This is a genomic window from Desulfotomaculum copahuensis, assembly GCF_001655685.1.
Taxonomy (GTDB): Bacteria; Bacillota; Desulfotomaculia; order Desulfotomaculales; family Desulfovirgulaceae; genus Desulfotomaculum_G; species Desulfotomaculum_G copahuensis.
On the sequence record NZ_LYVF01000165.1, the window covers coordinates 1 to 57,671 of the forward strand.

General features: G+C 55.7%; 56 protein-coding genes (1 of these 56 running past the window's edge). 51 read left to right on the forward strand and 5 right to left on the reverse strand.

The features are described 5' to 3' along the window. From A6M21_RS19130 to A6M21_RS10935, 14 genes are all read left to right on the forward strand, one after another. Positions 1–106: phosphomethylpyrimidine synthase ThiC (locus tag A6M21_RS19130; protein WP_242868832.1), on the forward strand; the 106-nt coding region annotated here is incomplete at its 5' end. Positions 107–150: 44 nt separating this feature from the next. Next, the gene (locus A6M21_RS10885) at positions 151–1,317 is read left to right on the forward strand and encodes a thiolase domain-containing protein (protein WP_066668713.1); all 1,167 of its coding nucleotides are present in this window, start codon (positions 151–153) and stop codon (positions 1,315–1,317) included. A gap of 14 nt (positions 1,318–1,331) precedes the next feature. Beyond that, positions 1,332–1,733 carry a Zn-ribbon domain-containing OB-fold protein gene (locus A6M21_RS10890; protein WP_066668716.1) on the forward strand — a complete coding sequence of 134 codons (402 nt, stop codon included), beginning with the start codon at positions 1,332–1,334 and terminating at the stop codon, positions 1,731–1,733. Positions 1,734–1,765: 32 nt separating this feature from the next. Continuing rightward, the gene (locus A6M21_RS10895; protein ID WP_066668717.1) at positions 1,766–2,533 is read left to right on the forward strand and encodes a 3-hydroxyacyl-CoA dehydrogenase; all 768 of its coding nucleotides are present in this window, start codon (positions 1,766–1,768) and stop codon (positions 2,531–2,533) included. Between the two features lie 87 nt (positions 2,534–2,620). After that, positions 2,621–3,973 carry a 2-hydroxyacyl-CoA dehydratase subunit D gene (locus A6M21_RS10900; RefSeq protein WP_066668719.1) on the forward strand — a complete coding sequence of 451 codons (1,353 nt, stop codon included), beginning with the start codon at positions 2,621–2,623 and terminating at the stop codon, positions 3,971–3,973. Positions 3,974–3,992: 19 nt separating this feature from the next. Next, complete coding sequence (locus tag A6M21_RS10905; protein WP_066668720.1) at positions 3,993–5,153, forward strand: 2-hydroxyacyl-CoA dehydratase subunit D; 1,161 nt, start codon at positions 3,993–3,995, stop codon at positions 5,151–5,153. A 268-nt stretch (positions 5,154–5,421) separates the two neighbouring features. Next, on the forward strand, positions 5,422–6,279 hold the full coding sequence (locus tag A6M21_RS10910) for an acyl-CoA dehydratase activase (RefSeq protein WP_066668721.1): 858 nt from the start codon (positions 5,422–5,424) through the stop codon (positions 6,277–6,279). 56 nt (positions 6,280–6,335) lie between these two features. Further along, entirely contained in the window at positions 6,336–7,136 is an 801-nt protein-coding gene (locus tag A6M21_RS10915) for an acyl-CoA dehydratase activase (RefSeq protein ID WP_151191907.1), read from the forward strand. Beyond that, entirely contained in the window at positions 7,121–7,993 is an 873-nt protein-coding gene (locus A6M21_RS17960; protein ID WP_078060585.1) for a DUF2889 domain-containing protein, read from the forward strand. The genes A6M21_RS10915 and A6M21_RS17960 overlap by 16 nt, the downstream gene beginning before the upstream one ends. Positions 7,994–8,030: 37 nt before the next feature. Further along, positions 8,031–8,582 (forward strand): gamma carbonic anhydrase family protein, encoded by a 552-nt coding sequence (locus tag A6M21_RS17965; protein WP_078060586.1) that lies wholly within the window; start codon positions 8,031–8,033, stop codon positions 8,580–8,582. A gap of 75 nt (positions 8,583–8,657) precedes the next feature. Next, a complete protein-coding gene (locus A6M21_RS10920) occupies positions 8,658–8,993 on the forward strand; it encodes a hypothetical protein (protein ID WP_066668722.1) in 336 nt (111 codons plus the stop codon). Between the two features lie 99 nt (positions 8,994–9,092). Beyond that, the gene (locus A6M21_RS10925) at positions 9,093–10,277 is read left to right on the forward strand and encodes a M24 family metallopeptidase (protein WP_066668727.1); all 1,185 of its coding nucleotides are present in this window, start codon (positions 9,093–9,095) and stop codon (positions 10,275–10,277) included. Positions 10,278–10,373: 96 nt separating this feature from the next. Then, complete coding sequence (locus A6M21_RS10930; RefSeq protein WP_066668729.1) at positions 10,374–10,967, forward strand: Na/Pi cotransporter family protein; 594 nt, start codon at positions 10,374–10,376, stop codon at positions 10,965–10,967. Positions 10,968–11,346: 379 nt separating this feature from the next. Beyond that, positions 11,347–11,790, forward strand: a complete 444-nt coding sequence (locus A6M21_RS10935) for an alpha/beta hydrolase (RefSeq protein WP_282434541.1) — start codon at positions 11,347–11,349, stop codon at positions 11,788–11,790. Positions 11,791–11,888: 98 nt separating this feature from the next. Here the strand turns inward: A6M21_RS10935 and A6M21_RS10940 are convergent, their stop codons facing one another. Then, positions 11,889–12,764, reverse strand: a complete 876-nt coding sequence (locus A6M21_RS10940) for a YitT family protein (RefSeq protein WP_066668733.1) — start codon at positions 12,762–12,764, stop codon at positions 11,889–11,891. Positions 12,765–13,008: 244 nt separating this feature from the next. Here A6M21_RS10940 and hutH point away from each other — a divergent pair, with 244 nt between their 5' ends. The 21 genes from hutH (at position 13,009) to A6M21_RS11045 (ending at position 38,757) form a co-directional block, all read left to right on the forward strand. Continuing rightward, positions 13,009–14,571, forward strand: coding sequence for a histidine ammonia-lyase (hutH, locus tag A6M21_RS10945; protein WP_066668735.1), 1,563 nt, complete (start codon positions 13,009–13,011; stop codon positions 14,569–14,571). A gap of 280 nt (positions 14,572–14,851) precedes the next feature. Next, positions 14,852–16,450 carry a urocanate hydratase gene (hutU, locus tag A6M21_RS10950; protein ID WP_242868828.1) on the forward strand — a complete coding sequence of 533 codons (1,599 nt, stop codon included), beginning with the start codon at positions 14,852–14,854 and terminating at the stop codon, positions 16,448–16,450. A 26-nt stretch (positions 16,451–16,476) separates the two neighbouring features. Next, positions 16,477–17,652: a helix-turn-helix domain-containing protein gene (locus tag A6M21_RS10955; RefSeq protein ID WP_066668740.1), complete on the forward strand. Its 1,176-nt coding sequence runs from the start codon at positions 16,477–16,479 to the stop codon at positions 17,650–17,652. A 268-nt stretch (positions 17,653–17,920) separates the two neighbouring features. Then, the gene (locus A6M21_RS10960; protein WP_066668742.1) at positions 17,921–19,108 is read left to right on the forward strand and encodes an ABC transporter substrate-binding protein; all 1,188 of its coding nucleotides are present in this window, start codon (positions 17,921–17,923) and stop codon (positions 19,106–19,108) included. 226 nt (positions 19,109–19,334) lie between these two features. Further along, a complete protein-coding gene (locus A6M21_RS10965) occupies positions 19,335–20,207 on the forward strand; it encodes a branched-chain amino acid ABC transporter permease (RefSeq protein WP_066668743.1) in 873 nt (290 codons plus the stop codon). Beyond that, complete coding sequence (locus tag A6M21_RS10970; RefSeq protein WP_066668744.1) at positions 20,204–21,100, forward strand: branched-chain amino acid ABC transporter permease; 897 nt, start codon at positions 20,204–20,206, stop codon at positions 21,098–21,100. Before A6M21_RS10965 ends, A6M21_RS10970 begins: the two co-directional genes overlap by 4 nt. Beyond that, positions 21,090–21,863 (forward strand): ABC transporter ATP-binding protein, encoded by a 774-nt coding sequence (locus A6M21_RS10975; RefSeq protein ID WP_066668746.1) that lies wholly within the window; start codon positions 21,090–21,092, stop codon positions 21,861–21,863. The genes A6M21_RS10970 and A6M21_RS10975 overlap by 11 nt, the downstream gene beginning before the upstream one ends. Next, a complete protein-coding gene (locus A6M21_RS10980) occupies positions 21,847–22,575 on the forward strand; it encodes an ABC transporter ATP-binding protein (protein WP_242868829.1) in 729 nt (242 codons plus the stop codon). The genes A6M21_RS10975 and A6M21_RS10980 overlap by 17 nt, the downstream gene beginning before the upstream one ends. A gap of 122 nt (positions 22,576–22,697) precedes the next feature. Beyond that, the gene (gene hutU, locus A6M21_RS10985) at positions 22,698–24,389 is read left to right on the forward strand and encodes a urocanate hydratase (protein ID WP_066668748.1); all 1,692 of its coding nucleotides are present in this window, start codon (positions 22,698–22,700) and stop codon (positions 24,387–24,389) included. 400 nt (positions 24,390–24,789) lie between these two features. Further along, positions 24,790–25,683, forward strand: coding sequence for a glutamate formimidoyltransferase (gene ftcD / locus A6M21_RS10990; protein WP_066668754.1), 894 nt, complete (start codon positions 24,790–24,792; stop codon positions 25,681–25,683). 272 nt (positions 25,684–25,955) lie between these two features. After that, complete coding sequence (gene hutI, locus A6M21_RS10995) at positions 25,956–27,209, forward strand: imidazolonepropionase (protein ID WP_066668756.1); 1,254 nt, start codon at positions 25,956–25,958, stop codon at positions 27,207–27,209. A gap of 254 nt (positions 27,210–27,463) precedes the next feature. Further along, the gene (locus A6M21_RS11000; protein ID WP_078060588.1) at positions 27,464–28,084 is read left to right on the forward strand and encodes a cyclodeaminase/cyclohydrolase family protein; all 621 of its coding nucleotides are present in this window, start codon (positions 27,464–27,466) and stop codon (positions 28,082–28,084) included. 301 nt (positions 28,085–28,385) lie between these two features. Then, a complete protein-coding gene (glmS, locus tag A6M21_RS11005) occupies positions 28,386–28,814 on the forward strand; it encodes a methylaspartate mutase subunit S (protein WP_066668760.1) in 429 nt (142 codons plus the stop codon). A 193-nt stretch (positions 28,815–29,007) separates the two neighbouring features. Continuing rightward, positions 29,008–30,390 (forward strand): methylaspartate mutase accessory protein GlmL, encoded by a 1,383-nt coding sequence (glmL, locus tag A6M21_RS11010; protein ID WP_066668761.1) that lies wholly within the window; start codon positions 29,008–29,010, stop codon positions 30,388–30,390. Positions 30,391–30,651: 261 nt separating this feature from the next. Beyond that, a complete protein-coding gene (locus A6M21_RS11015; protein ID WP_066668893.1) occupies positions 30,652–32,103 on the forward strand; it encodes a methylaspartate mutase subunit E in 1,452 nt (483 codons plus the stop codon). Positions 32,104–32,310: 207 nt separating this feature from the next. Continuing rightward, positions 32,311–33,579 carry a methylaspartate ammonia-lyase gene (locus tag A6M21_RS11020; RefSeq protein WP_066668894.1) on the forward strand — a complete coding sequence of 423 codons (1,269 nt, stop codon included), beginning with the start codon at positions 32,311–32,313 and terminating at the stop codon, positions 33,577–33,579. A 49-nt stretch (positions 33,580–33,628) separates the two neighbouring features. Then, positions 33,629–34,966, forward strand: a complete 1,338-nt coding sequence (locus A6M21_RS11025) for an acyclic terpene utilization AtuA family protein (RefSeq protein ID WP_066668762.1) — start codon at positions 33,629–33,631, stop codon at positions 34,964–34,966. A gap of 132 nt (positions 34,967–35,098) precedes the next feature. After that, positions 35,099–35,425 (forward strand): DUF4387 domain-containing protein, encoded by a 327-nt coding sequence (locus A6M21_RS11030; RefSeq protein ID WP_066668763.1) that lies wholly within the window; start codon positions 35,099–35,101, stop codon positions 35,423–35,425. Positions 35,426–35,618: 193 nt separating this feature from the next. Further along, positions 35,619–37,406, forward strand: coding sequence for a sigma-54 interaction domain-containing protein (locus tag A6M21_RS11035; RefSeq protein WP_066668765.1), 1,788 nt, complete (start codon positions 35,619–35,621; stop codon positions 37,404–37,406). Between the two features lie 82 nt (positions 37,407–37,488). Continuing rightward, entirely contained in the window at positions 37,489–37,899 is a 411-nt protein-coding gene (hutP, locus tag A6M21_RS11040; RefSeq protein WP_066668767.1) for a histidine utilization transcription antiterminator HutP, read from the forward strand. Between the two features lie 480 nt (positions 37,900–38,379). After that, the gene (locus A6M21_RS11045) at positions 38,380–38,757 is read left to right on the forward strand and encodes an ATP-binding protein (protein ID WP_066668769.1); all 378 of its coding nucleotides are present in this window, start codon (positions 38,380–38,382) and stop codon (positions 38,755–38,757) included. A gap of 324 nt (positions 38,758–39,081) precedes the next feature. Here A6M21_RS11045 and A6M21_RS11055 read toward each other — a convergent pair whose 3' ends face one another. Further along, complete coding sequence (locus tag A6M21_RS11055) at positions 39,082–39,276, reverse strand: hypothetical protein (RefSeq protein WP_066668773.1); 195 nt, start codon at positions 39,274–39,276, stop codon at positions 39,082–39,084. A gap of 96 nt (positions 39,277–39,372) precedes the next feature. Between A6M21_RS11055 and A6M21_RS11060 the strand changes: the two genes are divergently transcribed. Beyond that, complete coding sequence (locus tag A6M21_RS11060; RefSeq protein ID WP_066668895.1) at positions 39,373–40,125, forward strand: metallophosphoesterase; 753 nt, start codon at positions 39,373–39,375, stop codon at positions 40,123–40,125. Here A6M21_RS11060 and A6M21_RS11065 read toward each other — a convergent pair. Further along, positions 40,122–40,967: a hypothetical protein gene (locus A6M21_RS11065; RefSeq protein WP_201721878.1), complete on the reverse strand. Its 846-nt coding sequence runs from the start codon at positions 40,965–40,967 to the stop codon at positions 40,122–40,124. The two genes, A6M21_RS11060 and A6M21_RS11065, sit on opposite strands and share 4 nt — an antisense overlap. Before the next feature lie 221 nt (positions 40,968–41,188). Between A6M21_RS11065 and A6M21_RS11070 the strand changes: the two genes are divergently transcribed. Next, the gene (locus A6M21_RS11070; protein ID WP_066668777.1) at positions 41,189–41,503 is read left to right on the forward strand and encodes a hypothetical protein; all 315 of its coding nucleotides are present in this window, start codon (positions 41,189–41,191) and stop codon (positions 41,501–41,503) included. A 53-nt stretch (positions 41,504–41,556) separates the two neighbouring features. Here A6M21_RS11070 and A6M21_RS11075 read toward each other — a convergent pair whose 3' ends face one another. Then, positions 41,557–42,747: a pyridoxal phosphate-dependent aminotransferase gene (locus A6M21_RS11075; RefSeq protein WP_066668897.1), complete on the reverse strand. Its 1,191-nt coding sequence runs from the start codon at positions 42,745–42,747 to the stop codon at positions 41,557–41,559. 148 nt (positions 42,748–42,895) lie between these two features. Between A6M21_RS11075 and A6M21_RS11080 the strand changes: the two genes are divergently transcribed. From A6M21_RS11080 to A6M21_RS11100, 5 genes are all read left to right on the forward strand, one after another. Then, entirely contained in the window at positions 42,896–43,525 is a 630-nt protein-coding gene (locus tag A6M21_RS11080; RefSeq protein WP_066668778.1) for an HAD-IA family hydrolase, read from the forward strand. A 199-nt stretch (positions 43,526–43,724) separates the two neighbouring features. Next, a complete protein-coding gene (locus A6M21_RS11085) occupies positions 43,725–45,476 on the forward strand; it encodes an Ig-like domain-containing protein (RefSeq protein ID WP_066668779.1) in 1,752 nt (583 codons plus the stop codon). A 137-nt stretch (positions 45,477–45,613) separates the two neighbouring features. Further along, a complete protein-coding gene (locus A6M21_RS11090; RefSeq protein ID WP_066668780.1) occupies positions 45,614–45,874 on the forward strand; it encodes a hypothetical protein in 261 nt (86 codons plus the stop codon). Between the two features lie 237 nt (positions 45,875–46,111). Next, on the forward strand, positions 46,112–46,348 hold the full coding sequence (locus A6M21_RS11095) for a hypothetical protein (protein ID WP_078060590.1): 237 nt from the start codon (positions 46,112–46,114) through the stop codon (positions 46,346–46,348). 22 nt (positions 46,349–46,370) lie between these two features. Beyond that, positions 46,371–46,598 carry a hypothetical protein gene (locus tag A6M21_RS11100; RefSeq protein WP_066668781.1) on the forward strand — a complete coding sequence of 76 codons (228 nt, stop codon included), beginning with the start codon at positions 46,371–46,373 and terminating at the stop codon, positions 46,596–46,598. Between the two features lie 233 nt (positions 46,599–46,831). Here A6M21_RS11100 and A6M21_RS11105 read toward each other — a convergent pair whose 3' ends face one another. Then, positions 46,832–47,044, reverse strand: coding sequence for a hypothetical protein (locus A6M21_RS11105; protein ID WP_066668782.1), 213 nt, complete (start codon positions 47,042–47,044; stop codon positions 46,832–46,834). 176 nt (positions 47,045–47,220) lie between these two features. Between A6M21_RS11105 and adhE the strand changes: the two genes are divergently transcribed. From adhE to plsX, 9 genes are all read left to right on the forward strand, one after another. Next, entirely contained in the window at positions 47,221–49,938 is a 2,718-nt protein-coding gene (adhE, locus tag A6M21_RS11110; protein ID WP_078060591.1) for a bifunctional acetaldehyde-CoA/alcohol dehydrogenase, read from the forward strand. 218 nt (positions 49,939–50,156) lie between these two features. Beyond that, positions 50,157–50,888 carry a tRNA 2-thiocytidine biosynthesis TtcA family protein gene (locus A6M21_RS11115; RefSeq protein WP_066668783.1) on the forward strand — a complete coding sequence of 244 codons (732 nt, stop codon included), beginning with the start codon at positions 50,157–50,159 and terminating at the stop codon, positions 50,886–50,888. A 163-nt stretch (positions 50,889–51,051) separates the two neighbouring features. Further along, on the forward strand, positions 51,052–51,840 hold the full coding sequence (locus A6M21_RS11120; protein WP_066668784.1) for a (Fe-S)-binding protein: 789 nt from the start codon (positions 51,052–51,054) through the stop codon (positions 51,838–51,840). Between the two features lie 225 nt (positions 51,841–52,065). After that, positions 52,066–54,174 (forward strand): acetate--CoA ligase alpha subunit, encoded by a 2,109-nt coding sequence (gene acs, locus A6M21_RS11125; RefSeq protein WP_066668786.1) that lies wholly within the window; start codon positions 52,066–52,068, stop codon positions 54,172–54,174. 11 nt (positions 54,175–54,185) lie between these two features. After that, a complete protein-coding gene (locus A6M21_RS11130; protein WP_066668787.1) occupies positions 54,186–55,235 on the forward strand; it encodes a phosphotransacetylase family protein in 1,050 nt (349 codons plus the stop codon). Between the two features lie 252 nt (positions 55,236–55,487). Further along, positions 55,488–56,000 (forward strand): YceD family protein, encoded by a 513-nt coding sequence (locus A6M21_RS11135; RefSeq protein ID WP_066668901.1) that lies wholly within the window; start codon positions 55,488–55,490, stop codon positions 55,998–56,000. A 22-nt stretch (positions 56,001–56,022) separates the two neighbouring features. After that, positions 56,023–56,196 (forward strand): 50S ribosomal protein L32, encoded by a 174-nt coding sequence (gene rpmF / locus A6M21_RS11140; RefSeq protein WP_066668789.1) that lies wholly within the window; start codon positions 56,023–56,025, stop codon positions 56,194–56,196. Between the two features lie 156 nt (positions 56,197–56,352). Next, on the forward strand, positions 56,353–56,931 hold the full coding sequence (fapR, locus tag A6M21_RS11145; RefSeq protein ID WP_066668791.1) for a transcription factor FapR: 579 nt from the start codon (positions 56,353–56,355) through the stop codon (positions 56,929–56,931). Next, a protein-coding gene (gene plsX / locus A6M21_RS11150) for a phosphate acyltransferase PlsX (RefSeq protein WP_066668793.1) crosses the window boundary here: on the forward strand, positions 56,928–57,671 show its 5' portion. 270 nt of this gene lie beyond the right edge of the window; only the first 744 of its 1,014 coding nucleotides appear in the window; it begins with the start codon at positions 56,928–56,930; its stop codon lies beyond the right edge, outside the window. Before fapR ends, plsX begins: the two co-directional genes overlap by 4 nt.

Here is a 57,671-nt window from a genome sequence, read left to right on the forward strand (position 1 = left end):
GCGTTACCGCGCCGAGTCCCGGCCGGAGAACGAGGATTCCTGCACCATGTGCGGCAAAATGTGCGCCGTGCGGAATATGAATAAATTTTTAAATGGACATGGCTAGATTGGCTGGATGGCTAAAAAAGAACTCAATGGAGGTGTATTGCCGTGCGGAAGGTTGCTATTGCCGGGGTGGGAATGACCAAGTTCGGCCGCTCGGACAAGAGCGGGGTGGAGTTGTTTGCCGGGGCTGCTATGGAAGCAATAACCTCCTCCAACATCAAAACTAGGGAAGTTCAAGCACTTTTCCTGGGCAACGTACTGGGGGATTTTGAAGAAGGTCAGCTGAATATTGCTCCTTTATGTGCCAACGAATTAGGCCTGCCAGTCGATGTTCCAGCCACCCGGGTGGAGGGAGCCTGTGCCTCTGCCGGTGTGGCTATCAGGGAAGCTTTTATCTGGGTGGCATCCGGTTATTACGACATTGTCCTGGCGGGTGGGGTGGAGCGGGCCACAGCCATGGATACGCCATTGGCTACCCGTACTTTTGCCATGAGTTCGGAGTCGCGTTATGAGGTGTTTACCGGGGTCACTTTTCCGGGTGTCTTTGGCATGGTGGCGCGGCTTTACGCCGATAAGTACGGTCTTTCCCTGCAAACATTAAAAGAGCAAATGGCCATGGTTGCAGTGAAAAACCACAAACATGGGGCGAAGAACCCGCTGGCTCAGTTTCAAAAGGAGATTTCGCTGGAAACGGTACTGAAGAGTCCCATGGTGGCCGATCCCCTGCAGCTTTTTGACTGCTGCCCTTTCACCGACGGGGCGGCGGCAATTGTTGTTGCTTCGGCAGACATAATCGGCAAGTTGACGGATAAACCGGTGTACATTCTCGGAGTGGGTCAGGGTTCTAACGGCTCACTGGGCCGGCAAAAGGACATAACAAGGATCAAAGCCAGGGAAGCCGCTGCCGGTCAGGCTTACAAGATGGCGGGCCTCAGGCCCTCGGACATAGATCTTGTAGAGTTGCACGACTGTTTTACCATTGCCGAAATAGTCGCCAGCGAAGGAATGGGTTTTTTCGAGTTCGGCACGGGAGGCAAAGCGGTGGAAAAAGGGGAAACGGCCATTGGAGGCAGATTGCCGATAAATCCTTCGGGCGGGTTAAAGGCTAAGGGACATCCAATTGGCGCAACTGGTGCCGCCCAAGCGTATGAAATAGTCAAGCAATTGAGGGGCGAGTGTGGTGAACGGCAGGTCGACGGTGCCCGGATTGGCATGAGTGATACGCTCGGCGGAGATCTGGCCACGGTTGTCGATATAATCTATGGCGTATAGAGGAGGATATGTTAATGGACTATCCATTGACGCACAGGCAATTTTACGAGGGATTAAAGGCTGGTGAGTTGTTGGGGTTGAAGTGTCAAAGTTGCGGAACTTATACAGTACCACCCAAAATCACTTGCGCAGAGTGCGGCCACACTGAACTGGAAATAGCACGTTTGAACGGCATGGGAAAGATAAGGACTTTTACCGTGATCAGGGTGGCGCCGGAAGGATTTAATGCGCCATATATCGTTGCCCTGGCTGAATTGGATGAAGGGCCGTGGTTGATGGGTAACGTGGAGGGTCTGGACGTGGATGACAATGTGGATGGCCTTATTGGCCGGAAAGTGCGTGTCGATCACAAGGTTATCCCACCATTGAACTATAGTGCCGGCGAAGGAGTTGCTGTGACTTTTCAGTTGGTTTAATCGCCAAATGCTTTTTGTAGGAGGTCGGGTATATGAGGATTGATGGATTAACTGCTGTGGTCACTGGTGGCGCATCGGGTTTGGGTGAAGCAACAGTACGCATGTTTGTACAGCATAATGCCAAAGTGGTTATTTTAGATGTAACCGAAGAGGCCGGCAAGAAAATTGCTGATGAGCTGGGAGAAAACGCTATCTTTGTCTTAACGGATGTGACCAGTGAGGAAAGTGTCAAGAATGCCTTGGACATCGCCGTGAAGAAATTTGGAGAAGTGCACGTAGCTGTTAATTGTGCTGGAATTGCGGTCGGCCAAAAAGTGCTGGGTAAAAACGGTCCCTCACCGCTCAACCTCTTTGAAAAAGCGATTCGGATTAACCTAACCGGATCATATAACGTTCTCCGCCTCGCTGCCGGAAAGATGACGCTAAATATGCCGAACGAGGAAGGAGAAAGGGGAGTCATTATTAATACCGCATCAGTCGCGGCTTTTGAGGGACAGATTGGTCAGGCGGCCTACAGTGCGTCCAAGGGGGGCATAGTGGGAATGATCCTTCCCATAGCCCGCGAGCTTGCCGCGTATGGTATTCGGGTTATGGGTATAGCTCCGGGGGTGTTTGAGACACCCATGGTGGGTGGCATGTCTGACAATGTTCGTAATTCCCTGGGAATGATGACGCCATTCCCGTCCCGCTTCGGAAAACCTGCCGAGTATGCTCTGCTGGTACGGTCCATTGTGGAAAATCCCATGTTAAACGGCACTACGATCCGTTTGGACGGGGCTATCCGGATGCAGCCAAAATAATTTATCGCGGCGCTTTGAATATGAAATGACCCGGTGTAAAACTGACCGGGACGAAGGCTTTGGCCTTATCTTTGGGAGGTTTGTTTTATGGAAGAAAAAAAGAAAAAAAGATCTTCAGCCAAGACCTTGCAAACAGCACGTGAGGCTGGATATTTTGGTAAGAAGATGTTGGCCAACACCCGCATGGCCGTAGATGAGGGCAGACCGGTAGCGTGGGCAATGGTGGAATGGTGGTTGGGGGCGACAATTGCCAAAGCTATGGGCGTTGAGTTGGTTTTTCCGGAAAACTACGGGGCCTTTTGTGCCGCATCAAGAACTGCCGAACCCAACCTGGATTATTCCGAGAGTGATGGATTCCCATCCACTCTATGCGGATATGCCAGGAATTGCCTTGGTTACGCGCGCAAGCTAAAGGAAAACAACTTTGTCATTCCGGCGGAATCGACCGGCGGAGGAATGCCCAAGCCTGATTTTCTCCTGGCCTGCGGGGCGGCCTGCGATGCGCGTTACAAATGGTTCCAGGCCTTGGGCCGCTATATGGATGTTCCCGTGTGGCTTCTGGAGTTTCCTCAAACTGGATCCAAGGAATATTTTCTGCCTGGTAACAAGGAAGAAAATATCAGCTACATGGTAGAAGAATTACGTGCTTTTGTTTCTTTCCTGGAGGATCTTTTAGGCCGGAAAATGAACTGGGATGGCCTGGAAGAGCGGTTGGATATTTTGTTTAAGACACATGAACTCGCATATAAAGTTGATCTGATGCGGCGGACGGTTCCTTCTCCTGCAGTGTGCACGGATTTTTGGGCTCTGATGATTCCCCATCTCTATTTGCCGGATGATCTGGAAGCGCTGGCGTTTTACCAAAGAGTATATGATGAGGTGAAATATAAAGTAGACAATAAAATAGGAGCTATTCCGAACGAAAAATACCGTATGATGTTCAGTGAGTTGCCACCATGGCACACGTTGGGTTTTTTTGATGAGGTGGCAGAGAGACACGGCGTGGCTTTTGTTTTTGAAAGTTGGAACTATCATGTACCGCCCCCGCTTCTGGAGGATGAGAAGAAGGGGATCACGGATCCCCTGGAACTAATTGCCAGATATTCATATCACAAGTTCCATCATGCTGCCCCGGCGGCAAAGGAATACGAAATAGATCCCATTCTTTTTACAGCACCCTATCTGGAATATGTCAGAGATTACCAGGTTGACGGACTCATGTTTCACCCGCTGATGTCCTGCCGACCTGCCACTTATACGCTTATGCATGTACGTAACCTGATGCTGGAGAGGTTTAAAGTACCATCGCTGGTAATAGAAGGTGATATTGTTGACTTGCGTGTTTTTAACGAGGAAGAGGCTCTTGCCAAGTTCGATGCTTTTATAGAGACTATGGATTACCACCGGGAATTAAGAAAAAAAGAAGGCTTGCATTGGTAGGATTGGGGGGTGATTAATTATGCAAAAAAGTAGCGGTTTGGAGAGAGCGTCATATATTTACACCAACCGTTTGCAGGTAGCCAGGGAGCTCAAGATGCAGGGAGAAAAATTTGGCGGTTACCTTTGCTGTTATGTGCCTGTGGAAATGTTGTCTGCAGCAGGTTATGTTCCCTTTCGGATTATCGGGGACATGAATGAACCGATTACCAATGCAGATGCGTATTTGCCTAGTGTAATGTGCCCATTTTATAGAAGTTGTTTGGATCTTGGGCTCAAAGGAAAGTACGATTTCCTGGATGGTCTTGTTAGCCCACATGCCTGTGATGCAGCTGAAAGGGTGGGCCTGGTATGGCGATCATATTTTAAATATCCTTTTACTTTCTATTTAGACATTCCCCATACGGTACATGCAAGTGCCTTGGTTTTTTTCAAGCAGCAGCTTGCGCATCTGAGAAAAGGGTTGGAAGAGTATACAGGTCTTAAGATTACAGATAATGACTTAAAAAAACAAATTAAACTTTTTAACAGGCAAAGAGAACTGGTTAGACAGTTGTACCACTTACGTAAGGTGGAACCTCCGCCAGTTTCCGGTACGGAAGTGTTGCAACTGGCAGTTTCCTTAATGGGATTGCCGGTGCAAGAGGGCAACTTACTGGCGGAAGAGGTCATTAAAGAAGTCAAAACAAGAAAAATGAAACCGTCTAAAATGAAAGGCAGGGTACTGGTATGGGGATGTTTGATCGATAATACAGCTATCACCAGTCTGATCGAGGATTGTGGCTTGGAGGTTGTAATGGATGACACTGCCATCGGCAGTAGGACTTTTGGGCATGACGTCGAACTTACCGAAGATCCACTTGATGGATTGGCATTGCGTTACCTGGAGAAGATTGTTTGCCCGCGCACATTTAGAGAAACCGGTAAAAACAGGGCAAATGATTTGGAGAATAGATTTTCTTATCTAAGAAAGATTGTCAAGGATTGGCATATTGACGGGATATATATGAATCTAATTAGAAATTGCGATATTCATGGGTATGAAGTTCCCGAAGTTAGGTACTTTTTTGAAGAAATAGGGATGCCGGTATTGGTTATCGAGCAGGATTATTCAACCGCCGCACTTGCGCCATTACGCACCAGATTCCAGGCTTTCGCAGAAAGCATCGAAGCAAATCGGTAGACCGGGAGGAATTCTGAATGGATGGAAGCACGTCATGCAATCTACTTGAAGAAGCGAAGTCCATAGCATATAAGTTCGCCCGGAAACCCGCCCTTGCGATGAGAATGATTAAAACGGCGGTGGATACTGCTTGCGATTTGCCATTATATGCAGCATTATGTTGCGAGTGGCGTGCTTCTAAATCATATTTTTTACTGATGACTCGAAAAGTGCAAGCACCCAGTTATTCGGTAAATAAGAAGGTGTATTAATCGAGAGAAGGGATAAGATGTTCTTTGCTGGCTTGGATGTTGGTTCAACGATGACTAAAATTGTTATACGGAAAGATAGTGGTGATTATTTATCGATAATCAAGCCGACAGGAGCTGAACACCGTAGATTTGTTGACAAGGTGATGACAGAGGCATTGTATAAGGCGAAGTTATCCTTTGAACAGATCGATTATATAGTTGCAACAGGATATGGGAGAGTTAACGTGCCTTTTGCCGATACGCAGCTTAGCGAGATAACGTGCCATATGAAAGGCGTTAATTGGCTATACCCCAGTGTTCGTACTATCATTGATATTGGCGGTCAGGATAGCAAAGGGATTAAAGTGAAAAATGGAAAAACAAATTCATTTGTCATGAATGATAAATGCGCGGCAGGAACTGGCAGGTTTCTAGAGGTAATGGCTGAATTGCTCGGAATGAAGCTTGAGGAAATCGGTGAAATGGCCTTGCGGTCCGGTAATCCAGTTGCAATCAGTAAAATGTGTACAGTTTTTGCCAGGCAGGAAGTACTGCTTCGTTTATCCGATGGCGCGGCATTAGAAGATATTTTAGCCGGGCTGCATCAGGCATTGGCCGCCAGAATTTTTTCCATGGTGAGTAAGATAGGAATAGAGCGGGAAGTTGTCCTGACAGGAGGAGGGGCTAAAAACGCCGGACTAGTAAAATTTCTTGAAGAACGGCTTGGTTTTTCTGTACAGAAGCCTGACGAACCGCTTTTGACAGGCGCGTTGGGCGCCTCATTGGCCGCGCAGGAGATTGCTCAAAAGGCTGTAGCTGACGGAGCAATGCCAAAGCAGAAAAATCATACGCTGACGCCGGCGTCTTTTTTTGAAGAAATGCCATCTGTTAACTAGCAAAAGTGAAGATCAGCGGGAATCAGGAACCTAACATTTAAAGGGAGTTGTTTTTTGTGATTTACTATGCTGGATTGGATGTCGGTTCGCTTCTTGCTAAGGCTGTTATCATGGATGATGACGGTATTCTGGCTTACAGCGTCAGATCGATTGATGGTAATTTTCGGCAAGCTGCCCGGCAAGTAATGGTAGAGGCTTTGGATAAGTGTGGACTTTTATCTGAAACACTTAATGTTGTCGGCGCAACCGGACTGGGAGCTGCATTTGTAAATGATCCGGCAGTAAGAAATACGGAAATATCTTGTCAGGCCAGAGGGATTCATTATCTTTTGCCTCAGGTGAGAACCTTGATCGAAATTGGAGATCAATCAGCGCGAGTCATTAAGCTTACTGAAAAAGGCATGGTTGCCGACTGTGTTGTAAACGATAAATGTGCCATGGGAAGCGGCAGCGTTTTACAGACAATCGCAAAAGTTCTAGGTATCAACGTTACGGATATGGGTGAGTTGTCGCTTCAGTCTGCCAATCCGGTTCGTTTTAGTGCTGGATGTTCTGTCTTTGCTGAAACGGAGGCAATATCCCGTATAGCTGAAAATGCCAGGATAGAGGACATTGTAGCAGGTCTTCATCAAGCCATGGCCTTCAAAATCGGTAGCATAGCACAGAAAATAAAAATTGAAAGTGACGTGGCGGTTACCGGTGGTGGCGCTTGTAATCCAGGATTGGTTAAAATGTTGGAAAAGACAATCGGAAATAAGCTCTTCCTGCCCCGCGAACCAATGTTCTCTGGCGCTATTGGCGCTGTATTAATGGCCTTGGAGAAAGTGAGGATGGAAAAACTATGTTGCAGCAATTAAATCGCTTCTGGCACATTACGGTTTTAGAAAGGGAGCATGGTCTAGTAGAAACCCAGACCCATTACCTTGATCCATTATATGAAATCCAATCACATGTTATAGCACATGGAATTAAATATAGAGTAGAGAACGTATGGGTGGAGGTTATGCGGACACCTACCGGTAAAGATAAAGCTGGAACCTGGCGGTTGGATTCATTGCGTGGACTGATAGCCTATAAGGGAAAAGGCGTTGCTAAACAGGTTCTACAGGCAACAGCATTTGATGAAAGTGGTCTATGGTTTGGTATGATACTGGAAGGAATCAAAGCGCTTCGTCAGGCACGAGTATTTTTGTGGGAAAGGGCCAATATAGATCCAAGCTCATTTGTCAGTCTTATTGAAAAAGATGTTAAGAATAGTTGTATCTATTTTACGCAACCAGATAGTATACAGAGCATCATTCATCCATCTCAACTAAAGGAACAACTGCGGAAAGACTTGCTCTTTGCTCGATACAGGTATTGTTTTCTAGTACAGGAAGGGCAATTGGAAAAAATAAACACAAAAGTAATGGATTCATATCATGAGATGTATTTAAGTCTTTGTTTTGAGGATCAAAAGGTTTGTGATGTACATGGAGGAATCCAAAGGGCACCACATGACATTTGCTTCAATGCTAAAACTGTTCTTCAGCATCTTAAAGGGAAAAAACTTCCAGGTGTATCTAGTGAATGGGAAAAGAAAATGATAGGACCTGATTCATGCGTTCATTTAGCAGATATGGTTAGAGAATCAGTAGATTCAATTCAGTATTGGCATCATATTCGAAAAACTATTTATAATGATGTCGATAATTATATGCACTGCATTCCATAGCACGCTCACTTTATATTTGTGAGGAGGTAATATTGTAGTGAAAGAAACTATTCTTTCCTGGCAAGGTTGGGAACCAGAAATAGCTAAAAATGTTTTTATTGCACCAGGGGCATATGTGATTGGCCAGGTGAAAATTGGATCCGGGTCTAGTATATGGTTTAACTGTGTTTTGCGGGGTGACGTTGCTCCAATTGTTATCGGATCAAATAGCAACATTCAAGATGGCTGTGTTCTGCACGGGGCTCATATACCAACTATAACACCAATACGAATTGGTTCTAATGTTACGATTGGCCATAAGTCAATAATTCACGCTTGTAGTATTGGCAATGATGCATTTATTGGTATGGGGTCTATAATTCTGAGTAGTGCCAAGATTGGCCGTGGGACTTTAGTTGCTGCAGGTAGTTTGGTATTGGAGGGCTCTTCGTATCCCCCGGGTGTTGTAATTATGGGGGCACCGGCAAAAATAATACGGGATGTTACAGAGGAGGAGAGGGAAATGTTCAAAATGGTCACTTTAACATATAAGGAACGTGCGTCAAAATATATGGATGTTTATAGTTGTAACCAATCAATTAAAACATAATCGAGAGAGAAGCATGGATTGATCATTGAAATTAAGTATTATGTGTTAGTTTATTCAATGAAAGGGGAATAGCATGTGAGTTACATTGTCTGGAAACCAATAGCGGAAAGGCCTAGGGCTTATGTATTTCTGGGATGCGAGAAGCAGAAAAATGAGAAAAGGAGTATTTATCTTGGTGCGACACCTGAGCGTGCAGCTGCTAGACTGCGTAAGCTAATTGGTATTAATGATGAGTATTTTCATTTGGTAACGGAACTTTACCGTGGAAGGCCGGGTCGTAAACCTCAAAAAAGCGATCAAGAAAAGGTGATTAGGTCTCTTTTGCGGTTAAAGGCACGTTATAAGGATGAATATGTGCAGAGCATTTTAGAAAAAGCATTATCAGACTTAGGGAACAATGTGGCTTTATAGGCCTTGTTGAGATTTCCCATTGATATTAATATCTGTTTTCTCCAAAGCAAATTATGCGAAATCTAAATAAATAACCAGTTTTATAGGAGTGCAAAAAAGATGAAGGATTATCCAGAAGCCGGTGAGTTGTCAAAAAGAATTCAGGCGTTCCAAAGTATACTACAGAATAATAATATAGATGGAGCATTAATATTGCAGAGTGCTGATATTGTGTATTTCTGTGGGACATATCAAAATGCACAATTGTATATTCCTGCATTTGGGTGTCCTGTATTAATGGTAAGGCGCAGCATGGAGCGAATTGATCCCACCATTATTCCTCTAGAGGTAAAAGTGTTTAGAAATAGTAAAGATATTGGTGATATATTGCTTGCCAAAGGAATTTCTGAATCAGCAACATTAGGCATGGAGCTTGATGTTGTGCCTGTAAACATCTTTCGTCGTTTAGAAAGAATTATTTCATGTAGTTTTGTCGATGTATCGCAATATATCAAAGAATTACGTATGGTGAAATCATCTTATGAAATTAGTTTATTAAGGGACTCTGCGGCAATGCTTGAAAATGTTTTTTGCTCGATCCCTGGTTTGCTTAAAGAGGGAATTAGTGAACTTGAGTTAGCTGCAGAAATTGAATTAATAGCGCGTCGTTCTGGTCACATTGGTTTAATTCGTGTCCGTGGATTCAATCAGGATTTTTATTATGGTTCATTGCTAGCTGGCTCTAACGGTGGAGTACCTAGTTATTTTGATGGTCCGCTTGGTGGAACTGGATTATGTCCTGCATTTCCATTTGGTGTAAGCAGACATTTGATTGGCGTTGGTGAACCGATAATGGTTGATTATGTTGGAACTGTTAACGGATACCAGGTTGATATGAGCCGCGTTTTTGCTCTTGGTTATTTACCGGATGATTTACTCTATGCACAGGAAGTTGCTATAGCAATTCAGAATACGATTGCGAGCCATGCCCGCCCGGGAGTTTTATGGAGTAGACTTTATGATATGGCAATAAGTATGGCTGAGGAAGCAGGTTTAAGTAAATATTTTATGGGATGTGATGAAAAAGTCAAATTTATCGGACATGGCATTGGCCTTGAATTGAACGAATTACCGATTATTGGTAAAGGCATAAATAAGGAACTGCAAACCAATATGGCCTTGGCTATTGAACCAAAATTTGTTTTTCCAGGTCGTGGTGCAGTTGGTGTAGAAAATACTTTTATTGTCACTCCAGTGGGTTTGGAGCGTTTATCTCAACTTACTGATGTAGAGGTAATTGTATAAATTGAGCGTTCTATCTATAGCATTAGACAATAACTACTTGTTTCGCTTTACTTAATTAAGCGGTTATTTATCACAATTATGAGAGGGGCTTACATTATGAACAAGTCAATAGATTATGAGGCATTAAGTTCATTGAAAAACATTCTATTAACATTTCAAATAACAATGGAAAAATTGCTAAGTATGTTTTTATATCGCAAGGGTAGCATTCCTGAAATCGAAAAAGCACTTTCTAACATTAATAATCAAATAAATAGCGAGCTTCTTCGCACACCATCATATGACAAAAAGAAGGTTAATCAGTTTATTGAAATATATCAGCGTATTGGCTATATTAACGAGTCTTTTATGTCTATAGTTTTAGCCATTCAGGCAAAGAATGATGAAAAAGTTCTTTTTAGTGATAAGGCTGTAAAAGAGATAGAGACTCTATTTCAAAATCTAATTTCAATGTTAAAAAATATTGTTGACTATTTAGGTACAAGAAATTCCATACTTTTAAATCATCTAATAGAAGATCAGGCCAGATATGAGGCTAGCTGTCAACACTTTTCAAATGAACATGAAGATCGTTTAGCTAAGGGTATCTGTTTGCCGCGTTCATCAACTATATATTTAAAAATATCAGATAAAATGTGCAATATATCTTGGGATTTAATAAGCGTTGTAAATATTATAGGTAAGCTATGAGTTGTGGCCTCAGGTCTTTTGGTCATAGTAATATATTTTCAATTCTCGCAGAGCGAAAGCTGAGGTTATAGCCTCTTTATTGACTACTCTAATCATTTCCTTTTCTCCTGTTTGCTGCGGTTTTGCTCACCTACAGCTTACAGGGAAAATTGATCAGGGTGGTTCCTTTTTTCGTGCGCACGAGTGTTGCCGGCATCTGTTTCTGACCCGGTAATCCTACATCGGACTTCAGCGGGCATGTATTTCTACGGTATCGCATTTGAATGGTTATTCTCAGTGGGACCTTTTAATGTCCGGCAGTCCGGATAAGAAATTTCACTCGCGTGGCTTTACCTGGAATATAAATGCAAAAATTACTGGATGAGGATAAAAAATATTTCTGGCCGGTTTGTCCATGGGCAGAGCCATTTCCCTGCACCTGGCGGCCCGTTTTCAATTGGCCGGAGTGGTCACTGTGTGCGCACCGGTTTATATAAACCTGATGCGCTACCTGACGTTGGCGTGGAAATTTTTTCGGTGTCTGGACAAGGAAATCTGGCTGGATATTCAGGATGTCCAGGCCAGAGCCCTGTACAGCGGGTCAGAATGCGTCAACCCGCTGTGTGGACTGGAGTTTTTAAAACTGCTGCGGCAAACGCGCTGTGGGTTGAAAAATGTCAATGCACCGCTTTTAATATTTCAGGCGCTGGAAGACAGGATCATACTGCCTGAAAATTCCCTGCAGATCTACCGTTCCGTTTCTTCCCGTCAAAAAGACATCGTCTGGATTGATCAATTCGAGGCATGTGCCCGCAGTCGACAGACAGAAACAAGTGGTATTTGAGCGTACTGGAGAATTCATCAGCCAGTTGTAAGGTTCCCGGAACGGATACTCCTTTGATGGATGCAACCGGGATACATAAACAGCAGCCGCTTCAGGCCTCAGAAAGTAAAACCCCTGCCCATAACTTCGACCGTTTCGGTAACAAAGACAAAAGCCTTTTTATCCACCTCGGCCACTATTTCCTTGATTTTGGCGATCTCAAAGTGATTGACCACACAGTTGATCACCAATTTCGAGCTGCCTGAAAAGGCTCCCTGCCCCTCCAAGTAAGTCACGCCGCGGTGCATTTCTTTCATAATGCGTTCAGCTATCTCCGGACTCTTATTAGAAATTATGGTCACATACTTGTTTTTACTCAGACCGTTGATTACCGAATCGGTAACTTTGCTGCCGACCCACATGCTGATGGCCGTGTACATGGCTATTTTTATGTCATAGAAAAAAAGGGAAAGCACAAGGATGAAAACATTGCAATAAAATGATGTCGTGCCCACGGAAATATTTTTTTTCTTCTTCATGATCAAGGATATAATATCCGTTCCGCCCATGGAAGCGCCCTGGCGGAATGTAATGCCGCCACCCAGTCCCCCGATGACGCCCGAGGCGATGGAAGCCAGGAATATATCTATATTCGGTTTGGGGATATATGGTCCCAACACCGGTAACATAATAATGACCATGCCCGCTCCAACCGTGCTGTAAATGATCAACTGGCGGTCAAGCACTTTCAGCCCCCAGATAAATATCGGCAGGTTCAAGACAAATATGCCCAGATAGAAGGGGAAGGAAAAAGTATAATGACCAATCAACGCCAGACCGGAAACGCCGCCGGAAAGAAGATTATACGGCAGTACAAAAGCTTCGTAGGAAACGACCACCAAAATAGAACCCAAAATTATGCCGGCCAATTTTTTGGCGGCGGTGATGCTGTTTCTCTGCAGTCTGGCCAACTTGACCCTGGTTTTTCTTTTCATGCGGTTTTAGCCTCCAGGGAACCCGGGATTTTATTATTTTACCACCACCCCATTTTCTGTCAACTGATAAATTATGAAGGGAAGGCTGTTTTGCCGGATTGACAAAAGTAAATTTCTCCAATATGATTATTTTGAAAAGAATATAATCAGCTCAAAGTTGCTAGTCATGAGGGAGCTTGCCAGATGCGCGAAAAACGCGTAATGGTGGCTCCTTTTTGTTTTTGCTCTTGAGGGGAGGATAAAAATGGCACTGGCCAGATCCACGGCAAGCGAGGGTGTGGTTGAAAAAGTAAGCCTGGACGGGGAGAGCCTTGATATTGAGCAGGTGATCCGGGTGGCCCGCCGGCATGCTCCGGTTTTCCTGGAACCGGCGGCTGTCCGGCGCATGGAAGGTTCTCAACAAATGGTGCGGGAGATTGTGGGGGGAAAAAAGGTGGTTTACGGCATAACCACCGGGTTTGGCAAATTCAGCAATGTGGTGATTTCACCGGCGCAGACGGAGCAGCTGCAGAAAAACCTGGTCATGAGCCATGCGGTGGGCACCGGCCGGCCTTTGGAAACGGAGGTGGTGCGGGCGGTGACGCTTTTGCGGGCCAATACCCTGGCCAAAGGATTTTCCGGTGTGCGGCCGCTTGTTGTCGAGTACCTGATCCAGTTACTCAACCGGGATATCCACCCGGTGGTGCCCGAACAGGGCTCCGTGGGCGCCAGCGGCGATTTGGCGCCCCTGGCCCACATCGCTCTGGTGCTTTTAGGCCTGGGCGAGGCGGAATACCGGGGCAAAAGGATCAGCGGCGCACAGGCGCTGGAGTTGGCCGGACTGCCCCCGTTGTCGCTGCAGGCCAAAGAGGGCCTGGCCCTGACCAACGGCACACAGCTCATGGGCGGCCTGGGCTGCCTGGCCGTGCATGATGCCGAATTGACGGCCAAAACGGCTTCTATTGCCGCCGCCCTGGCCGTGGAAGCGCTGGACGGGGTGATCACCGCCTTCGACCCGCGGGTACAGCGCTTGCGCCCCCACGCCGGGCAGGCGCGTTGCGCCGCCCACCTGCGGCAGTTGCTGGCCGGCGGGGAAATCGCCGGCCGGGCGGTGCAGCCACGGGTACAGGACGCCTATACATTGCGCTGCACCCCCCAGGTGCACGGCGCCACCCTGGATGCCGTTGACTATGTGCGAGGCGTGCTGGAGGTTGAGATCAATTCCGCCACCGACAACCCGCTGCTTTTCCCGGAAGAAGGGGATGTCATTTCCGGGGGCAATTTCCACGGCCAGCCGCTGGCCCTGGCCCTGGACTTCCTGGGCATGGCCGTGGCCGAACTGGGCAGTATGGCCGAGCGGCGCACCGCCCGCCTGCTCGACCCGGCCATCAGCGGCCTGCCGGCCTTTCTCACCAAACACGGCGGGCTTAACTCCGGCCTGATGCTCACCCAGTACACGGCGGCCGCCCTGGTTTCGGAAAACAAAGTGCTCGCCTCCCCGGCCTGCGTGGACTCCATTCCGACCTCGGCCAACCAGGAGGACCATGTGAGCATGGGACCCGTTTCGGCGCGCAAGGCGCGCCGGATCATCGCCAATGTGCAGCAGATCCTGGCCATTCAATTGCTTTGCGCCGCCCAGGCCGTTGATCTGGGACAAAAGCGCAAAATGGGCCGGGGCACGGCACGGGCTTATGAAGTAATCAGGGCTGAGATTCCCTTCCTGGACCGGGACAGGGTGCTTTATCCGGATCTGACCACAGCGCTGGAATTGGTGCAAAGCGGCCGGTTGCTGCGGGAGGTGGAGAACGCGGCGGGGGAGTTGGAGTAATCTAATTTCAACAATTTGCCGATCCGTTTAAGCTCTTTTCCCGTCAGTTCACGGTATTCCGTGATGCGTTTGGCAGCGGTTTTATAATAACGCAAACCTTCCATTTTTGCGGCAGCTATATTTTTCAGATTGCAGGAGAAAGCAAAATTATGCTAACGGAGCAAAATGATATAGAGGAAAAAGGGCTGTGGCTGGTAAATGATTTCTAATGCCATGCTGTGCCTAATGCAATAGTATATAATGATAACCAATAGCGTTATAGATTGGGAGAGTGATCTGGTTGCGTTGTAGAGGATGGGAACAGGAGGGACTGTTACGTTTATTTATGAACAGCCTTGATCCGGAAGTGGCCGAGTGTCCGGAAGAGTTGATTGTCTACGGGGGTACGGGCAAGGCGGCCCGGGATTGGGAAAGCGTAGAACGGATCAAAGAAAAGTTGATGCAACTGGAAAACGACCAAACCCTGCTTGTCCAGTCCGGCAAGCCGGTGGGTGTATTTACTTCCCATCCATTTGCGCCGCGGGTGATCATGGCCGGTTCCCTGCTCGTCCCGGCTTATTCCGATTATGATACTTTCTGGCAATTGGAACGTCGCGGTCAGACCGCTTACGGCCAATCTACGGCCAGTTGCTGGGCCTATATCGGCACTCAGGGCGTGCTGGAAGGTACCGCCAACACTTATGGCGAGGTAGCCAGGCGCCATTTCGGCGGTAGCTTGCGCGGGCGCTGGGTGCTTACTTCGGGTTTGGGCGGCATGGGTGCGGCCCAGCCGCTGGGCGTGGAATATAACGGCGGCGTAGCACTGGTGGTGGAAGTTGATGAAGCCAGGGTCGACCGGCGGTTGCGCAACAGTCTGTGCCAGATGAAAGCCACCAGTCTTGATGATGCCTTGTTTCTGGTACGGGAAGCGGTATTGCGTAAAGAACCGCGTTCTGTAGCCCTGGTGGGCAATGCGGCTGATGTTTACCGGGCTGTACTGCAGCGGGGGGTGGTCCCCGATGTGGTTACCGATCAGACCGCCGCCCACGACCTGCTTAACGGATATGTCCCGGCCGGCGTTTCATTGTCTGAAGCAATCAAATTGCGCGCCTCTGCACCGGAAAAATATCTGGAGAGAAGCCGCAGCGGGATCGTGGAGCACGTGAAAACGATGATGGAATTCATGCGCAATGGAGCGGTGGTTTTTGACTATGGTAACAATATCCGCCATCAGGCTGCTGCGGCCGGGCTTACCGGGGCGCTTGAAATACCCGGTTTTGTGTCCGCCTACCTGCGGGATTATTTTTGCGCCGGGCGCGGTCCGTTTCGCTGGATTGCCCTTTCCGGCCGGGCGGAAGATATTTATGCGCTGGATGAATTTATCCTGGCCGAATTTAAAGATGATGAAGCAATAACCAATTGGATTCGTTTTGTTCAGGATCGTATTCCCTTTCAAGGCCTGCCCGCACGCATATGCTGGTTGAATCTCGATCAGCGGCTGCGTTTGGTGGATATAATCATAAAGTTATTGCGAGAAAGAAAACTGGGTGCTCCAGTGGCTTTGACCAGGGACCATATGGGCAACATTGCCAGTCCCTGGCGGGAAACGGAAAAAATGCCCGACGGCAGTGACGCCATCGCTGACTGGCCGGTACTGAGCGGTTTATTGAATGCCATTTCCGGAGCCAGCCTGGTCAGCATACAGCAAGGTGGCGGCGTCGGCATCGGCTACTCCATTCACGCCGGCATGACGGTGATAGTAGATGGTTCCGGGTTATCCGGGAAAAAGGCCGCGCAGGTGACTTATAGTGATGTCGGCTTGGGCATCATCAGGCATGCCGACGCCGGTTATCCCCTGGCCCGGGAGATGTCCCGCCAGTATGGTCTGAATATGGACTGACGGCGTTTTTATGGAGGCGTCAATATATGGATCTTCTTTCTGGTCGCATAAGACGGGAACTGGCCTATAACCTGATTTTCGGCCTGGTGGAAAGCGTCCGGGAAATTTGGGAAATGGTTGTCCGGGCCGGTTTGAAATACCCGCCCAATTTCGTTGCGATATGGGAAGTTCATGACATTGAAACGCTTTTCCGTGACCGGAGTGAGTTGTGGAAGGTATCCTGGCGCAGGGGACTGGAAATGTCCCTGGATGGATACTTCGGTGATGCTGTCATACGGTGTTTTATTTCCGATCGGGCGGTGGCTGCTTTATTCAACAGCCGTGACTGGGGCGAACCGGGGGAGGATAACCGTTTATTGCCCGGGCTCAAACAAAGAATAGAGGAATCGCTGGCCCTGAAGTTTTATGTCGGAGTGGGGCGGGTATATGCCGATGCCCGGCACTTGGGCTTATCTTTCCGCGAAGCCGGGCAGGCCGTGGAGTGCCTGAAAGCCGCCGGTGAGCCGGCAATATGTTTTTTTGACAGTGGTATGGGCGGGGACGGGGAGCCATTTTTAAAAAGGGAAAGGATGTTTTTAAGACGGGCCATATTGAGTGACGATGGACAAGAAACAGCCCGGCTGGTTCAGGAAATCAAAAAGATGATTGCCCGGTCCGGCGGCATAGGTTTGAACAGTCTCAAGACGGTGGTTTTTGAATTGCTGTCGGTAGTGGTGACGGCCTGCATGGAAAACGGACGTAACGTGGATCAACTGTTTACTTATGTTCTGGAATGGGTAAGGCAGCTTCATCTGTCCAGGGAAGCGGAAAAACTGGCTGAAATTTGGGCCGCAGCCTGCGGTAAGGCTTTAATGGCCGTTAATATTGACCAGGGAATGGAAACCAGGGTGATTGCCCGGGCCAAACAGTTTTTGGAAGGAAATCTGGCCGAAGATATTTCTTTATCAGAAATTGCCAGACGGCAATTTCTCAGCCCGTACTACTTTAGCCGGCTTTTTAAGCAATCTACGGGCATGACGGTGATGGAGTTTCTAACCGCCCTGCGTATGGAAAAAGCAAGGGAACTGCTTGAAAAAACGAACCAACCGGTCAGCCAGGTGGCCGGTGCCGTTGGCTACGGCGATCCGAACTATTTCAGCCGGGTCTTCAAACGGCATACCGGCATGGCCCCCAGCGAATACCGGGGTAGATTCCATTTTTAACCGTATATCACTAATGCAAAGGCAAGATGACCCGCTCCCTTGGAGGAGCTTTTTTGTTTCCTGTCTGGTGAAATTACACTGACAGGGAAAAGAGTTCAAATGGCAAGATAATGCTGACAAGGCAAAAAAGTTCAGAGGGTAAAGCGAGACAATTCACGAAATCGAAAAAATACAGAGATAAAGAAAATTATTTGCCGGAAAGGGGTGGGAAGAGGTAACAATAGGTGGTTGCTGCCTGCGATTTTTTTATGAAGGAGGAGTAAAAATTATGAAAACACTCAAGTTCGGGCTTTTAATGATTTCTTTGCTCGTGATCGCATTGCTGGCGTCAGCTTGTGGAAATGGCGCTGGAAATACTCAATCCGGGGCGGCGAAGACCATCAAAATCGGATTTTTTGCACCGGAGACCGGTCCTGAGGCGGCTGACGGCACCAGCGCATATAATTCGGCAAAACTGGCCGTTGAACAGATCAATGCCGGTGGCGGCATAAACGGTGCCAAACTGGAATTGGTCAATTACGATGACCAGCTTGATACCAAGCAGGCTGTATCCATTGCACAAAAGCTCACCACCCGTGACGGGGTGGCAGCGGTGGTCAGTGGTTCCTATTCCGGACCGACCCGGGCTGCCGCGCCTATTTTTCAGCAGGCCAAAATACCGATGATCTCGGCCTACGCCGTCCACCCGGCCATCCCGCGCACCGGTAATTACATTTTCCAGCAGAGCTTTTCCGGGGTAGTGGAAGGCGCAGCGGCGGCCGAAGTGGCCAAAAATGAATTACACGCCAAAAACGTGGCCATTCTGGCTATCGACAACGATTTCGGTCATACGCTGGTCCAGGGATTTAAGCAAAGAGCCGCCCAAACCGGTTTGAAAGTCCAGGAGCCCAACTGGTTCCATTTCGGAGACACGGAATTCACCCCCGTGTTGACTAAAATAAAAGATAACGGTGCTGACGTTTTATTCATGCCCGCCTATGCGGCGGAAGGTTCCCAGATTATCCGGCGGATTCATGATATGGGACTGAAAATACAGCCGCTGGGAACGGAAGGGCTGGATTCAACCACCCAGTTCCTGGAGGTGGCCGGCAAAAATGCCAACGGGCTGGTAATTGTGACCAACCTCAACCGGGACAGCAAGGAGCAAGTGGTCAAGGATTTTATCAAGGCATACAAAGAAAAATACGGCCACGAACCAGACATGGTGGGCGCCTCCACCTATGATGCTTTCTATGTGCTGGCGGAAGCGATGCGCAAAAGTGGGGTCACTCCGGATAAAATCAGGGACGGAATCGCTAACACCAAGAACTTCCAGGCAGTGACAGGTAAGATTGAGGGTTACGACAAGATCGGCCAGGTGATCAAACCGGTACAGGTTCAGCAGGTTAAGGACGGTGCTTTCAGGTACTTTGGTGAAATTACCGATCCGGCTATTATTACTCCGCCGGTAAACTAAGGTCTGTTACATCCAGATCCTTTATCAGTGTTATAGTGGTCAATGCAACGGGGAGCAGGTCGTCCTCCGCGACAGAGGGCGACCTGGTACCCGTGACGGATCTTCAGGCTGTCTTGCCGGTCCACCGCCTGCGTACGAAACGGGGAATTTATGTCGTAACTCGAAAACGAACCAACTCATGTATTTTAGCCTGGCATCACCTTAAAGCTTGGGGGCAAGGATAGCAGTGCTTTTACAACAAATAGTCAATGGAATTACCATCGGCAGCTTGTATTCGCTGGTGGCCCTGGGCCTGACCATGGTTTACGGGATCATGCGTGTATTGGATATAGCCAATGCCGGCGCCTATACGCTCGGGGCCTACCTGGGGGTTTGGGCGTACACCCGTACTCACAGCATCATTATCGCCCTGCTGGCGGGGGTGGGAGGGGCGGCCATAACAGGGTATCTGTTTCAAAGAGCGGTATACACGCCCATTAAAAAGGTAGCCGACCCCATAGTTCCCCTGGTGGCCAGCATTGGTCTGTTTATCGTTATGGAGGATCTGTTCAGATTGATTGCCGGTCCATATACAATCACCTTTCCAGTTCATTTACCTCTCAATCGTCTGACCCTGGGGTCAGTTATAATCACCGGCACCCAGGCGGTTATTCTTTTGGTTTCGGCCTTCCTTTTCCTTTTGCTCTGGATTTTATTGAATAAAACGAAAATCGGCCTGGCTTGGCAGGCCACGGCACAGGATGTGGAAACGGCCATGGCCATGGGAATTAATACTCGTTCAGTGGTAGCATTTGCTTTCATACTGGGCTATGCCTTTGCCGCCCTGGCTGGAATACTGGTGGCCATCCATTATAATGCTGTTTTCCCCACGATGGGGGATATTCCTTCATATAAGATGCTGGCCATAGTGGTTCTGGGCGGACTGGGAAACCCGCTGGGTGCCGTCGTGGCTTCAATGGTCGTGGGCCTTGCGGAGGCTTTAGTAGCCGGATACATTGGTTCCTTCCTGCCAACGGACGCTATTGCCTTTTTGGCGCTGATCATTCTTTTGCTCGTCCGGCCGCAAGGTCTGTTCGCTTCCGGAGGTGACGCCAGATGAACTATTGGGCGGTTCTTGCCACCACCGTGGGTATCTGGGTCCTGCTGGCTTTAAGTTTGAATATTATTACCGGAGAGGCCGGCCAGCCCAATATCGGACACGCCGCCTTTTTCGGTATCGGTGCTTATACATCGGCCATTTTGAATACCAAATACGGAGTTGATTTTTGGGGAGCATTGATTGTGGCTATAGCCGTAAGCGCCCTGGTTGGCGCAGTGCTGGGATTAATCAGTATGCGATTGCGAAACGATTTTCTGGCTATCACCACCATCGGGTTGAATTTTGTAACCGTGGCCGTATTCCAAACGGTGCATTATTTCGGCGGGGCCATGGGTATCGGCGGCATCCAGCCGCCCCGCATCGGCGGTCTTGCTTTCGGAACGCTGGAGATTGCCGGTCTGATCTGGGTGGTAGTAGCGTTAGTGGTCATTTTAAACCGTCACCTGCAAAAAGCCTGGTTTGGATACGCCTTGCGGGCCATTCGCGATGATGAGGCCGCTGCTGCAGCCATGGGGATTGACGTGCGCCGTTATAAGGTGCTGGCCTTTGTGATTGGTACCGGCCTGGCCGGGCTAGCCGGAAGCATTTACGCCCATTTCATGACCTTCATTTCAGCCGGTGATTTCGGGTTTAACATTTCAGTGACCATTCTGGCCATGGTGGTGCTTGGTGGACGCGGATCAATTCCGGGCGTGATGCTGGGAGGAATTGTTCTCGGTATGGCTCCCGAGGTTTTCCGTTTTATTTCTGATTACCGCTTATTGGTTTTCGGCAGCATCCTGGTGCTGGTGATGCGCTTCTTCCCGTCCGGCTTACTGGGTCAGGGGAGCCGGTTGCAGGAGTTGCTGACCGGGTTCATCCGGCGGGAGGGGGCTGGCGCGCGTGTCAGATGAGATTATCTTGCGTCTGGATAATATCTCAAAGAAATTCGGCGGGCTGGTCGCTCTGGAAAATGTGAACCTGGAAGTCCGTGCGGGTGAGATTTGCGGCCTAATCGGACCGAATGGGGCGGGGAAGACGACCCTCTTCAATGTGGTATGCGGGGTCTACCGGCCGGCGGGCGGTACCGTTTGGTTTAAGGGAGAGTCCGTTTCCGGGCTGCCGGTTCACCAAATTGCCCGGCGGGGCATCGCCAGGACCTTTCAGGTGGTCAAACCAATCCCCCGGCTGACCGTGCTGGAGAATGTGCTCATTGCCGGGGCTTCCCACCTGTTGGCCGGTGCCTGGATACCATTTACCACCAGGGGACAACGGGCAGTCAGGGAAAAGGCTATGACCGCACTGATCCGGGTCGGCCTGGCGGCGGAAGCAAATCTTCCGGCCGGACAATTGAATCTGGGCTATCTGCGCCGTTTGGAACTGGCCCGGGCGCTGGTCATGAACCCCAGCCTGCTGCTTCTGGACGAACCTGTAGCGGGATTGGGTTATGACGCGGTAGAGGACTTTTTGACTCTGATTAGAGAGTTGCGCCGGGAAGGACTTACCGTCTTACTGGTCGAGCATAACACGGGGGTGGCTGAAGCCCTTTGCGACCACATGCTGGTACTTGATCATGGGAAAATGATTGCCGCCGGGGAGCCGGCCCGGGTGCTGGCCGATCAGGCGGTGATTGAGGCGTATTTGGGAAAGGATGATTTTCTTGGCCCCTCTGCTTGAAATTCAAAATCTGGAGGTTTGTTATGGCAAGGCCCGGGTGGTGAAGGGCGTTTCATTGCAGGTTTCCCGGGGCGACTGCCTGGCAATCGTCGGGGCCAATGGAGCCGGCAAGACATCCATTTTGCGGGCGGTAATGGGACTGGTTCCGGCAGCCGGGGGGCGTATAATACTCAACGGCGTAGATTTGACCGGGCGCCCGGCTTGGGAAAGGGTAACCGGAGGAGCCGGATATGTGCCCGAAGGCCGGCGGGTTTTTCCGGCCCTGAGTGTGGAAAAAAATCTCCTGGCCGGAGCATACCGGGTGGCCGATCAAAAAAAGGTGCACCATTCCCTGGCCAGGGTTTATGAAATTTTCCCCCGCCTGCAGGAACGTCAACGGCAACCGGCCAGTACTTTAAGCGGCGGGGAGCAGCAGATGCTGGCTATCGGCCGGGCTTTAATGGCCGGCCCGCAACTTTTAATCATTGACGAGGTGTCCATGGGTCTGGCCCCGGTGGTGGTCAACCAGGCTTTTCAATTGATTGACCGGCTGCACCATGAAGGCCTGACCGTACTCCTGGTCGAACAAAACGCCCGTAAAGCCCTGCAGGTGGCAGAATGGGGTTATCTACTGGAAAACGGGAAAATCATCCTGAGCGGGAGGGCGACAGATTTACGCGGGCATCCCGATTTTGTCGGTGCGTATTTCGGCCGCAACGTACAGGTTAAATAGCGGGCAAATAAACACGGCAAGATTGTGCTGACATGACAAGATAAATCAGAGGCTGTGCCGTTGTTTTAACGAATAAGCTTTTGATTAGAATAATCATTTTTGATTTCACGGGAGGCGTTTTTATGTTCGACATCACCAATCACAACAACATCCGTGCGCCCAGGGGCAACCAGCTGCATTGCAAGGGCTGGGGCCAGGAGGGCGCCATGCGCATGCTGATGAACAACCTGGATCCGGAGGTGGGCGAGCGGCCTGAAGAGCTGATCGTTTATGGCGGGCGGGGCCGGGCGGCCCGTTCTTGGGATGCCTTTGAAGCTATTGTCAAAACTCTTTTGGAACTGGCAAACGATGAAACCCTGCTGGTGCAGTCCGGCAAGCCGGTGGCGGTTTTCCGCACCACGCCGGCGGCTCCCCGGGTGCTCATTGCCAACGCCAACCTGGTGCCCAAATGGGCCACCTGGGAGCACTTCAACCACCTGGAAGAACTGGGGCTGACCATGTTCGGCCAGATGACCGCTGGTTCCTGGATTTACATCGGCAGCCAGGGGGTTATCCAGGGTACTTTTGAAACCCTGGCCGCCCTGGCCCGCAAGCATTTCCAGAGTAATACGCTCAAGGGGCGCCTTTACGTTTCCGCCGGTCTGGGCGGTATGGGCGGCGCTCAGCCTCTGGCGGCCAAGATGCTGGATGCGGTGGGCCTGCTGGCGGAAGTGGACCCAGATCGCATTGAAAAGCGCCTGGCCACCGGCTACCTGGACAAGGTGGCGCCCACTGTGGCCGAAGGAGTGAATGAGGCGCTGCGGGCGAAAGAGGCTAAAGAGGTGCTGACCATCGCCGTGCCGGTACACGCCACGGAATTGCTGCAGTACCTGGTGGACAACAAGATCACGCCGGATGTGCTTTCCGACCAGACGGCCGCCCACGATCCGCTGGTCGGGTATATTCCGGATGACTATAGCGTCCGGGAGGCCGCCGTGCTGCGCGCCGCCGATCCGGACGGGTATCTGGAAAAAGCCCGGGCTACCATCGCCCGCCACGTGGAATTGATGCTCACCCTGACCCGGCGGGGCGCAAAGTCCTTCGACTACGGCAATAACATCCGGCGGGTGGCCTATGACGCCGGGGTCAAGGACGCTTTTGAAATTGACGGCTACGTTCCGGCCTATATCCGGGATCTGTTTGCGCAGGGCAAGGGGCCCTTCCGCTGGGCGGTCCTTTCCGGCAAACCGGAAGAGATCTACAAACTCGATCAACTGGCGCTGGATATGTTCTCTGAAAATGAGGCCCTGTGCCGCTGGATGCGGTTGGCTAAAAAGCACATCCTTTTCCAGGGCCTGCCTGCCCGCATCGCCTACATGGGTTACGGGGAAAGGGAAGCCTTCGGTGTGCGAGTGAATGAAATGGTGGCCAAAGGCGAGCTTTCCGCACCGGTGGTTTTCGGCCGGGATCACCATGACACCGGTTCGGTGGCCTCCCCCTACCGGGAGACGGAAGACATGCGGGACGGTTCCGACGCCGTGGCTGACTGGCCCGTCTTAAACGCCCTGCTCAACGTGGCCTCCGGGGCGCACTGGGTGTCCTTCCACCACGGCGGCGGCACGGGCATCGGTTTTTCCCTGCACGCGGGCATGGTGGTGGTGGCCGATGGTTCCGCCGACAGCGCCGGACGCCTGGAGCGGGTGCTGCACAACGACAGCGGTCTGGGCGTGGTGCGGCATGCGGACGCCGGTTACGAACTGTCCTTCCAGACACTGGAGCAGAACCCGGTTAAAACTCCTTTGGTTGGGCCTGAAACCCAGCCCCGGCGCAAGTAAGATGAGTAACAGACCAGGGGGGGAATTAAGGTAAAAGGGGACCTCCCACCGGGGCAAAACAGCGGAAAAACCGGGATCTCCACCCGAAATGGACTGAGCAATTGGAAAAGCGCGGTTTCAATAAAACGCGTGGCGCCGTGGTGTATGGGGAAAAATGGGAAAGCAATTGAAACAGCACGGTTTGTTAAACCAGTCCGTCTATCCGGCGGTCAAGCAACCGGCTTTTATCCCCCGGTCAGTTGTTCAACGGGCCGGAAGCGGCAGTACTTTACGCCCGGGGCCCGGGAACGGTATGTTCCAAAGTTTTTCTCCCCGGGCATGTAAACTATGGATAACTCAACTAAACTACGGGATACCCTTGCCGTCAGGTGGGGGTGTCCCTTTTCAGGAGGTTTATATAATGTCCAAACTGGTGGAATGTGTGCCCAATTTCAGTGAGGGCCGTCGCTTTGAAGTGGTTGCAGCCATTGAGGCCGCCGGCGAAAAATGCGGGGTCAAGATGCTGGACCGGACCATGGACGCGGACCACAACCGCAGCGTGATCACCTTTGCCGGTGAACCGGAAGCGGTGCTGGAGGCGGCTTATGCCATGATTCTTGAGGCGCGGGAGCGCATCAACATGGAAGGACACCACGGCGCCCACCCGCGCCTCGGGGCGGCGGATGTGGTTCCTTTCATCCCGGTGAGCGGCGTGGAAATGGCGGAATGCGTGGAATTGGCCCGCCGGTTGGGAGAGAGAGTGGGCCGGGAACTGGCGATCCCCGTTTATCTTTATGAAGAAGCGGCCACCCGGCCGGAAAGGCGCAACCTGGCCGATGTGCGGCGGGGGGAATATGAAGGGCTGAAGGAGGAAATCACCAGACCGGAACGCCGGCCCGATTTCGGACCGGTGCGTATGCACCCCACGGCCGGGGCGGTGGTGATCGGCGCGCGCAAACCACTGATCGCCTTCAACGTCAATCTGGGCACGGACGACATGACCGTGGCCAAGGCCATCGCCCGGGCGTTGCGGGCGAAAGACGGCGGCCTGACTTTCGTCAAGGCGCTGGGGGTGGAACTGAAAGAGCGCGGTCAGGTGCAGGTGTCCATGAATCTGGTCGACTACCGGCGCACGCCCGTTTACCGGGCGCTTGAACTGGTGCGCCTGGAGGCCGCCCGCTACGGCGTGCCCGTGGTGGGGACGGAAATCGTCGGCCTGGTGCCTTTGGATGCCCTGCTCGGCTCACTGGAGTATTATTTGCAGAGCGAATCCTTCAGGCGGGAACAGGTGCTGGAAGTGAAGCTGCACGCCTAATTGTCCGGGGACGGCGATTATCCATGCACCGCTTCCGGCCGGGAGCATTGCTGGTTGCCTGCAATGAATGACGGTAATGTTACCCGTCACGTTTCGCCGGTCCGTATCAAGGATGATCAAACGGCACCGGCGGTCTTTATTCCGCCGGTTTCAGACACCGGCTCTTGCATGTGTTGATGCCGGAAACAACGCTGGCCACCCCGGCTTGTGCCGTTTTTGGTGACACTGGTCTGGCATGTGTTTGAGACCGGATAATAACGGGGGTGTTTTTATTGCAACCTTGTGCGGAACTGATCGTACACAATATCGGCCGGCTGGCCACCTGTGCCGGCGGCGTGAAAAGAGGCCGGCAGATGATGGACGCCGGCATGGTGACCGGCGGGGCGGTGGCGGCGGCCGGCGGGAAAATTCTGGCCGCCGGGTCGGAAGGGGAAGTCAGGCGGGCTGTCAACACGGATGGGCGCACAAAATTCATTGACGCCCGGGGTGGACTGGTTACTCCGGGGCTGGTGGACTGCCACACCCACCTGCTTTACGCCGGTTCGCGGGAAAAAGAACTGGCCTGGAAGTTGGCAGGCAGGAGCTACCTGGAGATTCTGGCCGCCGGCGGAGGGATCTTGAGCACGGTGCGGGAAACCCGCCGCGCCGGCGATGAAGTCATTTTATCCGAAACCGGGAAGCGTCTGGACCGCGCCCTGGCGCACGGCACCACCACGGCCGAGGTGAAGAGCGGCTATGGATTGAGTGTTGACGAAGAACTGCGGGCGCTGCGGCTGATCAGACGGTTGGGGGATGCCCGGCCAGTGTCACTGGTGCCCACATTCCTGGGCGCCCACGCCGTGCCGGAGGAATACAAAGACGAACCGGACCGCTATGTGGACCTGGTCTGCCTGGAAATGATCCCCCGGGTGGCCGGGGAGAACCTGGCCCGCTTCAATGACGTTTTCTGTGAGGAAGGGGTCTTCACCGGGGAGCAGTCCCGGCGTGTTTTAAAAACGGGCCTGGCTCACGGCTTGAAACCAAAAATCCACGCCGACGAACTGGCCGGCGGCGGGGGGGCGGAACTGGCGGCCGAACTGGGGGCGGTGAGCGCCGATCACCTGCTGCACGCCTCCCCGGGAGGCATCCGGGCACTGGCGGCCTCCGGCACGGTGGCGGTGCTGCTGCCGGGTACGGCTTATTACCTGGCGGCGGGGAAATATGCCCCGGCGCGTGATTTCATCGACGCCGGCGTGCCGGTGGCCGTGGCCTCCGACGCCAACCCGGGTTCCTGCCCCACCGAGTCCCTGCAGGCCGTCTTCAACCCGGCCTGCCTCTACCTGCGCCTGCGCCCGGCCGAAGTGCTCAACGCCATGACCGTCAATGCCGCCGCCGCGCTCGGCCTGGCGGATCAACTGGGCAGCCTGGAAGCGGGTAAAAGCGCCGACCTGGTGATCTGGGACGCGCCCAACCTGGATTACCTGGGCTACCATTTCGGCGTCAACCTGGTGCGCAGTGTGATCAAAGAGGGGAAGCAGGTGGTTTAAGAGACCCGGACCAGAACACTGAAGTGGCTGGGTGTGGCCGCAGGCCTTTTCATTTGCTGGTTGTTTCTTAAAATCATGGCCGTTGGGGGGCGGCCGCCTGTTTAGGGAACTCCCTCCAGTTGCGCTAAAGCGGCAGGCATATCCGGCATGGCGAAAATTGATCGTCTTTGCTTGATAATGCTTTGTTGGAGATGCTCCGGACAAGCGTCGGGATCTCAATGGATGGATAATTACCGGGGAAGGGAGAATGGATAATGTTGATTGATTTAACCGCGCGTGATTTTACCGCCGCCGTGGCTTCGGACAGTCCGGCTCCGGGCGGGGGCAGTGTTGCCGCCTACGCCGGCGCCTGCGGGGCGGCGCTGTTGGCCATGGTCTGCCGCCTCTCCCGGTGCGGTGGTGGGCCGGGTGATACTCCCATGGACCAATTGCTGGCCCTGGCCGAAAAAAAGCGAAGTGAACTGGAAAAATTGGTCGATGAGGATACCGCCGCTTTCAACCGGGTGATGGATGCGCTCAGGCTGCCCAAAGAGACACCCGGAGAAAAAAGCAAACGGCGGGAAGCCCTGACCGAAGCCAACTTTTTGGCCGCCGGGGTGCCCCTGCGTACGGCCGCAGTCTGCGCCGGGCTGCTGGCAAAGGTGAGTTGGCTGATGGAAGAAGGCAATCAGAACGCTTTGAGCGATGCGGCGGTGGCGCTGGAGTGTCTGCATGCCGCCTGCCGGGGGGCTTGTTACAATGTGCGCATCAACCTGGGCGGGCTGGTCCCCTCGGAAAAAAAGGGCTCCCTGGTGCAGGAAATAAATAATATTGAAACACAGGCGGAAAAATATTACCGGCAGGCCAGGGAAATGCTTACCCAAAAGGGGTTGTAAGCCGGCCGGGCATAACAAGATATCCGGACATGTGCTTCATCTTTGACCGGGGGCCATTCATTTTGGGGTCCGGTTTTACGTATGGATTGCTTACACATTGACCGGGGACGGTTAAAAAGTATAGTGGGAGCCCGGTCAAATCGTTGGGGGAAGGTACTTTTTCCTGCTCCGGCGGGATGGTTGAAAGGTATGGTGGTAGCCCGGCCGGGTCTTCCCCCGTCGGGTAATGCATGGATCCCGGGGCAAACAGCCGGAGTTTTTCCGGGGGCCAATCTTTAGCGGGGACGGACGGGGACGGGCGATGACGGAAGAAAAGACTGTGGTGCTGGGTGTGATCGGTGCGGACGTGCATGCGGTGGGCAACCGTATCCTGGCCTATGCCCTGGCGCAGGCCGGCTTTAAAGTGGCCAACATTGGCGTGCTGGCCACCCGGGAGGAATTTATCAACGCCGCTCTGGAGACGGATGCGGCGGCCATCTGGGTTTCTTCCCTTTATGGCCACGGCGAGCTGGACTGCCGGGGCCTGCGGGACCAGGCCGCCGAGGCCGGCCTGGAGCGCATTCTCATGTACGTGGGCGGCAATCTGGTGGTGGGCAAACAGGATTGGGCCGGGGTGGAGAAACGTTTTAAAGACATGGGCTTCGACCGGGTTTACCCGCCCGGCACCATGCCCGGCCGGGCGATCGCCGACTTGATGCGGGATCTCGGCTTGGTGAATGAAGTAGACTGACGGGCAGCCCGAGTTTCACCCGGCAATGGGACAGCTGCTTATGGACAGCATTCAAGCGGGAACAGGGAACAAACGTTATTATATCATACAGAAGGAACGCCTGCGGGCAAGTGCCCGGTGAGCCTGAATTTAAAGGGGGATAGCCCCGCCCGGTTAAAGACGGGATGGCTTATCTAAACGCGGGGGTGAACATATGGCCCTGGCCTTGTTGATGGACATTGGCAGCACCTATACCAAGGCGGTGGCCCTGGATCTGGAAAAGGCGGAGGTGACGGCCGCCGCCCGGGCACCCACCACAGTGCAGGAGATTACCCGGGGGCTGGCCCGGGCCGTATCGGAACTGGAAAAACAGTTGGGCGGGCGGCCGGACTGGTGTCACCGCCTGGCTTGCAGCAGCGCCGCCGGCGGCTTGAAGATGGTGGCCATCGGCCTGGTGCCCGGCCTGACCGCCAAAGCGGCGCGCTGGGCGGCACTGGGCGCCGGGGCGCGTGTGCTCAAGGTTTACGCCCATGAACTGGCTGGGCGGGAAGTGACGGAAATCGAGGCGCTAAAGCCGGACATCATTCTGCTGGCCGGCGGCACGGACGGCGGCAACCGCCGGGTTTTACTGCATAACGCCGGCCGGCTGGCCGACTCCCGCTGTCCGGCCGCAGTGATCCTGGCCGGCAACAAGGCGGCGGCCGACGAGGCGGCTTCCCTGCTGGCCGGGGCGGGGAAGGATGTGCGCCTGGCGGAAAATGTCTTGCCCGAACTGGACCGGCTGAATGTCGATCCGGCGCGGCAGTTGATCCGGCAGGTGTTTTTGGAGAAAATAATTCACGCCCGGGGGCTTGACCGCACGCAGCAGTACCTGGAAGGGGTGCTCATGCCTACCCCGGCCGCCGTATTGAGCGCCGCCGAGCTTTTGGCCCGGGGTACGGCGGAGGAAAGCGGCCTGGGCGATTTGCTCGTGGTGGATGTAGGCGGCGCCACCACGGATGTCTACTCGATCTGCAGCGGCCAGCCCACCCGGGCCGGGGTGAGCTTGAAAGGCCTGCCCGAGCCTTACGCCAAACGCACGGTGGAGGGAGACCTGGGCATGCGGGTGAGCGCGCCGGCGCTTTATGAAGCCGCCGGGCCGCGGTTGGCGGCGGAGGCCGCCGGTATGGAAGCGGCGGCGGTGCGCCATTATGTGGAACTGGTGCACCGGGAGCCTTTCCTGCTGCCGGCCGGCGAAACACAATGGCGGCTGGAGACCGCTCTGGCCGTCCTGGCGGTGCGGCTGGCGGTGGAACGGCACGCCGGGTATTTGGAAACCTTCTGGACGCCGGTAGGAGCCACCCCGGTTCAACACGGCAAGGATTTAACCGCCATGCCGCTGCTGATCGGTACGGGCGGCGTGATCACCGCTCATCCGGATCCCGGTCCGCTGCTTTCCGCCGCCCTGTACCGGGAAGCGGAGCCGCACCGGCTGCTGCCCCGTGCGCCGGCTCTGGCCGTGGACCGGGGATACATCCTGGCCGCGGCGGGCCTGCTGGCTGAAGTGGCGCCGGACGCCGCCCTGCGCGCAGCGAAGAAAAACCTGCTTCACCTGTAAAAAAGCCGGTCCGTCTTCCAAAGCGGGTTTGCTGTGCCATCCGGCAACCGCCCTTTGGGAAAAATTTTTATTCTCCACAGCCGGCGTGCCGGACGCGTGAATTGCTACTTGCTTTAAAAGGACTCCATTGTGGTTCCGGGTTCGTTCAAGGTGGTTGGCCGGCAGTCCTGAATGTGTTAAATTTAGAGCCTCCGGCCGGGCGTGATCATGCGCATGCCGGCAAACAGGACTGCCTTTATTACGGCACAGGAGAGATCGGGTGTGGAACTGAAGAATCAAAAATGGCCGGCGGACGAATTTTTCTCCCGGCGCCGGGAAGTGCTGGCCGCCTGGCCCACCGGCCGGGAGGTGGACCTGGACGAGGCGGTGGCCTACCACCGGCGGGCCGGCGCCGGCAGATCCATGGCCGCCCTGTTGGACCAGGCACGTACTTCCGGGCGCACCCTGGCCCAGCCGCGGGCCGGCGTGGCCCTGCTGCTGGATCAAATCGAGCTGCTGCGCTACCTGGCTGCAGAAGGGGAAGCGGACTGCCTGCCCGCCACCATCGACAGCTACACCCGGCAGAACCGTTACGCCGAGGCGCAGGCCGGCATAGAAGAAAGCCGCGCCGCCGGGCGTTCCATGCTCAACGGCTTCCCGGCGGTCAATTATGGCGTGGCCGCCTGCCGGCGGGTGGTGGAAGCGGTGGACGTGCCCGTACAGGTGCGCCACGGCACCCCCGATGCCCGCCTGCTGGCGGAGATCACTCTGGCCGGCGGCTTCACCAGTTTTGAGGGCGGCGGCATTTCCTACAATATCCCCTATGCTAAGGATGTCCCTCTGGAGAAATCCATTGCCGACTGGCAGTATGTGGACAGGTTGGCCGGCTGGTATCTAGAGCACGGGGTGACCATCAACCGGGAGTTTTTCGGTCCGCTCACCGGCACACTTGTCCCGCCCGGTATTTCCCACGCCGTGGGAGTAATCGAGGCGCTGCTGGCGGCGGAGCAGGGGGTGAAGAACGTCACCCTGGGCTACGGCCAGTGCGGCAATCTGATCCAGGATGTGGCGGCCATGCTCACCCTGCCCCGGCTGGCCGAAGATTACCTGGAACGGTGCGGCTACCGGGGCGTGACCGTAACCACCGTCCTGCACCAGTGGATGGGCGGTTTTCCCGCCGATGAAAGCAAGGCCTTCGGGGTGATTGCCTGGGGGGCGGCCACCGCAGCCCTGGCCGGCGCGGACAAAGTGATTGTCAAGACGCCCCACGAGGCCGTCGGTGTGCCGGGCAAAGAAGCGAACGCCGCCGGGATCAAGGCGACTAAACAGGTGCTCAATATGCTGCGGGATCAGTTCATGCCGCCCACGCCGGAACTGACGGAAGAAATTGCGGTCATCCGGGCCGAAACCACGGCCATTGTGGACAAAACGCTGGACCTGGGGGACGGGGATGTTGCTTTGGGGACGGTGCGCGCCTTCAAAGCCGGCGTGATTGACGTGCCCTTCGCCCCCAGCCGCTTCAACGCCGGCCGGTTGCTGCCGGCGCGGGACAACCGGGGGGCGGTGCGCCTTTTGGAGCCGGCCAACCTGCCCTTCGACCGGGCGCTGCTCGATTTTCACCGGGAACGGCTGGCCGAAAGGGGCCGGGTGGAAAACCGGGAACCAGGCTTCCAGATGGTCATCGACGATATCTACGCCATCGGCAAGGGCATGCTGGTGGGCCGGCCGAGATAAAAAACGGAAATATAACTGCATTCTTTGGGCGGGTTTCGCCGTGAAAAATTATGCGCAAAAACAGCCGCCGCCAGGTTTCCTCCGGAACTGTCTTATGTTTCGTCCGGAGCGGAGCACCGGATCAACCGGGTATGTTTCTGCCATTTAAATGCCGGTCGGTTGTTTGATTTGTGGCGCCGGCTGTTTTTTCGGAAGGGGGGGAATTTATTGCGTATTGTGGACGTGCTGGTCACCCCCGGCCTGACCGGTTTTTACTTTGACGACCAGCTGGCAATCAAAGCCGGTGCCGTGCAGGACGGCTTTGCCTACGTGGGTGAGCCGCTGACGCCCGGGTTCAGCGCCATCCGGCAGCGGGGGGAAGCGGTGTCGGTGATGCTGCTTTTAGAGGACGGCCAGGTGGCCTATGGGGATTGCGCCGCCGTGCAGTATTCCGGCGCCGGGGGGCGGGACCCGTTGTTTCTGGCGGCCGACTTCATCCCGCTGCTCACGGAACTGGTGGCGCCCCGGCTGAAGGGGCGGGAAATCACTACCTTCCGGGAGATGGCCGGTGAAATGGATCACCTGCCCTGGCCGGGCCATGCCCATCTGCACACCGCCGTACGTTACGGCGTCACCCAGGCGCTGCTGGACGCAGTGGCCAGAACCGGCAGGCTGACTATGGCCGGTGTGCTGGCCGCAGAATACGGCACCGAACTGGCCGTAGAACCGGTGCCCATTTTTGTGCAGACCGGGGACGACCGCTACTTGAACGCCGATAAGGCCATTCTCAAGCGTGCCGACGTGCTGCCGCACGGCCTGATCAATCATGTGCGTGCCAAGCTGGGGGAGCGGGGCGAACTGTTGCTCGATTATATACGCTGGTTGAAGGGGCGCATTGAAAAACTGGGCGGCGGTGACTACCGCCCGGTGCTGCACATCGACGTTTACGGCACGGTCGGCCAGGCCTTCGCCAACGATCCGGCACGGATCAGCGCCTACTTCGCCCGCCTGGAGGAAGCCGCCCGCCCTTACAAGCTGCGCATTGAGGGACCGGTGGACGCTGGCGGCCGGGCGGAGCAGATTGCATTGCTCGGGGAACTGCGGCGTACTCTGGCGCGCAGCGGCATTCAGGTGGCTGTGGTGGCTGACGAGTGGTGCAACACCTGGGAAGACATCAAGGAATTCGTGGACGCGCAGGCGGCCGACATGATCCAGGTGAAAACGCCCGATCTGGGGGGAATCAACAACATCGTCCGCTCCATTCTTTACGCCCGCACCCACGGCGTGGGCGCCTACCTGGGGGGCACCTGCAACGAAACCGACCGTTCGGCGCAGGTCTGCGTGCATATCGCGCTGGCCACCCGGCCCGGTCAGATGCTGGCCAAGCCCGGCATGGGCCTGGATGAAGGATATATGATTGTCTATAACGAAATGATGCGCACCATGGCTTTGTACGGAGCGCTGGATAATACCGCCGGATGTTCAATCGGCCGGTGAAAGCTGAAACTGACGGGGTGCCGCCCCGTCGGGCTGGAGGAACAGCTTTATGGAAGAACTGCGCATTTTGTCCCCCACCGCCATCCTCGGTTACGGTTTCCCGGAAGAATCCTTCCGGGCCGGCCTGGCGCTGGATCCGCACGTGATCGCCGTGGACGCCGGGTCCACCGACCCCGGCCCCTATTACCTGGGGGCGGGCGTATCCTTTACCGAACGCGCCGCCGTAAAAAGGGATCTGGCCCTCATTCTGGAAGCCGGCTGCAGCCGGCATATCCCCGTGCTCATCGGCACGGCCGGCGGCAGCGGCGCCAAACCGCACCTGGACTGGTGCCTGGACATCATCAAGGAGATTGCCGCCGCAGAGAAGCTGCGTTTCCGCATGGCGGTGGTGCCGGCGGATGTGGACAAGGATTTTCTCCGGCGGAAAATCCGCTCCGGCACGGTCATGCCGCCGCTTGGACCGCCGGCTCCCTTACAGGAAGCGGACGTGGACAAAAGCACATACATTGTCGCCCAGATGGGGGTGGAGCCGCTGGTGGCCGCTCTGGACGCCGGGGTGGAAGTGGTGGTGGCCGGGCGGGCCTACGATCCGGCTGTTTTTGCCGCCCTGCCCGTCCATCTGGGCTATGACCGGGGGTTGGCCCTGCACCTGGGCAAAATCCTGGAATGCGCCGCCATTGCCGCCGAGCCGGGCAGCGGCAGCGACTGCATGTTCGGCTGGCTGCGGCGGGATCATTTCCTGGTCGCTCCGTTAAATCCGCAGCGGCGTTGTACCGTCACTTCCGTGGCCGCCCACACCCTGTACGAAAAAAGCGATCCTTATTTTTTGCCCGGCCCGGGCGGTGCTTTGGACCTGCACGCAGTGACCTTCCGTCAGCACAACGAACGGCAGGTTTATGTGGCCGGCAGCCGTTTCGTGCCCTCGCAGCAGTATACCGTCAAACTGGAGGGGGCCGGGCCAGTGGGCTTCCGCACCGTGTCCATCGCCGGCGCCCGGGACCCGGTGTTCATCCGGCAGCTGGATCAAATCCTGGCCGGTGTGCGGGAGCGGGTGGCGGACAACTTTCACGCGCTGGCCGGACAGTACCGCCTGCTCTTTCACATTTATGGACGCAATGGTATAATGGGAGAGTTGGAACCGTTAAAAGAACAGTCCTGCCACGAACTGTGCCTGGTCATCGAAGCCGTGGCGTCTACTCAGGAGACGGCCGGTACCATCTGTGGCTTCACCCGTTCCACCCTGCTGCATTACGGCTATCCGGGCCGCCTGTCCACGGCCGGCAACCTGGCCTTTCCCTATTCGCCGTCCGACTTCCAGGCCGGGCCGGTGTACCAGTTTGTGGTGCACCACCTGTTAACGGTGGACGATCCGCTGGAGCTGTTTTAATATACAATATGCAGCGCTGCCTGGTTCGCTCCGGAGCCATGTCGATGTTTCATCGGACCGGAGCATTGGAGCGACGGGGTGCGACCACCAGCTATTTTCGCTGGGCATAGCGCACCGGAGGGGGATGGAAAAATGGGCATGGTGAACATCACCCGGCTGGCCCGGGTGATCCGCAGCAAAAACGCCGGTCCCTATGAATTGACCCTGGATATCATTTTTAACGATGCGGAAACTTACCGCCGGGTTAAAGCAAAGCGGCTGATCAATAAAAAGCTCATCGCCGGCTTATACCACATCCCGGAGGAGCAGGTGCTGGCCCTGGTGGCATTCGATCCGGCCAACGCCGTCAAAGCGACCATTGTGCGTTCCCGGCCCTGCGGCGATGTGGGTGAAACCGACGTTTACGGCGCCCAGCAGCACGCCCCTTTGCTGGAACTGGAACTGCCCTGGGATGATTGAACGGCCCGCCGGTCTTGCCTGTGCATGCTGAAATAAAGAGCGGGACGATGCGGCGGAGTTGAACACTCAACCTGTAGAGTGGCTGGTTGCTTTTTTGATATCCGGCGCCACCGGGCTTTGTCCGGCGCCGCAGGACTATTGCCCGTCTGCGGAGAGCGAATTAAGCTTTTAATTATGGTGAGGTTGTGACAGCATGTCCAGACTGGCCCTGGTCAAAGACGACTGCCAGCGGGTGGCCGGCGCGATTGCCGCCGCGCTGGGCGCGGAAGTGGAAATCATCGACCTGGATATGACCCGGGTGGCCGGCACCGGCAAGGTGAAAGAACATGTGGGGGCGAAACTGCAAAGAGGCTTTGTCAACAAGCACGTGCAGCAAAGCGGTAAACCATTATTCATCCGGGAGGCCGGTAACCATCCCGTCTGCAGTCAATGCCCGCTCACCGGGGCCTGCTTTTACCAGGCCTCCATTGTCTATCCGGTCACGGTGGCCGGTGAAGTGGCCGGCAGTATCAGTTTGATTGCCTTCAGTGCGGAGCAGAAGGAAATTCTTTGCGCCCGCAGCAACTCCCTGATCGAATTTATCGGCCGCATGGCGGACTTGATCGGCGCGAAAGTGCTGGAAAAAGAGGCCTTGACCGAACGCCTGCTGATGGCCAGTCAACTGCACGCCGTCATGGATGCCGTCGATGAAGGCATTCTGGCCATTGACCGGGAGGGACTGGTGATCCATTTCAATCTGGCGGCCGAGCGTCTTTTCGGCCTGTCCAGGCGGGAGATCATCAACCAGCCATTAAACCAACTGGTTGGCGGCCTGCCGTTGACTAAAACGTCACTGCTCCAAAACGGCGGTTTTACCGACCGCGAATGTTTTGTGCACACGGCCGGGCGGCGTCTGCACCTGCTGGTTACGGCCCGGCCGATTATCGACGGTGAGGGAAGGGCGGCGGGCGTGGTGGCTTCGGTACGGGACTTCAAAGAAACCCAGAGCCTGGCTTATCAGATTGTCAGCGCCCAGAAGGACTTTTCATTTAACGACATTATCGGTTACAGTCCGGCCATGCAGGAGTTGAAAGACAAGGCGGCCAGGATTGCCGCCAGTCATTCCACCGTGCTCCTGCTGGGTGAAAGCGGCACCGGCAAGGAAATATTCGCCCGCGCCATTCACAGCGCCAGCTGGCGGCGTAAAAAACCTTTTGTCGCCATCAACTGCGGCGCACTGCCGGAAACCCTGCTGGAAAGCGAGTTGTTCGGTTACGAAGAAGGCGCGTTCACCGGCGCCCGCAAGGGCGGCAAGCCGGGGAAGTTTGAACTGGCCAACCAGGGTACCATTTTTCTGGACGAAATCGGCAACATGTCCCTCTACGTACAGGCCAAACTGCTGCGCGTACTGCAGGAGCGGCAGGTGGAGCGTGTGGGCGGCAGCCGGGTGATTCCGGTGGACATCCGGATCATCGCCGCCACCAACAGCAATCTGGAGGAAATGATCGCCCGCGGGCAGTTCCGGGATGACCTTTACTACCGGATTAGCGTCATCCCCCTCTTTATTCCACCGCTGCGGGAACGCCCGGAGGACATTCCCCCGCTGCTGGAATACTACCAGAAGCACTTCAACCGCCTTTTGAAGAAGAACCTGCAGGGCTTCACCACGCAGGCCATGCACTGCTGTATGCACTACCCGTGGCCGGGCAATGTCCGCGAACTGATTAACGCGGTGGAATACGCGGTGAACCTGGCGGAGGGGGAGTACATCGACGAAGCCAGCCTGCCGGCCCACATCCGGGAACAGAAGGCAGTCGCGGCGCCGGAAAAGAACGGACACTGGAAAACAATTGAACAAATGGAGCGGGAGGCGATTGTTGCCGCCCTGGATCACTTCGGCTGGACGGAGGAAGGAAAAGTGCAGGCGGCCCATGCGCTGGGCATCAGCCGGGCCACCATTTACCGCAAAATATCCAGATACGGATTGAATCCCACTGATTGAAGCAGATGGTTGTTATGCACCGGCGGCGATGCAGCCTGCGTTGCCAGTCTTTCAATCCCGTTGACTAAAGCAGGTGGTTGTTATGCGCAGCATTGGAAAGGTGGCCGTGCTCTCTGTTCTGGACGAGCCGGTGGCGGCCGGTCCCTTCCGGATAATTACCGGGCAGGTGGGCTCGATGGGGATCGAAAAAGTGGTCGCCGCGGTGGAAACGGCCGCCAAAAGGGAGGGGCTGATTGCCGATGATCATTACCGCGGCGAACACGCCCTCTATCATGCCGTGCTGGAGGCGCTGCACGGCGTATGCCGGGGACAGCTCGAACTGGGCTCCATCCTGCGCACGGCCGGGTTGAAATTTGCCGTGGTGGCCGGCCCCAAGGCCGAGGACCAGACGGCGGAGGGGCGGTGGCTGGCCGTGGCTCTGTACGGACACATCGGCGCACCGCGCAAGGGCTTTGAACATGAGGTGATCGGCCTGGGAATAAACCACTTGTAAAAACTTCCGGTCTGATCATTGACAGCCGGGTTTGCCCGGTATATTATATGCTTAAAAAGTGGGAATACTGGAGAGACGGCTGGTGCGCCTCACCATGTCGGGGCTTTCACTGGAATCCCTGGAACCGCGGGTACGGTTTCAAGGAATACCGGTTACTTGTGCCGGTCAGTAATGTGGACGACGAGGGTGAGAAAAAGTATAACCGCAATTACGATTTGGATTGCGTCTGATGCTGAAAGCATTTCCGCCCCACCCCCTTTCGAGGAAAATCCCCCGGCAGGTGAGGCCCGTGCTCCAGTATTCCCAGGATAATTATACCATCTTTTGCCGGAAGCCCGGCAAATTTTTTGTTTTTACGGGGCTGGTGTGATCCGGATCACACCAGCCCCGTCTGCAAGCGCACTGAATTGCCGGCTGTGGCGGCATATAATCATGAACAGGCGGGGAATGGATTATATTAAAACAGGAGGGACAACGATCATGCCGAAACGTAAAATTGTACGCATAGACGAGGAAAAGTGCACCGGCTGCGGACTTTGTGTGACCCCCTGCGCCGAGGGGGCGATTCAGCTGGTCAATGGCAAGGCCAAAGTGCTGCGGGAGGAACTCTGCGACGGGGCCGGTTTCTGTCTGGGCGTTTGTCCGGCGGGCGCATTGACCATCGAGGAGCGGGAGGCGCCGGAGTTTTCCGAGGCGGCGGTGCATGAACACCAGCAGGGGCGGGAAAAGACATACATGGTTCAGACCTGTTTCAACTGCGGGCGCAGCGAGGAGCAGGTGCCCCTGCTGCCCTGCCGTAATCGCGGCGCAAGCCTGTGGGTCTGTACCCGCTGCCTGCCGGCGCTTATTCACGGTTAAGCAGGTGATGAAGCGCTGTCCGCCCCGCTCCGCAGCCAACGGCGGCGGTACTGGTGATCCGGCAACAAATGGATGCTGACCGCGTGCCGCTGCGCAAACAGCCCGGTTGCGGACAGAGCCGGTTTTCCGCCGGAGCGGGGGGTAGCAACGGCGGGTGCGATGACAAGTCAAAAAGGCCGGACTCTCCGGGGAGCCGGCTTTTTTGCCGTGTATGGCCGTGCTGCATGCAGGTTGAACCGGCGGGCGGCCGCCGAAAATTTTTGGCAGGAGCAAATTACCGGCGCGTCGAAGGGAAAATACCATTGCCCGGACGGACCGTCTGGTTTATGATGAATGCACACAATAACATTTGATGCATTTACCACGCGAGCCCTTGAACAAATCGCGGAAAAGCTGGTCCAGTTCATCCGGTTTCAGGCGGATCAGTCCTTCGGGGTTGGCCAGAACGTTGTTGACAAACATTCTGATATAGACGTGCTCTTTTGTCTCGACAACGACCACCAGTTTATATTCGTTCATTTGTGGACCACCCCCTTGCTGTGTGATCGTTTCCGCCGGGTTCCGGTCCGTGCCGGGCGGCGGTTTGTACAACCCCTCAAGCGGGAGATGTGTTTGATGAAAATATATGCGATTAGCGACCTGCACCTGTCTTTTGCCTGCCGGCCCGCTCCCGGCAAATTGCAGGTTTGCCCGCAGTATAAACCGATGGATGAGGTTGATCAGTCCTGGGTCAACCACGCCGGACGCATTTTTGAAAACTGGACGCGTATAATCAAATCAGACGATGTGGTGCTGGTGCCCGGGGACATTTCCTGGGCCATGCGGCTGGACGAAGCGCGTTACGATCTGCAATACCTGGGGCTGCTGCCCGGCCGGATTGTGGCCGTGCAGGGAAACCATGATTACTGGTGGCAGAGCATTTCCCGGGTGCGTGCCGCGGCGCCGGCCAATGTGCGGTTTATCCAAAATGATCACCTGCGGCTGGGCAACCTGGTCATTTGCGGCACCCGGGGCTGGCTCTGCCCCAATGGCGCCTACTTCAAACCGGAGGATGAAAAAATTTACCAGCGGGAACTGATCCGCCTGACCAATTCCCTGCAGAGCGTCCGGTCGGTGGCAGCGGATATCATGGTCATCATGCACTACATGCCCACCAACGAAAAACACGACTACAGCGATTTTATCCGCATTTTCCAGGAATATGGCGTCAAACACGTGGTTTACGGTCACCTGCACGCCCGGGCCTGCCGCTACCGGCTGCCGGACCGGGCCTGGGGCATCAACTTTTACCTGGCCAGCGCCGACTACCTGTCCTTCACGCCGCGTCTGATCACCGCCTGCGGGGAAAAGCGCTGTTTTGACGATTAGATTTCTTTGGCCGCCTTTTGGACGCCGGTGCATAGCAGGTGCCCGGTGAAAAGTCTGTCATCCAGGTAACCGTAAAAGGCGGCTTCGCCGGCCGGGATTATGCCGCCGCACCAGGCGCAGGCCGTGTCCGTCCGGCAGGGAATGACCACTCCTGTCAGCTGCTTGCCGTCAATATATGCGTCCATGGTTACCAGTTTGTTTTTAAACGGAGTGACCGGTGAGCACGACGGGTGGAAATAATGGCGTACGCGCTTGCCGTCCCGGGTGGCTTTGTATTCCACCATCGGGGTAAATGGCTTTACCGTTTCACGGCAGGCGCTGCAGTAATGCGGACGCCCGTAATTGCTTTTTAACACGTAGCGGGTTTCCACCGGTTTTTGCCGTACTTCCCGGTCTTTCAAATACCGGTGGCGTTCCGGCTGTTGCATCACCCAGTCTTCCACCAGCCGGTAAAAATCCCGGTAGTTGCGTTCCACCAGGTGTATGTGCGGCGGAAAGCCGGCGCGGACTATTTGCCGCTGGAATTCGCTTTCGGCCGCGTCGTGGGCCAGTCCCTCCATTTTTATTTGCTCCCACCGGTAGCCATTGTCGGAAAGCCAGCGGTGGAAGCCGTAAAAGATGTTTCCCGGGCAAACCAGATAATAATCTTCCTTGTTGGCACCGGCTTTTTTCATCAGACCGGTGATCAGCCGGCAGACCACTTCTTCCAGGCTCTCTTTGGTTTTCCAGGTCAGGGGCACCCGGGCCGTATAAATTTCCCGCGGTTGTTCACAGACCAGCACCACTACTTCCGAGAAGGCCCGGCAACCGCCGCCGGCGTCTTCTACGTACCAGTATTTCACTGTGTTGTTCTTCTCCTCTCTCAAGCTGACAACAATGATTTTATTTCGGAAAGGGTGACGTTATTTCCTGCCGGGGAAATTTTGATCATAAAACTTTTTCAAATCTTCGCTTTTCATGCCGGCAGGAGTTTTGCTTTTCATATCTAAATATTAACCAGGCCATAAAAAGAGAAGCCACAAGCTAGTTCCTGGTGCGGCTAGACTTAAGGGAGGGGTCGGTTTTGGCTAAATTTATTTGTGATACCTGTGGTCGCGAAGTACAGGTCATTGACGGTATCGTATCCTGGACCAGGGAGGGCAACACCCTGAAAAATTTTAAACTCACCCACAAGGGCGACCAGTGTCAGCCGGCAAACAACCGTTACCGGGAATTGTACACCATTACTTTGGCCAGCGGGTTCATGGAATTTGTGCAGTATCTGCTGGAACGCTGGGAGGACGGTCTGGAACTGGGGGACCCCCAAACGCTGCGTAAAGTGACGCGCCAGTTGAACCTGCACATGCATGAAAAGTTGCTCATGCTGGTTGAAGAGTAATCTTTTTTGGGTGCGGCCCTTCCGGATTGAGCCGGAAGGGCTTTTCTGCGGGACTATTTTTTCAGGCCCAGTTCTTTGGCCAGCGCTTCCAGCGCCGGCCGGGCGTTGAGGATGATTTGCCTGTCAATGCAGTAGGAAACCCGGAAATAGCCGGGCAAACCGAAGCCGCTGCCCGGCACCACCAGCACGTTATATTTTTGGGCGGTGCGTACGAACTCCACGTCGTCCGGCAGTGGCGAGCGGGGAAAGAGGTAAAAGGCGCCCTGCGGTTTGACCACGTCGAAGCCCAATTCGATTAGGGTGTTGTAGAGCAGGTCGCGCTTTTCCCGGTAGGCGCCGATGTCCACCTTTTCCTGCTGCAGGCCGGTGATCAGCCGCTGCATCAGTGCCGGGGCGTTGACGAAACCAAGGGTGCGGTTGCAAAAGACCAGTCCCTCCACCAGCAGCCCGGCGTCCGGCATTTGCGGATGCACGGCGATATAGCCGATGCGCTCACCGGGCAGGGCCAGATCCTTGCTGTGGGAGGTAACCAGGATGCTGTTCCGGTAGGCCTGGAAGACACTGGGTACCTCCACTCCGTCATATACAATCTTGGCGTAGGGTTCGTCGGAAATGAGGTAGATCGTTGTGCCCAGCTCTTTGCCTTTTCTTTCCAGCAGGGCGCCCATTTCCGCCAGGCAGGAGGCGTTGTAGACCACCCCGGTTGGGTTGTTCGGGGAGTTGATCAGCACCGCCCTGGTGCGCGCGGTGATGGCCGCCTCCAGCGCGGCCAGGTCCGGCTGGAAGTCCGGCCCGGTGCGCACTTCCACCACCCGGCCGCCGTGGTTGTCGGCATAAAATTTATATTCTACGAAGTAGGGCGCCAGCACGATGACCTCGTCGCCCTGGTCCAGCAGTGTTTTCAGCACCACATTCAAGCCGCCGCCGGCCCCCACGGTCATCACGATATGCCCGGGGGTGAAGGGGATGCCGTGCCCGGCGCTCAGTGCGTCCGCCACGGCCCGGCGGGTTTCCAGGTAACCGGCGTTGCTCATATAGCGGTGCATGCCCGGGACGGGATTTAAAGCCAGCTTTTTCAGTTCCTCCTTGAAGGCGGCCGGCGGCTCCACGTCCGGGTTGCCCAGGGTGAAATCATAAACCTTGTCCGCACCGTAAATGGCCCGCAGCCGTTCACCCTCTTCAAACATTTTGCGGATCCAGGAGGCGCTGGACAAAAAGCCCGCAATTTTTTTACTGATCGCCATGATAATGACTCCTTTCAAAAATTCTAATTTTATTTTTATTTCGTTGCCGGTGCAAAAAAACCTGCCCCGGTGAAGATTATCCATATCCGGGCGCGGCACGGTTGTTCCGCATGCTATAATTAAATCAAAAAAGATGGGGTGATTGACCATGACTGTTGAAGTGGTTTTATTCGATCTGGACGGCACGCTGGCCGATTCACTGCCCCTGATTGAGCATACCTACCGGCTGGTTTTTGAAGAGATGGGCATACCCTGGGGTGAAGACGCTGTAATGGGCTGGATCGGCCGGACAATCCGGGATATTGCCGAATACTTCGCCGGGCGGCGGGCGCAGGAATTCATCGAGCGCTATCAAATGCACTACCACCGGGAGCACGACAAGTATACCGCTTTGTTTCCGGAAACTTTGCCCATGCTGGCCGGTCTGAAGCAAAGGGGCCTGCGCCTGGGCATCGTTACCTCCAAAGGCCGCACCGGTGCTATGCGTACGGTGAATTTCACCGGCCTGGCCCCCTATATGGATACGGTGGTCACCGCCCATGATGTGGAGAAGCACAAACCGCTGCCCGATCCCGTGCTGGAAGCGCTGCGGCGTCTGGCGGCCCCGCCGGAACGGGCGGTTTACGTGGGGGACAGTCAGTTTGACATTCAGGCCGGGCGCACTGCCGGCACCCGGACGCTCGGCGTCACCTGGGGCATGGCCGGCCGGGCGGGGTGGCGGGAGTTCCGGCCGGATGGGGTGCTGGAGCGCTGGGACGATCTGGATAAATATTTGTAGCAGGCCACGTCCGGTTTGGCGGCCGGTGAGCCGGGCAACCGGTGGCCGCCATGCACGACAAAAGTCCCGCCGTTAGGCGGGTTTTTTTTAAGCCCCGGGTCCCGCCGGCTGGTTCCCCCCAAATCATTCCCGCCGGCCGTACAAGTAGTTAGACCGGTCATAAACACCTGCAGGTAAAATTGACGAAAGGGGAGAACGCATGTACAGATTACGCCGGATGGTCATGGTTCTGGGATTGCTCTGCCTGGGCCTGACCCTGCTGGCCGGTACGGCCCTGGCCGCACCCGGTCATGGTAAAGAAAAACAGCATCAGCGCGGGCCGGCGATGCCGCCGGCCGTACAGGCAAACGGACAGAATAACGTCCGCATCATGCCGGTGCAGTTCAATAAAGCCGTGCACCCGGTCCGGGCGGCGGCGGAGAGCAAGTTTAAGGATGTCAAGGGCCATTGGGGGCAGGACGCCATCTCGGCCATGTCCCGGCCCGGTTTGATCCGGGGCTACAGCGACGATACTTTCCGCCCCGACGCCACCGTCACCAAGGACGAAGCGGTTACCATGCTGGTACGCATGCTGGGGCTGGAAAACCAGCGTGCCCAAAAGGCCTTGACTCCGGCCGTGGCGAAAAATTGCCCGGCCTGGGCGCGCAACAACCTGGCCCTGGCCGTGGAGCACGGTATTGTCACCCCGGCCGAACTGACTTCCTTCTCCGGCCAGGCGCCGGCGGAGCGTTACCAGGTGGCGGCCTGGATGGCCCGGGCGGCCGGCTTGAATACGGGGAAAACGGTAAATCTGCCTTTCCGGGACGATACCGCCATCCCGGCCGCTTATCGCGCCTATGTGCAAGCTATGTATCAAAATTCGATCATGTCCGGTTATCCCGGTGACCTGTTCCTGCCCGACCAGCCCATCCGGCGGGCCGAGATGGCTTCCCTGATGCTCAGGTTGATGGTGCAGTGTCCGGTCAACCCGCAATACCTGCTGGTGCAGGGTACGGTTAAACAGGTTGATGACCACAGTATTACACTCACCGTCGCCCCGTACCGGATCCATCCCATGTCCGTCGCCTGGCGCGACTGGTGGGGGAAAACCCGCACGCAGACCTACGCTTTGGCTGACGATGTGGTGGCTTTTGCCAACGGCAAGAGCGTCTCGCCCGCCGATGTTGCGGCCGGGTCGCATGCCGTGCTGGTGTTGAACAGCGAGGCCAAAGTAATAGTAATTCTGGCCGGCGGCGGATCCGTCCAGCCGCCGCCGGACAACGGAAGCGCATTGCGGGTGGAGAGCCTCTCTCCGGCCAACGGGGCCACCGGTGTGGACACGGGGATTGCTTCTTTGCAGGCGGTGTTTAATGAAAACATCTACCCGGTGGACGCAAATGCGCTTGTTACCGGAATTACCGTGGAAAATGTGAACAGCGGCATTGATGTGCCCATACAGGGGATCACCACCAGCGGCGGCACACTGACCGTGCAACTGAACGCCGCACTGGACGGCGGTCAGAAATACCAGGTGCTCATGCCGGACGGGTTGATCAAGGATGCGGATGGTCGCCAGTTTGCCGGTTTTAAAAGCGGCGACTGGGTGTTCACAACCCGGGGGCAAACCGCGCCGGTGGTGCAGTCGCTGAGTCCGGCCAACGGGGATGAAAATGTGCCTGCCGGCCTGAAGACCCTGACAGCGGTCTTTTCCGGGGATGTTCACGCTGTCGGGCAGTTGTCCGATCTGGCCGCCGGCATCCAGGTCAAAAACACCACTGACAATCAGCTGGTGCCTCTGGATGGCGTTGCGCCGGTGAGCATCCTGGGCGACACGCTGATGATCCGGTTGAAAGATGGACTGACAGACCAGAAGGACTACCAGGTGACCATAAACGGCAACCTGCTGGCGGACGCGGCCGGCAATAAATTTGCCGGTATTGCCGGCGGCGGCTGGACTTTTGGCACCCGGTAGACAATTAGCTATACCTCCTCTTTAAATATAAACGGGTCCGCATAACCTGTGCCGGACCCTGTTTTTTTGCCCGCCGCACATATTCGAATGCTAAAAACGGCACACTGATCCCAAAACCGGGTGAGGGGTGAAAAGAAATGGCGCAGGAACATGAACAATGCGGCGACATGCGCGCCGTTTACCGGCAAAACCGGGAAGACGGCATGGGGTACGGGGATCAGGTCAATTTTTCCTATGAACTGCAGCAGGCCATTTTACGGGACAAGGAACGGCTGGCCGGGCTGAAAAACAGCGGCGCCAGCGCGGCGGAAATCGCCGGCCTGGAGAAGTGCATTGCCGAAAAAGAGGATTTGCTGCAGGCCGTCGATTTTGACCTGCACGGGATTGACGGCATCTGACGGCGGGATTTGCCATGCCCGGGCAGATTTGTTTGCCGTCCGGAGCCGGGTCACCAGTGACAATCAATTGCAATCAGCCGCTTCTACCCGCAAGCCGGACCCCCTGGGCGTCCGGCTTGCGTTTATGCCTGAAACTGCCCTCCCGCCGGTACAATTACTGCCAGTGCAAATTTGGCCGGACATCTCACCCCCGGACGGGTGCCGGTCATATATTACCGTAAGAGGGGGGCGAGGCCTTTGTTGCCGGTGGTGATCAACATTTTTTGGATCAAGGTCAATGTGGTGCAGACCGGTGCCGTTCTGGGAGTGGGGCAGAATTTTATGCCCGAATGGAGGGCGTTTAATAAGACCAATAACGGTGTGGGTTCGCAGTATGGGGATGCCTGTTCTGTGACAGAGACGAATGCATGTGTTGATGACAGCGATTTCATGGATTTTCCTGTCCTGCAGCAGCGTCAGTTGCTGGCGGATTAACAGGGAGGGGGGTAAAAAACCAATGATCTTCTTTCCGGTTCAAATCAATCTGATTGGCTTTAAAATAAACGTTTTGGATCGTAACGCCTCGATCAGTATCGGCCCGTCAGTGAGAACTGATTTCAATGCATTTACCAAGGCAAATACTTTTCAAACTCAAAGCGGCGATCTGCCGGTTGCTTTTTCCACCGGTGCATTTAATGACTCGGATCTCTTTGATTCAACCGATACCAAGGAAAGTATCATTTAGGCCGTTTTTACCAGCAGTGAGGTTTTTAGCAGCCGGTATTACGGTTCGGGAAATGTCGCTGCACAGGCGGCAATACGCCAGGCACGGCAGCTTTATCAGTCCCGGTGATCTCCCGTTTCATTTCCGGTCTGCGGTTGGACTGCTGGCACCGGAGGTAAAACATTTGCTTGACGGCAAAGTTTTGTTAATTTTTTTTGCTCGACATTAAGCGAATCGAGCTCCGGGGGACCCTATTACTCAGGATGCATACTGATCCGCCGGTCCCGGCCGCACACCGGGCAGGCAAACAGGTGGGTGCAGTATGGCGCGGTGAAGTCCGTACTGAAATAAGCGCTGTACGGACCGAAATAATCGCTGACCGGTCCGGCGTCCTTCATGACGGCGCCGCAGGGACAGCGCCGGTTGATTGCGATCAGGTTGTTGCACAGGGGGCACACACCGGGCATGCTCAGCGCTCCTTTCAAGGCCGGTTTTTTCCGGCCTTATTTTGATCCGTTCCGGCCGGGCATATTCTCTTTTCCCGGTGGCATAATGAAATTGGTTGTTTTCGCCCGTCCGGCGGATGATCCGGTTTTTCCGGCGGGCGGCGCTGAAATATTAATTTGGCGGGGGGAATCGGCGGGTGACGGAGCAGCATTTTCCGGATATCGACGCCCTGGTGGAACAGGCACGGCAGGCGGCCCGGGAATACCTGGCGCTGGACCAGGAAGCGGTGGACCGCATAGTGCTGAACATGGCCCTGGCCGGTCTGGACAGGCATATGGAACTGGCCCGGCTGGCGGTGGACGAGACCGGAAGGGGCGTTTACGAGGACAAGATTACCAAAAATATTTTCGCCACCGAGGCGGTGTACCACAGTATCAAGTACATCAAGACGGTGGGTGTGATCCGGGTCAACGAAGAGGAGGACTACCGGGAGGTGGCCGAACCGGTGGGGGTGGTGGCGGCGGTGGTGCCCGTGACCAACCCCACTTCCACCACCATGTTCAAGTCACTGATCTGTGCCAAAACCCGCAACCCGGTGATTTTCAGCTTCCATCCGGGGGCGGTGCGCTGCAGCACGGCGGCGGCACGGATCATGCGCGAGGCGGCGGTGGCTGCCGGAGCGCCGGAAAACTGCATTTTGTGGCTGGAGCACCCGGGTATTGAAACCACCGGCTACCTGATGCGCCATCCGGGGGTGTCCATGATTGTGGCCACCGGCGGCGCCAGCCTGGTGCGCGCGGCCTATTCCACCGGCAAACCGGCCCTCGGGGTGGGACCCGGCAATGTGCCCTGCTACATTGAAAAGACTGCCCGGCTCAAGCGCGCCGTAAACGATCTGATTATGAGCAAGACATTCGACAACGGCCTGATCTGCGCTTCCGAGCAGACACTGGTCATCGACCGGGAAGTGGCGGACCGGGTGATGGAACTGATGCGGGAAAACGGCTGTTACTTTTTAAATCCGGAGGAAGTCCGCCTGCTGGAAGAACTGGCCGTGGCGAAGAACAGCTGCACCCTGAACCCGCAAATCGCCGGTCAGTCCGCGCCGCGTATCGCCGAAATGGCCGGTTTCAATGTGCCTCCCGGCACCCGGGTGCTGGTGGCCCGGCTGCCGGGGGTGGGGCCGGAGCAGCCTCTGTCCATGGAAAAATTGAGTCCGATCCTTTCCTGTTACATCGCGGACAGCTTTGCGGCCGGCGTTGAACTGTGTGAAAAAGTGGTTGAATACGGCGGGTTGGGCCACACGGCGGTGATTCATTCCGAAGAGCAGCGGCATATCGAAGAGTTTTCCCGGCGCATCCGCACCGGGCGCATCATCGTCAATTCACCGTCCACCCACGGGGCGATCGGCGACATTTATAACGTGAACGTGCCTTCTTTTACTCTGGGCTGTGGTTCCATGGGCAGCAACTCCACCACATCGAACGTGAGTGTGGAGAATTTGATCAACGTCAAGCGGGTGGCCGGACGGCGGCCCAAACTGCAGTGGTTCCGGGTGCCCGAGCGGATTTACTTTGAGCGTGGCTCCGTTCACTACCTGAGCAAACTGCCCGGTGTGGAGCGGGCGCTGATCGTCAGCGATCCGGGCATTGTCAAACTGGGCTTTGTGGACAAGGTGCTTTACCATTTGCATCAGCGCCTCAACCGGGTGACCAGCGAGGTGTTTGCCGAAGTGGAGCCGGATCCTTCGGTGGATACAGTGCGCCGCGGCTGCGCGGTGATGAAGCGGTTCCGCCCCGACACGATCATCGCCGTGGGGGGCGGTTCGGCCATGGACGCGGCCAAGGCGATGTGGCTCTTTTACGAGTATCCGGAAGTGGAATTCGACTTTTTGAAGCTCAAGTTCATGGATATCCGCCAGCGCACCTACAAATTCCCCAAACTGGGGCGCCAGGCGCGGCTGGTGGCCATTCCCACCACCAGCGGCACCGGCTCGGAAGTGACTGCTTTTGCGGTGATCAGTGACAAGGGCGCCCGGATCAAATATCCGCTGGCCGATTATGAGCTGACCCCCGATGTGGCGATCATCGATCCGGATTTCGCCGCCACCATGCCGCCCCGGGTGGCCGCCGACACGGGTATGGACGTGCTCACCCACGCCCTGGAAGCCTATGTTTCCGTAATGGCCTCGGACTATACCGATGGTCTGGCCGCCCGGGCGGTGGAGCTGGTTTTCCATTACCTTCCCCGCTCCTGCCGCAGCGCCGGCGACCGGGAAGCACGGGAAAAGATGCACAACGCCTCCTGCATCGCGGGCATGGCCTTCACCAACGCCTTTCTGGGGGTCAACCACAGCCTGGCCCACCAGTTGGGGGGCAGCCTGCACATTTCCCACGGGCGGGCCAACGCTGTGCTGCTGCCCTACGTGGTGGCCTACAACGCCAGCCGGCCGGCCAAGTTTGTTTCTTTTCCCCAGTACGAATACTTTCACGCCCCGGAAAAGTACCGCCGCCTGGCCAGCCTGCTGGACCTGCCGGCCGGCACGGTGCGGGAAGGGGTGGCCGGCCTGATCGGCGCCATTTTCCGGCTGTTGCGGGAACTGGACATACCTCTTACCCTGGCCGGCCTGGGCGTGCCGGCGGACGATTTTGCCGCCCGCATCCCGGTGCTGGCCGACCGGGCCTTTGCCGACCAGTCCACCACCGCCAACCCGCGCTTCCCACTGGTGGCGGAGCTGGCCGGCCTGCTCCGCCTGGCCTACGGCCCGCCCCTTTCCAGGGACGTGGACCCGGGACTGCTGGACTTCAGCCTGCTCAATTTAACGCCGGAGCAGGTGTCACCGGAGCCGGTAACGGTACCCGCGCCTGTGGAAAATTCCGTGCCGCGTCCGCAAAGCGGCCTGCCGCTGCAATAAGCGTGCGGCGGGACATTTGTGGAAGCCGCCCTGCCGGAGCGGGCTTTTCCCCGCCGCTGCCGGGCGGCTGCTGATCTGTTATTTTGGCGAAAGGGTTTCGCTCCGGCGGAACCCTTTCGCTTCTGCATTGATCCGCGGGGATGTTTACATTATGATATGATTTGAACCCCCTCAATGCGGGTTGAACAACATTATGAAACCAGACGGGAGCGGTTGTATTGGCCAAGGAATTTCGCCGGTGGGTGCTGGCCGGGGTGAAAAAGACCATCGTGGATTACGGCATGCTCGCCTCCGGGGACCGGGTGGCGGTTGGTCTTTCCGGGGGCAAGGACAGTGCGGTGCTGCTGCACGTTTTAAATCAGGTGCGCCGGGTGGCCCCGGTGAAGTTTGAACTGCACGGTGTTTTCATTGACGCCGGCTGGCCGGTGGAGGTGAATGTACTGCGGGAGTTCTGCCGCCGGGAGGATGTGCCCTTTTATTACAAACCCACTGACATCGCCGCGATCGTATTTGATATACGGCAGGAAAAGAACCCCTGCTCGCTCTGCGCCAACCTGCGCCGGGGGGCGCTGCACAGCACCGCCGGCGAACTGGGGTGCAACAAAGTGGCCCTCGGCCACCACCTGGACGACGTGCTGGAAACCTTCCTGCTGAACCTCTTTTTTACCGGACGGTTCCAAACCTTTACACCGGTCACTTTTCTGGACCGCAGCGGGGTGACTGTGATCCGGCCGCTGGCCTGCCTGCCGCAGGAGCACGTACATGAGCTGGCCCGGCTGGAACGCCTGCCGGTGCTGGAAAACCCCTGCCCGGCCAGCGGCAGGACCAGGCGGCAGGAAGTACGGCAGGTGGTGACGGAATTGTCCGCCCGCTATCCGGATCTGCGGGAAAGATTCCTGCACGCCCTCCAGACGGCCGGCCTGCGCAACCTGTGGCCCGCCAGGCACTGACAGTCAAATGCAAAAATTACATTTATACAGCCATATGTTAATATTTAAATTAATTTTCCAAGACTTGTTTTTTATTGCCTTGATGATATCATATAAATAATTGGTTTATTGGATCAGATTGCCGTTATTGCATCAGGAAAAATACGAAATGGAGGGTTGAAATTTGCCCACGGAACTGGATTTTTCATTTAAAGTTGAAGTGTCGGAAAAAATCGGTTCAATTGATTTTCAATCCTGCGTTTTTTGCGGTATGTGTACAGCCGGGTGTTCTTATGCCGGTCTGCGGCCGGATCTCGATCCACGGAAATTTATGCGGCAAATTGCCCTCGGCATGCGGGATGATGTGCTGGGATCCGCCTTTATGTGGCTGTGCACCATCTGCGAGCGCTGTACCATCAACTGTCCGATGGATGTCAATATAGCCGAAGTGGTGCAAAGTATCAGAGGCAAATTTGGTATCCGGCCGCCGGGCGATCTAATGCTGCAGTGCCGGGCAACCGGCGGTTCCAAAAGCCTGCTGAAGAATATGGCCGGATGGCTGGAGAAAGGGTTAATCAAAGTTGACCCCGGACGGAATCCGGATCCGGTAACTTATCACGATCCCTGCAACCTGGGCCGCAAAGAAGGGGTGGTCGATGAACCGAGGTATATTCTCAGCCGGGTATGTGCGGACTTCCGGGAAATGACGCCGGGCGGCCGGTATAATTATTGTTGCGGCAGCAGCGGCGGCGCTCTATTCTCGTCCGAGTACGACGATCTGCGTTTGGCGATGGGCCGGCTGAAAGCGGAACAGATTGAAAAAACCGGGGCGGCCGTTGTGGCCACGGCGTGTTTGAACTGCTACGAACAGCTGGAGAAAATAAGCAACAAATACGGTCTGGGCGTGCAGGTGAAATTTGTTCATGAACTGGTCGATCAGGCTATAGTGCCCTCTGGTCTTAAAAGTTCTTAAAATAAATAGAATGATAGCGATTAATAGCAATGTTTTTGTATAATTTATATCTTCACTATTATCTGGCTATTTTTAATAGTACTTTTTTCATCTTTAAAACAGATAAAGGTTTACGCCTTACGATCCAAACTCTATAATATAAACAAGCGTGATCATAACTTTGTGAATCAGGTTTTACAAACAGTATGAAGTATTCGCGCAATTTAATGTCTGAGGGGTGGGATCGTGGAAGGACTGACCAACTTCTATAACCCGGCGGGAGTGGCTGTGATTGGCGCTTCCAGCAAACCGGGGAAAGTAGGCAACTCCATTGTCAAGAACATGATCCAGTCCGGTTACCGGGGCGGCATCTATCCGGTCAATCCGAAGGACAAGGAAATTGAAGGGCTGAGTGCCTATCCGGCGGTGACGGATATTCCCGGTCCGGTCGATCTGGCCGTGCTGGCCGTGCCGGCCAGGCTGGTGGTGGACGCCGCTGTTCAGTGCGGTGAAAAGGGCGTGCAAAACCTGGTGGTGATTACCGCCGGGTTCAAGGAAACCGGCAAGGAAGGCCTGGAACTGGAAAAAGAACTGGTGGCCGCCTGCCGCCGCTACGGCATGCGCATGCTCGGTCCCAACTGCGTGGGTCTGATTGACACGCATACACCGCTCAACGCATCCTTCACCAAAACCACGCCGATCAAGGGGGATATCGCCTTTCTGTCCCAGAGCGGCGCCACACTGATCGCCATTCTGGACTGGAGCCGGTCGGTTGGCCTGGGTTTCAGCAAGATGGCCAGCCTGGGCAACAAGGGCGACCTGTCGGAAATAGAATTTATTGCCGAAGCCGCCGGCGACCCCTACACCCGGGTGATTGCCTGCTACCTGGAAGACGTGGCCGACGGCCGGCGTTTCCTGGACGTGGTGCGGCAAGCCACCCGCAAGAAACCCGTAATCATACTCAAATCCGGCACCAGTCAGGCCGGCGCCCGGGCCGCCTCTTCCCATACCGGCGCCCTGGCCGGCAGCGACCTGGCTTACGATACCGCCTTTCGCCAGTGCGGCGTGATCCGCGCCCGCAGCATGACCGAGCTTTTTGAACTGGCCATCGCCTTTTCCCGCTGCCCGGTGCCCGGCGGCAACCGGGTGGCCATTGTGACCAACTCTGGCGGTCCCGGCATTGTGGCCACCGATAATGTGGAAAACCATCATCTGGCTATGGCCCGTTTCACCAAGGAGACCATTGCCGAACTGCGTGCCGGCCTGCCGGCGGAAGCGGCACTGTACAATCCGGTGGATGTGCTCGGAGACGGCAAGGCCGACCGCTACCGTTTCGCCCTGGAGAAGGTGTGCGCCGATCCCAATGTGGACAGCGTGGTGGTGCTCATGTGTCCCACCGCGGTGGCCCAGCCGCTGGAAACCACCCGGGCCGTGGTCGAGCTGGCCCAAAAATACCCCGGTAAACCGGTGCTGGGCGGTTACCTGGGTGGGGAATCCATGGCTGAAGGTGAACAGCTGATGTCCGAGTCCGGTCTGGCCTGTTTTACCTTTCCCGAACCGGCCATAGCCGCAATCAGCGGCCTGGTGCGCTACGGCGCCTTCCGGGATGCCCCGGTGGCGGAAAATGATCTGGATTATCCGGATGTAGATCAAAAAGCCGTCAAGGCTGTATTTTACGATGTGCTCCGGGACAACCGGCTGGTCCTGCTGGGTAGTGAAGCCGCTGCGGTGGCCAAAGCGTACGGCATCCCGTCCGCACCGGTGACCCTGGCCACCACGGCGGTTGAAGCCGTCGGCCAGGCGGAGATGATGGGCTATCCGGTGGTGCTCAAGGTGGCCTCGCCCAAAATCCTGCATAAAACCGATGTGGGCGGGGTCAAGGTCGGCCTGAATGCGGCGGCGGATGTGCGGCGGGGGTTCACGGAGATCATGGAAAATGTCAACCGCCTGTTGCCCGATGCCCCGGTTTACGGTATTGAGGTACAGAAGATGATGCCCCGGGGCACGGAGCTGATTATCGGCATGACCCGCGATTTGCAGTTCGGGCCGATGATTGCCTGCGGCCTGGGCGGCATTTACGTCAACCTCTTGAAGGACGTTTCTTTCCGCCTGGCCCACGGCCTGACCCGCCGGGAGATTGAAGCCATGCTTGCGGAGACCAAGGCCTACACACTGCTGCGCGGTTACCGCGGCGAAAAACCGGCCGACCTGCCCGCGCTGGTGGAGGCCGTCGGCCGCACGGCCAGGCTGGTGCTGGACTTCCCGGAAATCAACGAAATCGATATCAACCCGGTGTTTGCCTACAACCAGGGTCTGAGTGCGCTCGATATAAAAATTACCATTTCCGTATCGTGAGGTGTTCATTGATGAAGAACCTTTATATCATGGGAACTCCGGAAAGCGGCAAAACGGCCCTGGCGGTGGGGCTGGCCCAGAAGCTGCAGCAGGAGGGCCTGCGGTTGGCTTACTTCAAGCCGGTGGGCAGTCCGTCCCGCATTCCCGGGCAGATGGACGACGACGCCGTGCTGATGAAGGATGTTTTGCGGGTGGAAACGCCGCTTGAAGACATGGTTCCCCGTACGGCCGGGCCGTCCTATCTTTCCGGCAACGGCCGCAAAGGGGCGCTGGCGGATATTCTGGCCGCTTATGAGCGGGTGTCCGCGGGGGCGGATGTGGTGCTCATCGGCGGCTCGCAGTATCCCTATGCCTATGCCAGTTACGGCGTGGACGATGTCACCCTGGCCGGCAAACTGGGAGCGCAGGTGCTGCTGGCGGTGCGCATGGATGATGATTTCAGCCTGGATCAGGCCCTGTTTTTCAACCGTTACCTGAGTGCGGCCGGGGTGAACATGCTGGGCAATATATTCAACAACATTCCCCGCCCGCTGCTGGCCAAGACCGAAGGTGTCTACCGGCCGGTGCTGGAAGAACAGGGCTTCCGCAGTCTGGGCATAATCCCCCGCCGGCCGGAAATAGCCTCGCCCACCGTCGAGGAATATTATGAAGTGTTGGGCGGTGAGATTTTGGCCGGTGAAAACTGCCTGCAGCGGCCGGTGGAAGACGTGGTGGTGGGCGCCATGACCACTGAAAGCGCCCTCAAATACTTGCGCCGGGCGGCGGACAAGGCGGTGATCATTGGCGGCGACCGGGCCGATCTGGCTCTGGCGGCGCTGGAAACCAGCACTTCGGTGCTCATTCTCACCGGCGGCCTTTACCCCGATGTCAAGTTGATTGCCCGGGCGCAGGAGAAGGAAGTGCCGCTGATCCTGGTCCATTACGATACATTCACGACGGTGGAAAAAATCAGTCATTTGGCCCGCCGTTTAAAACCGGGCGACAAAACAGGCATCCGGATGGCGCTGGAGAGCGTGGAACAGCACTGCGCCTGGCAGGAAATCCTGGAGTCGCTGCGTTGAAGCAGGTAAGGGCGGGCGATAGGCCCGCCCTTCGGCGTGCCGTGTAAAACCGGCGGACGGCCGGCGGCTTTGTACCGGTGTCCGGTCATTGCCCTGAAAAACGGGCCGGTGCGTCAGCCGCCTTCATCCCGGTACCGGCGCCGGCGCGCGGGCGGCGGATACAGCCTTGAAAAAGCGTGCCTTTCACGCCTTGACAGGGTTTGTGCCTTTATATATAATGTGTGGTGTTATTACTTCCGGGTGGTCGTTATGATGCAAATTGATGTTTCCACAATCAAGCAAAGTCCCGGCATGACTTTGCACCGGGAACTGGAAGCGCCCCTGCCGGCACTGGAAGGGGCGGGGGAAATAATCTCCTTCGTTGGTCCGGCCCGGGCCGTGCTGGATTTGACCAACAGCGGCGGCCTGCTGGAGCTGACGGGCGGCATACAGGCGGCATTGCAGCTGTCCTGCGCCCGCTGTCTGGAGAATTTTGTTTACCCGGTCGATGTTCCCCTGCGCGAACTCTATTATCCGGCCGGAGCCGTTGAACCGCCGCCGGAGCAGCGTGAAGAAGGCATTCCTTTCCGCGGCGACAAACTGGACATTACTCCGGAAGTGTTGAAAAGCATCCTGCTGGCGCTGCCGATGAAAGCGGTCTGCCGGCCGGACTGCCGTGGTTTGTGCCCCGTTTGCGGTCAAAACTTGAACCGGGGGCGGTGTAACTGCCGGCAGGAGGAAGTGGACCCGCGGCTGGCGGTGTTGAAAGATTTGTTCAAGCATTAACATTACACGGGGGGTGGAGGAAATGGGTGTACCGAAACGGAGAAGATCCAAGCAACGCGGCCGGGCGCGGCGGGCGCATTTGAAGCTGACCGTACCCGGGCTGGTGCGTTGTCCGCAGTGTCATGAACTGACCATGCCGCACCGGGTGTGTCCGGGTTGCGGGTACTACAAGGGCAAGGAAGTAGTCAAGTCCTGAGCCGTCCGGAGGAACTGCATGACCGGGAATAGCCCCGGTCTTAGTTTTTTCCGGCCGGAAAAAACTTGAGGAAATTTTCCCGGCCGGTTGCTTTTTTTTACCAGCCGGGTTATACTATATCTTAGCACCAGGTACTAATTGATTTGCGGTGGGATTATGATCCGGGAACATCTGAACAGAGAGCACCGTCAGCAATTGTTATCCCGTTATCTGGCCGGCAACCCCTTCCTCACCGACGAGGAACTGGCCGGCCTGCTGGGCGTGAGTGTGCAGACCGTCCGCCTGGACCGCGGCGCCCTGCGCATCCCGGAATTCCGGGAACGGCTGGCCCGGGCGGCCCGGGGCGCTTACCGGCAGCCGCGGGCGCTGACCGAGGATGAGCTGGTGGGGGAACTGGTTGATCTGGAAGTGGGCCGGGCGGGGATCTCGGTGCTCACTGTGACTGAAGAAATGACCCTTTCCCACACCCGGGTGGCCCGGGGGCATTTCCTTTTCGCCCAGGCCAATTCCCTGGCCGTGGCCCTGTGCGACGCCACGGTGGCGCTGACCGGTACGGCCAAGGTCAGCTTCCGGCGGCCGGTTTATTGCCGGGAGAAAGTGGTCGCCCGGGGGGTTGTGCGCCGGAAAAAAGGCAACAAGTACATGGTCCGGGTTACATCCACGGTGCGCAACGAAACGGTGCTGGAAGGAAAATTTTTGATTTTTGCCATCGCAGAGGAGGAGTGGCGGCAGTGAAGATTGCCGTGGACGCCATGGGCGGTGACCATGCCCCGCGGGAAATTGTGCGCGGGGCGGCGGAAGCGGCCCGGGAATTCGACCAGGAAATCATCCTGGCCGGTGAGCAGGGGCAGATCATTGCCGAACTGGGAGAACTTACGGACCCGCGGATCACCATTGTGCATGCGCCCGAGGCCATCGCCATGGGCGAACATCCGGCGGTGGCCGTGCGGCGGAAAAAAAATTCGTCCATTGTGCGCGCGGTACAGCTGGTCAAGGAGGGAACAGCCGGCGCGGTGGTTTCGGCGGGCAGCACGGGAGCGGCCATGGCGGCGGCTTTGCTGGGCCTGGGACGCATCCGGGGCATCGACCGGCCGGCCATTGCTGGCATCCTGCCCAGCCGGCGGGGCGGCACGGTGCTCCTGGACGTGGGGGCCAATGTGGACTGCAAGCCGCAGCATTTATTGCAGTTTGCCATCATGGGTTCGCTGTACGCGGAAAAGATTCTGGGCATTCCGGAACCCCGGATCGGCCTTTTAAATATCGGTGAAGAGGAAACCAAGGGTAATGAATTGACATTGGCCACCCATCCCCTTCTGAAGCGGTCGGGCCTAAATTTCGTCGGCAATGTGGAAGGCAGGGATATTTTCCAGGGGCCGGTGGACGTGGTGGTCTGCGACGGCTTTGTGGGCAATATCGTGCTCAAGGCCGGCGAAGGTATGGCCATGGCCCTGATGCACATGGTCAAGGAAGAAGTG

Coding starts and splice junctions, on each gene's coding strand:
- A6M21_RS10890 (WP_066668716.1), top strand. CDS start 1,332: ATGGACTATCCATTGACGCACAGGCAATTTTACGAGGGATTAAAGGCT.
- A6M21_RS10895 (WP_066668717.1), top strand. CDS start 1,766: ATGAGGATTGATGGATTAACTGCTGTGGTCACTGGTGGCGCATCGGGT.
- A6M21_RS10900 (WP_066668719.1), top strand. CDS start 2,621: ATGGAAGAAAAAAAGAAAAAAAGATCTTCAGCCAAGACCTTGCAAACA.
- A6M21_RS10905 (WP_066668720.1), top strand. CDS start 3,993: ATGCAAAAAAGTAGCGGTTTGGAGAGAGCGTCATATATTTACACCAAC.
- A6M21_RS10910 (WP_066668721.1), top strand. CDS start 5,422: ATGTTCTTTGCTGGCTTGGATGTTGGTTCAACGATGACTAAAATTGTT.
- A6M21_RS17960 (WP_078060585.1), top strand. CDS start 7,121: ATGTTGCAGCAATTAAATCGCTTCTGGCACATTACGGTTTTAGAAAGG.
- A6M21_RS10925 (WP_066668727.1), top strand. CDS start 9,093: ATGAAGGATTATCCAGAAGCCGGTGAGTTGTCAAAAAGAATTCAGGCG.
- A6M21_RS10930 (WP_066668729.1), top strand. CDS start 10,374: ATGAACAAGTCAATAGATTATGAGGCATTAAGTTCATTGAAAAACATT.
- A6M21_RS10940 (WP_066668733.1), bottom strand. CDS start 12,764: ATGAAAAGAAAAACCAGGGTCAAGTTGGCCAGACTGCAGAGAAACAGC.
- hutH (WP_066668735.1), top strand. CDS start 13,009: ATGGCACTGGCCAGATCCACGGCAAGCGAGGGTGTGGTTGAAAAAGTA.
- A6M21_RS10955 (WP_066668740.1), top strand. CDS start 16,477: ATGGATCTTCTTTCTGGTCGCATAAGACGGGAACTGGCCTATAACCTG.
- A6M21_RS10960 (WP_066668742.1), top strand. CDS start 17,921: ATGAAAACACTCAAGTTCGGGCTTTTAATGATTTCTTTGCTCGTGATC.
- A6M21_RS10970 (WP_066668744.1), top strand. CDS start 20,204: ATGAACTATTGGGCGGTTCTTGCCACCACCGTGGGTATCTGGGTCCTG.
- hutU (WP_066668748.1), top strand. CDS start 22,698: ATGTTCGACATCACCAATCACAACAACATCCGTGCGCCCAGGGGCAAC.
- ftcD (WP_066668754.1), top strand. CDS start 24,790: ATGTCCAAACTGGTGGAATGTGTGCCCAATTTCAGTGAGGGCCGTCGC.
- A6M21_RS11000 (WP_078060588.1), top strand. CDS start 27,464: ATGTTGATTGATTTAACCGCGCGTGATTTTACCGCCGCCGTGGCTTCG.
- glmS (WP_066668760.1), top strand. CDS start 28,386: ATGACGGAAGAAAAGACTGTGGTGCTGGGTGTGATCGGTGCGGACGTG.
- glmL (WP_066668761.1), top strand. CDS start 29,008: ATGGCCCTGGCCTTGTTGATGGACATTGGCAGCACCTATACCAAGGCG.
- A6M21_RS11025 (WP_066668762.1), top strand. CDS start 33,629: ATGGAAGAACTGCGCATTTTGTCCCCCACCGCCATCCTCGGTTACGGT.
- A6M21_RS11030 (WP_066668763.1), top strand. CDS start 35,099: ATGGGCATGGTGAACATCACCCGGCTGGCCCGGGTGATCCGCAGCAAA.
- A6M21_RS11035 (WP_066668765.1), top strand. CDS start 35,619: ATGTCCAGACTGGCCCTGGTCAAAGACGACTGCCAGCGGGTGGCCGGC.
- hutP (WP_066668767.1), top strand. CDS start 37,489: ATGCGCAGCATTGGAAAGGTGGCCGTGCTCTCTGTTCTGGACGAGCCG.
- A6M21_RS11045 (WP_066668769.1), top strand. CDS start 38,380: ATGCCGAAACGTAAAATTGTACGCATAGACGAGGAAAAGTGCACCGGC.
- A6M21_RS11055 (WP_066668773.1), bottom strand. CDS start 39,276: ATGAACGAATATAAACTGGTGGTCGTTGTCGAGACAAAAGAGCACGTC.
- A6M21_RS11060 (WP_066668895.1), top strand. CDS start 39,373: ATGAAAATATATGCGATTAGCGACCTGCACCTGTCTTTTGCCTGCCGG.
- A6M21_RS11075 (WP_066668897.1), bottom strand. CDS start 42,747: ATGGCGATCAGTAAAAAAATTGCGGGCTTTTTGTCCAGCGCCTCCTGG.
- A6M21_RS11080 (WP_066668778.1), top strand. CDS start 42,896: ATGACTGTTGAAGTGGTTTTATTCGATCTGGACGGCACGCTGGCCGAT.
- A6M21_RS11085 (WP_066668779.1), top strand. CDS start 43,725: ATGTACAGATTACGCCGGATGGTCATGGTTCTGGGATTGCTCTGCCTG.
- A6M21_RS11090 (WP_066668780.1), top strand. CDS start 45,614: ATGGCGCAGGAACATGAACAATGCGGCGACATGCGCGCCGTTTACCGG.
- A6M21_RS11100 (WP_066668781.1), top strand. CDS start 46,371: ATGATCTTCTTTCCGGTTCAAATCAATCTGATTGGCTTTAAAATAAAC.
- A6M21_RS11105 (WP_066668782.1), bottom strand. CDS start 47,044: ATGCCCGGTGTGTGCCCCCTGTGCAACAACCTGATCGCAATCAACCGG.
- A6M21_RS11130 (WP_066668787.1), top strand. CDS start 54,186: ATGAAGAACCTTTATATCATGGGAACTCCGGAAAGCGGCAAAACGGCC.
- A6M21_RS11135 (WP_066668901.1), top strand. CDS start 55,488: ATGCAAATTGATGTTTCCACAATCAAGCAAAGTCCCGGCATGACTTTG.
- rpmF (WP_066668789.1), top strand. CDS start 56,023: ATGGGTGTACCGAAACGGAGAAGATCCAAGCAACGCGGCCGGGCGCGG.
- fapR (WP_066668791.1), top strand. CDS start 56,353: ATGATCCGGGAACATCTGAACAGAGAGCACCGTCAGCAATTGTTATCC.